Source organism: Sphingomonas sp. S2M10, from assembly GCF_012650175.1.
Classification (GTDB): Bacteria; Pseudomonadota; Alphaproteobacteria; order Sphingomonadales; family Sphingomonadaceae; genus Sphingomonas.
The window spans coordinates 1-40,658 of record NZ_JAAILI010000076.1 but is presented as its reverse complement, the minus strand read 5'-3'; the positions used below and the strand labels follow the sequence as shown (position 1 = coordinate 40,658).

Annotated in this window: 43 protein-coding genes and 6 pseudogenes; 15 read left to right on the top strand and 34 right to left on the bottom strand. The window is 65.3% G+C overall.

From position 1 onward, the window contains the following. Window positions 1-343 precede the first annotated feature (343 nt). Window positions 344-910 carry a GNAT family N-acetyltransferase gene (locus S2M10_RS17675; protein ID WP_082731249.1) on the bottom strand — a complete coding sequence of 189 codons (567 nt, stop codon included), beginning with the start codon at window positions 908-910 and terminating at the stop codon, window positions 344-346. Next, window positions 907-1,581: a YgjV family protein gene (locus S2M10_RS17670; protein WP_082731248.1), complete on the bottom strand. Its 675-nt coding sequence runs from the start codon at window positions 1,579-1,581 to the stop codon at window positions 907-909. Before S2M10_RS17670 ends, S2M10_RS17675 begins: the two co-directional genes overlap by 4 nt. Before the next feature lie 471 nt (window positions 1,582-2,052). Between S2M10_RS17670 and S2M10_RS17665 the strand changes: the two genes are divergently transcribed. Then, window positions 2,053-2,508, top strand: coding sequence for a hypothetical protein (locus S2M10_RS17665; protein ID WP_037569531.1), 456 nt, complete (start codon window positions 2,053-2,055; stop codon window positions 2,506-2,508). A 65-nt stretch (window positions 2,509-2,573) separates the two neighbouring features. Here the strand turns inward: S2M10_RS17665 and S2M10_RS17660 are convergent, their stop codons facing one another. Together S2M10_RS17660 and S2M10_RS17655 are read right to left on the bottom strand one after the other, a co-directional pair. Further along, the gene (locus S2M10_RS17660; RefSeq protein WP_348770628.1) at window positions 2,574-4,718 is read right to left on the bottom strand and encodes a TonB-dependent siderophore receptor; all 2,145 of its coding nucleotides are present in this window, start codon (window positions 4,716-4,718) and stop codon (window positions 2,574-2,576) included. Between the two features lie 104 nt (window positions 4,719-4,822). Continuing rightward, window positions 4,823-5,104, bottom strand: a pseudogene (locus S2M10_RS17655) (transposase); the annotation flags it as partial. A gap of 9 nt (window positions 5,105-5,113) precedes the next feature. Between S2M10_RS17655 and S2M10_RS17650 the strand changes: the two are divergent. The 3 genes and pseudogenes from S2M10_RS17650 to S2M10_RS17640 all read left to right on the top strand — a co-directional run. Beyond that, window positions 5,114-6,070 (top strand): annotated as a pseudogene (locus S2M10_RS17650) (IS21 family transposase); the annotation flags it as partial. After that, window positions 6,057-6,785, top strand: a complete 729-nt coding sequence (istB, locus tag S2M10_RS17645) for an IS21-like element helper ATPase IstB (protein WP_017977237.1) — start codon at window positions 6,057-6,059, stop codon at window positions 6,783-6,785. The pseudogene S2M10_RS17650 and the gene istB, both read left to right, overlap by 14 nt. Before the next feature lie 168 nt (window positions 6,786-6,953). Further along, the gene (locus S2M10_RS17640) at window positions 6,954-7,844 is read left to right on the top strand and encodes an ABC transporter permease (protein ID WP_168847194.1); all 891 of its coding nucleotides are present in this window, start codon (window positions 6,954-6,956) and stop codon (window positions 7,842-7,844) included. Window positions 7,845-8,083: 239 nt separating this feature from the next. On the opposite strand, the gene S2M10_RS22460 is transcribed toward S2M10_RS17640, so the two are convergent. Beyond that, window positions 8,084-8,281: a hypothetical protein gene (locus S2M10_RS22460; protein ID WP_066690605.1), complete on the bottom strand. Its 198-nt coding sequence runs from the start codon at window positions 8,279-8,281 to the stop codon at window positions 8,084-8,086. A gap of 11 nt (window positions 8,282-8,292) precedes the next feature. Between S2M10_RS22460 and S2M10_RS22455 the strand changes: the two genes are divergently transcribed. Beyond that, entirely contained in the window at window positions 8,293-8,544 is a 252-nt protein-coding gene (locus S2M10_RS22455) for an EAL domain-containing protein (RefSeq protein WP_198158551.1), read from the top strand. 121 nt (window positions 8,545-8,665) lie between these two features. Here the strand turns inward: S2M10_RS22455 and S2M10_RS17630 are convergent, their stop codons facing one another. Together S2M10_RS17630 and S2M10_RS17625 are read right to left on the bottom strand one after the other, a co-directional pair. Continuing rightward, on the bottom strand, window positions 8,666-9,841 hold the full coding sequence (locus S2M10_RS17630) for a zinc-dependent alcohol dehydrogenase (RefSeq protein WP_007406891.1): 1,176 nt from the start codon (window positions 9,839-9,841) through the stop codon (window positions 8,666-8,668). Between the two features lie 99 nt (window positions 9,842-9,940). Then, on the bottom strand, window positions 9,941-10,240 hold the full coding sequence (locus tag S2M10_RS17625) for a diguanylate cyclase (RefSeq protein ID WP_231729959.1): 300 nt from the start codon (window positions 10,238-10,240) through the stop codon (window positions 9,941-9,943). Window positions 10,241-10,514: 274 nt separating this feature from the next. Here S2M10_RS17625 and S2M10_RS17620 point away from each other — a divergent pair, with 274 nt between their 5' ends. Next, window positions 10,515-12,683, top strand: coding sequence for a catalase (locus S2M10_RS17620; protein WP_007406883.1), 2,169 nt, complete (start codon window positions 10,515-10,517; stop codon window positions 12,681-12,683). A 95-nt stretch (window positions 12,684-12,778) separates the two neighbouring features. On the opposite strand, the gene S2M10_RS17615 is transcribed toward S2M10_RS17620, so the two are convergent. Genes S2M10_RS17615 through S2M10_RS17600 form a run of 4 tightly spaced genes read right to left on the bottom strand, consistent with a single transcriptional unit; the run spans window position 12,779 to window position 15,967 of the window. After that, on the bottom strand, window positions 12,779-13,375 hold the full coding sequence (locus S2M10_RS17615; protein WP_007406872.1) for a class I SAM-dependent methyltransferase: 597 nt from the start codon (window positions 13,373-13,375) through the stop codon (window positions 12,779-12,781). Beyond that, complete coding sequence (locus S2M10_RS17610; RefSeq protein WP_007406874.1) at window positions 13,372-14,025, bottom strand: PIG-L family deacetylase; 654 nt, start codon at window positions 14,023-14,025, stop codon at window positions 13,372-13,374. Before S2M10_RS17610 ends, S2M10_RS17615 begins: the two co-directional genes overlap by 4 nt. Then, the gene (locus S2M10_RS17605) at window positions 14,022-15,008 is read right to left on the bottom strand and encodes a hypothetical protein (RefSeq protein WP_007406880.1); all 987 of its coding nucleotides are present in this window, start codon (window positions 15,006-15,008) and stop codon (window positions 14,022-14,024) included. The genes S2M10_RS17610 and S2M10_RS17605 overlap by 4 nt, the downstream gene beginning before the upstream one ends. Then, window positions 15,005-15,967: a glycosyltransferase gene (locus tag S2M10_RS17600; protein WP_211091119.1), complete on the bottom strand. Its 963-nt coding sequence runs from the start codon at window positions 15,965-15,967 to the stop codon at window positions 15,005-15,007. The genes S2M10_RS17605 and S2M10_RS17600 overlap by 4 nt, the downstream gene beginning before the upstream one ends. 325 nt (window positions 15,968-16,292) lie before the next feature. On the opposite strand from S2M10_RS17600, the gene S2M10_RS22800 reads away from it, so the two are divergent. Further along, a complete protein-coding gene (locus tag S2M10_RS22800; RefSeq protein ID WP_231729964.1) occupies window positions 16,293-16,379 on the top strand; it encodes a hydroxyisourate hydrolase in 87 nt (28 codons plus the stop codon). A 49-nt stretch (window positions 16,380-16,428) separates the two neighbouring features. Continuing rightward, window positions 16,429-16,623, top strand: a complete 195-nt coding sequence (locus S2M10_RS17590; protein WP_007406887.1) for a hypothetical protein — start codon at window positions 16,429-16,431, stop codon at window positions 16,621-16,623. 43 nt (window positions 16,624-16,666) lie between these two features. On the opposite strand, the gene S2M10_RS17585 is transcribed toward S2M10_RS17590, so the two are convergent. The 3 genes from S2M10_RS17585 to S2M10_RS17575 form a co-directional block, all read right to left on the bottom strand. Next, on the bottom strand, window positions 16,667-17,314 hold the full coding sequence (locus S2M10_RS17585) for a TMEM175 family protein (protein WP_113667991.1): 648 nt from the start codon (window positions 17,312-17,314) through the stop codon (window positions 16,667-16,669). Between the two features lie 6 nt (window positions 17,315-17,320). After that, on the bottom strand, window positions 17,321-18,151 hold the full coding sequence (locus S2M10_RS17580) for an aldo/keto reductase (protein ID WP_211091118.1): 831 nt from the start codon (window positions 18,149-18,151) through the stop codon (window positions 17,321-17,323). 75 nt (window positions 18,152-18,226) lie between these two features. After that, entirely contained in the window at window positions 18,227-18,805 is a 579-nt protein-coding gene (locus tag S2M10_RS17575) for a TetR/AcrR family transcriptional regulator (protein WP_198382195.1), read from the bottom strand. A 138-nt stretch (window positions 18,806-18,943) separates the two neighbouring features. Between S2M10_RS17575 and S2M10_RS17570 the strand changes: the two genes are divergently transcribed. The 3 genes and pseudogenes from S2M10_RS17570 to S2M10_RS17560 all read left to right on the top strand — a co-directional run. After that, a complete protein-coding gene (locus S2M10_RS17570; protein WP_009823890.1) occupies window positions 18,944-19,933 on the top strand; it encodes a zinc-dependent alcohol dehydrogenase family protein in 990 nt (329 codons plus the stop codon). Window positions 19,934-20,033: 100 nt separating this feature from the next. Beyond that, the gene (locus tag S2M10_RS17565) at window positions 20,034-21,143 is read left to right on the top strand and encodes an S-(hydroxymethyl)glutathione dehydrogenase/class III alcohol dehydrogenase (protein ID WP_062127096.1); all 1,110 of its coding nucleotides are present in this window, start codon (window positions 20,034-20,036) and stop codon (window positions 21,141-21,143) included. A gap of 463 nt (window positions 21,144-21,606) precedes the next feature. Next, a pseudogene (locus tag S2M10_RS17560) lies at window positions 21,607-21,978 on the top strand (excinuclease ABC subunit A); the annotation flags it as partial. 66 nt (window positions 21,979-22,044) lie between these two features. Here the strand turns inward: S2M10_RS17560 and S2M10_RS17555 are convergent. The 10 genes and pseudogenes from S2M10_RS17555 to atpD all read right to left on the bottom strand — a co-directional run. Then, window positions 22,045-22,965: pseudogene (locus S2M10_RS17555) on the bottom strand (transposase); the annotation flags it as partial. Further along, window positions 22,922-23,494 (bottom strand): hypothetical protein, encoded by a 573-nt coding sequence (locus S2M10_RS23155; protein ID WP_348770630.1) that lies wholly within the window; start codon window positions 23,492-23,494, stop codon window positions 22,922-22,924. The pseudogene S2M10_RS17555 and the gene S2M10_RS23155, both read right to left, overlap by 44 nt. A gap of 60 nt (window positions 23,495-23,554) precedes the next feature. After that, window positions 23,555-24,043, bottom strand: a complete 489-nt coding sequence (locus tag S2M10_RS23150; RefSeq protein WP_348770627.1) for a hypothetical protein — start codon at window positions 24,041-24,043, stop codon at window positions 23,555-23,557. After that, complete coding sequence (locus tag S2M10_RS17545; protein ID WP_030541616.1) at window positions 24,027-24,776, bottom strand: hypothetical protein; 750 nt, start codon at window positions 24,774-24,776, stop codon at window positions 24,027-24,029. The genes S2M10_RS23150 and S2M10_RS17545 overlap by 17 nt, the downstream gene beginning before the upstream one ends. Window position 24,777: 1 nt before the next feature. Continuing rightward, complete coding sequence (locus tag S2M10_RS17540; protein ID WP_046408697.1) at window positions 24,778-25,020, bottom strand: F0F1 ATP synthase subunit C; 243 nt, start codon at window positions 25,018-25,020, stop codon at window positions 24,778-24,780. Further along, window positions 25,017-25,718 carry a F0F1 ATP synthase subunit A gene (locus tag S2M10_RS17535; protein ID WP_030541618.1) on the bottom strand — a complete coding sequence of 234 codons (702 nt, stop codon included), beginning with the start codon at window positions 25,716-25,718 and terminating at the stop codon, window positions 25,017-25,019. The genes S2M10_RS17540 and S2M10_RS17535 overlap by 4 nt, the downstream gene beginning before the upstream one ends. Then, complete coding sequence (locus tag S2M10_RS17530) at window positions 25,715-25,981, bottom strand: ATP synthase subunit I (protein ID WP_017501319.1); 267 nt, start codon at window positions 25,979-25,981, stop codon at window positions 25,715-25,717. Before S2M10_RS17530 ends, S2M10_RS17535 begins: the two co-directional genes overlap by 4 nt. Next, window positions 25,978-26,253, bottom strand: coding sequence for an AtpZ/AtpI family protein (locus tag S2M10_RS17525; RefSeq protein WP_030541619.1), 276 nt, complete (start codon window positions 26,251-26,253; stop codon window positions 25,978-25,980). Before S2M10_RS17525 ends, S2M10_RS17530 begins: the two co-directional genes overlap by 4 nt. Then, window positions 26,250-26,660 (bottom strand): F0F1 ATP synthase subunit epsilon, encoded by a 411-nt coding sequence (locus S2M10_RS17520; protein ID WP_030541620.1) that lies wholly within the window; start codon window positions 26,658-26,660, stop codon window positions 26,250-26,252. The genes S2M10_RS17525 and S2M10_RS17520 overlap by 4 nt, the downstream gene beginning before the upstream one ends. Then, window positions 26,657-28,069: a F0F1 ATP synthase subunit beta gene (atpD, locus tag S2M10_RS17515; RefSeq protein ID WP_046408695.1), complete on the bottom strand. Its 1,413-nt coding sequence runs from the start codon at window positions 28,067-28,069 to the stop codon at window positions 26,657-26,659. The genes S2M10_RS17520 and atpD overlap by 4 nt, the downstream gene beginning before the upstream one ends. Window positions 28,070-28,344: 275 nt before the next feature. Here atpD and S2M10_RS17510 point away from each other — a divergent pair, with 275 nt between their 5' ends. Then, window positions 28,345-28,764, top strand: coding sequence for a hypothetical protein (locus S2M10_RS17510; protein WP_017501314.1), 420 nt, complete (start codon window positions 28,345-28,347; stop codon window positions 28,762-28,764). 27 nt (window positions 28,765-28,791) lie between these two features. Here the strand turns inward: S2M10_RS17510 and fabI are convergent. The 10 genes and pseudogenes from fabI to copC all read right to left on the bottom strand — a co-directional run bounded on the left by fabI (window position 28,792) and on the right by copC (window position 39,197). Then, window positions 28,792-29,565 (bottom strand): annotated as a pseudogene (gene fabI / locus S2M10_RS17505) (enoyl-ACP reductase FabI). Continuing rightward, a complete protein-coding gene (locus S2M10_RS17500) occupies window positions 29,562-30,752 on the bottom strand; it encodes an acetate/propionate family kinase (protein WP_007406370.1) in 1,191 nt (396 codons plus the stop codon). The pseudogene fabI and the gene S2M10_RS17500 overlap by 4 nt, the downstream one beginning before the upstream one ends. Next, the gene (locus S2M10_RS17495; RefSeq protein ID WP_030541622.1) at window positions 30,745-32,172 is read right to left on the bottom strand and encodes a bifunctional enoyl-CoA hydratase/phosphate acetyltransferase; all 1,428 of its coding nucleotides are present in this window, start codon (window positions 32,170-32,172) and stop codon (window positions 30,745-30,747) included. The genes S2M10_RS17500 and S2M10_RS17495 overlap by 8 nt, the downstream gene beginning before the upstream one ends. Before the next feature lie 3 nt (window positions 32,173-32,175). Beyond that, window positions 32,176-33,897: an alpha/beta fold hydrolase gene (locus S2M10_RS17490; RefSeq protein ID WP_168847195.1), complete on the bottom strand. Its 1,722-nt coding sequence runs from the start codon at window positions 33,895-33,897 to the stop codon at window positions 32,176-32,178. A gap of 188 nt (window positions 33,898-34,085) precedes the next feature. Next, window positions 34,086-34,259, bottom strand: coding sequence for a hypothetical protein (locus tag S2M10_RS17485; protein ID WP_021245222.1), 174 nt, complete (start codon window positions 34,257-34,259; stop codon window positions 34,086-34,088). Window positions 34,260-34,300: 41 nt separating this feature from the next. After that, window positions 34,301-34,699 carry a Cu(I)-responsive transcriptional regulator gene (gene cueR, locus S2M10_RS17480; protein ID WP_007406402.1) on the bottom strand — a complete coding sequence of 133 codons (399 nt, stop codon included), beginning with the start codon at window positions 34,697-34,699 and terminating at the stop codon, window positions 34,301-34,303. Further along, the gene (locus tag S2M10_RS17475; protein ID WP_004206948.1) at window positions 34,696-37,053 is read right to left on the bottom strand and encodes a heavy metal translocating P-type ATPase; all 2,358 of its coding nucleotides are present in this window, start codon (window positions 37,051-37,053) and stop codon (window positions 34,696-34,698) included. The genes cueR and S2M10_RS17475 overlap by 4 nt, the downstream gene beginning before the upstream one ends. Before the next feature lie 107 nt (window positions 37,054-37,160). Continuing rightward, on the bottom strand, window positions 37,161-37,835 hold the full coding sequence (locus S2M10_RS17470) for a class I SAM-dependent methyltransferase (protein WP_017501308.1): 675 nt from the start codon (window positions 37,833-37,835) through the stop codon (window positions 37,161-37,163). Window positions 37,836-37,871: 36 nt separating this feature from the next. Continuing rightward, window positions 37,872-38,816, bottom strand: a complete 945-nt coding sequence (copD, locus tag S2M10_RS17465) for a copper homeostasis membrane protein CopD (RefSeq protein WP_007406374.1) — start codon at window positions 38,814-38,816, stop codon at window positions 37,872-37,874. Window positions 38,817-38,820: 4 nt separating this feature from the next. Then, a pseudogene (gene copC, locus S2M10_RS17460) lies at window positions 38,821-39,197 on the bottom strand (copper homeostasis periplasmic binding protein CopC). Between the two features lie 132 nt (window positions 39,198-39,329). On the opposite strand from copC, the gene S2M10_RS17455 reads away from it, so the two are divergent. The 3 genes from S2M10_RS17455 to S2M10_RS17445 are packed head-to-tail and all read left to right on the top strand — an operon-like array spanning window position 39,330 to window position 40,551. Beyond that, window positions 39,330-39,602: a hypothetical protein gene (locus tag S2M10_RS17455; protein WP_007406394.1), complete on the top strand. Its 273-nt coding sequence runs from the start codon at window positions 39,330-39,332 to the stop codon at window positions 39,600-39,602. After that, window positions 39,602-40,039 (top strand): periplasmic heavy metal sensor, encoded by a 438-nt coding sequence (locus S2M10_RS17450; RefSeq protein WP_025550099.1) that lies wholly within the window; start codon window positions 39,602-39,604, stop codon window positions 40,037-40,039. Before S2M10_RS17455 ends, S2M10_RS17450 begins: the two co-directional genes overlap by 1 nt. Then, entirely contained in the window at window positions 40,036-40,551 is a 516-nt protein-coding gene (locus S2M10_RS17445; protein ID WP_046408689.1) for an RNA polymerase sigma factor, read from the top strand. The genes S2M10_RS17450 and S2M10_RS17445 overlap by 4 nt, the downstream gene beginning before the upstream one ends. Window positions 40,552-40,658: the final 107 nt, after the last annotated feature.

The window sequence follows — 40,658 nt, the reverse complement described above, 5'->3', positions numbered from 1 at the left end:
TTCCTCAGAGCGCAACGTGCCGGACCGAGCGGGAAAGCTGGCTTTATCAGTGCTTCCCCAAAGGAGCAGGCCGCAGGAGGCGACAATCAGTGATGTCACTTCGTGACATTTACCGCTGAAAGCTACACATGACGACAACGCATTTCTGCGGCCCGCCGCTTGTCAGAACTGTTCTGGAAACCTGCTTCGCAAAAGCGCTTGCCGGCTACGGGTTTGGAGAGCCCATTGGCACGGAGCGTGAGCACAACGCCCCGTTTGCAAGCAGCGCCGGTGATGGCGAGCACACTGGCAGATAATTCGAGCAGGACGCTCCCCGCCAGTGGCAGAAAGCGTGAGCAGGAAATCAGGCTGTTTGCGAGCACACGCCGCTACGTGTAGCGCCCGATTCTTTGTTGGCCGCCACCACATCTCCGCACACGGTATAGCCAAGCCGTTGGTAGAGTGCGAACGCCCGGTCGTTGCGAACAGCAACGTGGAAGATCAGGAAAGGTATCCTGCGGCGACGTACCCATTCCTCGGCGGATTTCACCAGACTTGTTCCGAGCCCACGTCCCTGCCACCGTGTCCGGATAGCCAGATTAAACGAGGCAAATTCGGCAGCGCCTTCGATGCACACGCTCCGCACATCTATGTAGCCGACGAGGTCGCCTATGCGTTGCAGGACGAAGATGCCTCGTTCGCCGGCTACGGCGGCGCTCAGCTCCACAGTTGTGCGGCGCAGGAGTTCCCCTCGATCTCGGACATCGAAGATCATATGTTCCGCTTCGCGAGCGAGGGCGATCTTCAAGCGTACCAAAGCTTTAGCGTCGGCAAGGTTCGCCGGGCGTGGCTCGCTCCAACTCCGCTTTCCGCCTACTTGAGCTATCGAACGCGCCGGCGGGAGTGGGGGCGCGTATATCGCCTGTGTCATGTGAAGACTTGGGCTCCCTGTAACGCGCGCGCGCGCTTTGGAATCGCGAGTTTGCCGAGGGATAGGTGACCAGAGCGGAAAGCGTGACGTGGGGAAAGCTGCGTCGGACAGCTTAGGCTGCGTGGCCCGTCCGCTCCACGCTGTTTCCGCTTCCAAAAGGCAAAAAGCCCAAGCAGATTGCCTGCGACAGATACAAGATCAACGGCCAAGGCGAACGGTGCGCCAATGAGAAGATTGTGGGCCAGCCAGAAGGGGGCGGCCACGAGAAAGACCATCTTCATCCGCGTCGTTGATCGCTGGGTCCGTGCCATGAAGGAAGCAGCCCCGCCGCAAGCGGCAAGGCCGGATAGGAGCCCATGCCAGGTCGCCACGGTAAGCAATAGCAGCGCGAGCAACGTCGCGCCGTCGAGCGCGAGCTTGGCAACCCGGTCACGAACCACCAGCGCGACGGTGAGCTGCATCAGGGAAAGAACGCATGCGGCCGAAGCGGTAGGCGCGCCGATCAGCGCGAAGTGCAGCGCGAAGGCGCACGCGCCGGTGCCTTGCACCATGAGCGCTCCCCGGCGCGAGGGTAGGAGCGGCCAGCTCACCACGCAGCCGAGGCCGACGATGCCGAATAGGATCGCAGCTAACCCGGTGCTCGCAAACGTCTGATCGAGGAAAAGCGACATCTATGCTCGCGTCGGGGTTGGTCCGGCTTCCACCGTGAAGGAAGAAGGTTAATGTGACGTTGTTGTCGACCGCTTTCCCATCGCGAGTCCCGGCCACAATGGCATTTGGCTTTTGTTGCGGACTGGTTCATTCTGCGCCTAGGGCGGCGCTCTTCCCTTTGGGTTCCGCCCGTGTTTGGACCAGGACAATGGTGCGTGACGCTTTCAAGCTTCTCGCCATCTCGACGTCGCTCGTGCTTTCTGGCTGTGTCAGTCCGCGAGAAATGGCCGCTCGCCATCGGGCGGCGTGTGCGAGTTATGGCTTCCAGCCTGGAACGGAGAGCTATGCGAATTGCCTTCTTCAGCTCGACGTAGGTGATTACGGCTACGGCCATCACAGGGGTGGCGTGCCGTTGTTTCCTGCCCGGCATCGGGCGCCCGCACCGCCTTTCCCTATCGCCACGCAAGACTAGGGTCGGCTACAGTTCACTGATGCTCCTTCGTCCTCACCTATTGATCTGCGCACTTTCGCTCGGCAGCGCCGCGCCCGTGGCGGCTCAGCAAGCGGTGCCTGCCGCGCCACGAACCGTGGCGGGTGCTTCGAAATTCATCCAGGACATGCTGACCCGCGGCACAGCCGTCGCAAAGCCTTGGCCGGGTTTCGTGCGGAGCAGCAGGATCACGAGCGTAGGAGTGAAAGGTGGTTGCCTCGTTACGCTCACGCTCGCCGACAAAAGCGCCCTCAGCGTGAAACTCGATCAGGTGGTTGCGATCCGACCGCTTTACTCGGCCAACGCGCCCCAGGCGTCGGTGGAGATCAAAGGGGGCGCGCAGCCCTACGAGGGTCTCGATATATTCGTCGGGGACAACGACGCGGTGCGCCGCGTCGGTGATGCCCTGGAGTTCATGCGCCAGTCCTGTGATCCATCGGCGAAGACTGGTTTCTAAACCGGCCAGCGGCGTCTCACCGACTTTTGCAAGGTTCATATGCTCGCAACCGACCAAGTTGGCCGTTATAACCTCATTCTAACCGTCGCGCGCACCGTCGTCGGCGCGCCGGGCATGATGTTGTTGTCGTTGTAGGCGGACGAGAAATAATCGCTGTTAAGCAGATTCTCGACGTTGATTTGCGCCTCGATCTGGGGGGTGAGCTTGAAGAATGCTGCGGCATCGACGCGCGTGAAGGCGGGTAGGATGGCGGTATTGCTGATGGAGGTGAAGCTCTTCGACTGGTGATAGACCCCGACCCCGGCCCCAAGGCGAGGGGTGAGGTCGTAGCGGGTCCACAGCGAAGCCTGCTGTTTGGGAACCAGCGGAACCTCGCGCCCGGCCGGGGCGACACTCGTCGTTTTGCGAATTGTCGCGTCCTGCAGCGCATAGCCCGCGCTGATCTGCCACTGTGCTGTGATCGCACCGCTAAGGCCGAGTTCGAACCCCTTACTGCGCTGAGCACCCGTCAGCACCGTCCGCGCGGCGTCGTTGGGGTCGGCCGCGCGGGTGTTGGTGCGGTCGAGCTGGTAGATGGCGGCCGTCAGGTTCAGCGTGGGCAGGATATCCCACTTGAGGCCAAGCTCGTAGTTGTCGAACCTTTCCGGTTCCAGCGCGGCGCTAGTGATATCGAGTGATGAGAATTGATCCCCCGACTGCGGCAGGAAGGACCGGCTATAGCTGGCGTATATCGAGACAGGTTGCACCGGCTTGAGCACCACGCCCACTCGGGGAGACCACAGGGTGTCCGTGCGGCTATAGCTCTGTGCGGCAACCAGGTCGTCGACGTTGAGCGTGAAGCGGTCGCGGCGAACGCCGCCGATGACATCGACATGGTCGCCGATCGAGATCTGGTCCTGCACGTAGAAGGCAGTGACGTCGGCGTTCGTGCGGACCGACCGGTAGCCGGTGTTGGCGGCGGTGCGCAGCGTAACCGGCGGCACCGTGATCGGGTCGGCCAACCCGACAAAGACGCGCCGCCCCCCATTGACGATATCGCCACCCCCGAAAAAGCCGTTGATCCGCTGGTTGCGCGTGCGCTGGTCGCTAACTTCGAAGCCGGCGAGCAGCACGTGGCGAACGGGGCCGGTGGTGACGGTCCACACAAGGTCGTTCTGGTTGAGCAGGTTCGTGCGCGTCGTGGGATCGCTATACGCTTCGAGGCCGACGCTGCGGACGCCGCCGCGCGGCGTGACCGGGGTTACCGCAAAGGCGTTCCGATAGAGCTTGTCATAATCACCGTACAGGATCCGGCTGGTCAGGGTCAGATTGTCGCTGAAGCGGTGCTCAACGCGGCCATTTAGGACCTTGGCCTCGAAATCGCTGACGTTGAACCCCGGCACACCGAAGAAGGTGTCGCGGACGCCGGTAAGCGGACGTGATGGGCTCGCGAGCGAGCCCTGGACGGCCGAGGGGACGCCTCGGTCGATCGTTCGCTTGTCGCTGTTATATTCGAAGCCCAGATCGATCCGAGTCGCACCGCCGAGCGAGAGCGCGACGGTCGGGTTGATCGCAACCCGGCGCCCGTCATAGAAGTCGCGATTGTTTCGGAACTCCTCGTAAACGGCGTTCATCCGGGTGGAGACGGACTCGCTGAGTGGCTGACTGATGTCGGCGTCGACATACCATGCGCCATATGTGTCCGCCGAACCGCTGCCGCTGATGAAGGCGTTGGCGACAGGGCGCTTGGTGACGCGGTTGATCACGCCCCCGCCGCCGCCGCGCCCGAAGATCATCGCGTTGGGACCTTTCAAAACCTCGATCCTCTCTGCATTGTAGAGGCCGCGATAATATTGCACGTCGTCACGCAAGCCATCGACGAAGAAGTCCGCGGTGCTGCTGTTCCCGCGCAGGATGATCTGATCGCGGTGTCCCTCACCTTGAGAGATTACGGCGCCGGGGACATAGCGTAGTACATCGGCAATAGAGCGCATCGCCTGGTCGTCGATCTGCGTTTCCGTGATGATCGATACCGCTTGGGGGACATCGTTGAGCTCGGTCGGTGTGCGCGTGGCGGTGCTGGTCGCATCGATCTGATAGCCGTCGCGGACGCCGGTCACGATGATCGTTTGCGAGGTGCTGCCGGGGCCCGGCAGGAACTGGTCTTGAGCCATTGCCGGGACGGTGAGCAGCCCGAAGCCGAGTGCAGTTCCAATACCAAGATTTCTCACCGTTGACCCTTTTGCGAATCTCTCTCACCAACGCAATAGGTGATTTGAGAGTGCGTCGCAATAGCCTTCGTGAGCAGCCCCCACCGGGTGGTCCGGGTAGATAGTTAGTGCATTGTCGTCTCCGCCGCCATTGCCGGGCGCAGGTGGAGCGAAGCGGAACCGGAGGCCGGCAATGGCGGCGTCGCCGCTTCTGGTGCGGGTGGGCGATAGCCCAGGCTGCTATGTGGCCGGATGGTGTTGTAGTGGCGCCGCCACGCCTCGATCAGCACTCTGGCCTCGGCGAGGCTGTAGAAGATCTCTCCGTTAAGCAGCTCGTCACGCAGCGAGCCATTGAAGCTCTCGTTGTAGCCGTTCTCCCATGGCGAGCCTGGCGTGATGTAGAGCGTGTTCACGCCGCCTTCTTCGGAGGCGTGCCGACGCGCGGCATCTACGACAACATGAAGACGGCGGTGACGAGCGTGTTCACGGGCAAGGAGCGGGTCTTCAACCGGCGCTTCCTGGTCATGGCCAACCATTACATGGTCGAGCCGACCGCCTGCTCACCGGCGTCGGGCTGGGAGAAGGGTCAGGTCGAGAACCAGGTACAGACCGCGCGCGGCCGCTTCTTCCAGCCACGCCTGCGATTTACCAGCCTCGAGGAGCTGAACGGTTGGCTGGAGGCCGAGTGTCGGCGCTGGGCCGACATGCACCGGCATCCCGAGCGGAAGGAACTGACGGTCGCCCAGGCATGGGCAGCCGAACGGGCGGTGCTCCAGCCTGTTGTCGCGCCCTTCGACGGCTTCCACGAGAGCGAGCATGCGGTAAGCGGCACTTGCCTCATCAGCTTCGACCGCAACCGCTACTCCGTTTCTGCCAGGGTGGTGCGACGTGCCGTTCAGGTCCGCGCCTATGCCGACCGCATCGTCGTGCGCTGCGACGGTGAAGTCGTCGCCGACCATCCCCGGTTCTTTGGCCGGGACCGGACCATCTACGACCCGTGGCATTATCTGCCGGTGTTGGCGACCAAGCCGGGCGCCCTGCGCAACGGCGCACCGTTCCAGGGCTGGGAGTTGCCGCCTGCGCTGTCACGGCTGCGGCGCAAGCTCGGCGCCGGCGACGACGCCGACCGGCGGTTCGTGCGGGTGCTGGCGACAGTGCTCGATGACGGGCTCGAGGCGGTGGAAGCGGCCGTGCGCGAAGCATTGCTGGCCGGCACCGCCAGCGACGACGTCATCGTCAACATCCTGGCCCGCAGGCGAGAACCGCCACGACCGCTAACCATTGTCACCCCCGAGGACCTGGCGCTGCGCCATCCGCCCCGCGCCGACTGCAACCGCTATGACAGCCTGCGAGGTCTCCATGCAGCGGCATGAGATGATGACGGCCATGACCGAGTTGGGGCTGAAGGGCATGGCTGGCGCCTTCGACGAGGCGGTCACCACCGGTCTCCAGCGCAAGCGCACGACCATGGAGGTCCTGACCGACCTGCTGCGTGCCGAGGCGACGCACCGCCATGCAGCGTCGGTCCGTTACCGGATGTCGGCCGCCAGGTTGCCCGCGGTGAAGGACCTCGACGCCTTCGTCTTCGATGACACCCCCATCAACGAGGGACTGGTGCGCTCGCTATACAGCGGCTCGTTTCTTCCGGGCCGGCGCAACGTCGTGCTTGTCGGTGGGACGGGCACAGGCAAGACGCACCTCGCCACCGCCATCACCACCAATGTGGTACGGGCCGGCGCCCGGGGGCGCTACTTCAACACGGTGGACCTGGTGAACCGGCTTGAGGAGGAAACGCGTCTTGGCAAGGCCGGCACGCTGGCAGCCCAGCTCTCCCGGCTCGATCTGGTGGTGCTCGACGAGCTTGGCTACCTGCCGTTCGCCCGCTCGGGCGGCCAACTGCTCTTCCACCTCGTCAGCAAGCTCTACGAGCAGACCTCGGTCATCGTGACCACGAACCTCGCCTTTGGCGAGTGGCCGACCGTCTTTGGCGACCCCAAGATGACCACCGCGCTGCTCGACCGCATTACCCACCATTGCGACATCGTCGAAACGGGCAATGACAGCTGGCGCTTCAAGCACCGCAGTTGACGCCCAGGACCACCGGCAGAGAACGCTTCGCGCTGGTTGCGCCTCCGGTCGGGCTACGCCCGCCCTACGCCGCAACCAGCGCGAACAAAGCGCCCGTCATACCCGTCACGCTGCTCGACGAAGGGGGTCCCTTTTGCACGCCGATAGGGGGTCCTTTTTGGACGCCGATTGACACCCGACATCATGGCGGCGCGTGAAGAAGTGCGCCAACGGCGTGCCTACGGCATTCTCTACCTGTCGAAAGGTCTCGGCGGAGCGGCACTGAAGGGGCGGCCCGGGGCGGGGGCGGCCTTGATCGTCAACGGGACGTACTTCGTGCGTGCTGAAGGGATCGCCCGCGCGCTAGGCGATGTCGTGAGAGAGCAGGCGGTTGAAGTGACTGGGTCACTTACCGCTCGTCGCAGTCGGTCCGGCGCGACAATCGTTATGCAGCCGCTGTTCAACACCACCGGTGGTTATCGCGACTACGTGTTCCCGGCGATCGCCAACATCATACTTCAGCAAACGTTGCTCTTCGCGTCGGCGCGGCTGATCGCTGAACGACGTCGGCGTGGTGATTGGCAGCGCGACCGTGCAACTGCCCTCGGCACCTGGATAGCGATGACACTGATCGGCATCTTTGCCGGTCTGTTCGTGTTCGGGTTCGCGTTCTGGGTGCAGGACGTGCCACGCACCGGCAATGTGCCCGGCCTGCTGCTCGCCCTTCCTGTGTTCGCGGCCACGGTAGCGGCTCTCGGACTGGTCGCGGGAAGCCTGTTCCGCAGCGGCGACGACGCGTTGAAGCTCCTAATGCCGACCTCGGTGCCGCTCGTCTTCCTGGCCGGGTTCGCATGGCCGCTGGATGAGATGCCGGGCTGGCTGGCGGCGATCGCCTGGTTCTCGCCGGCTACGGCCGCCATGCACCTGTTCATTCGCTTCAACCAGATGGGTGCTCCGATCGCTGAAGCCGCCACCCCGCTGTTGGTCCTGATCGGCTTGATGATCGGGTACGGGGCGATCTGGTGCTTCGGTCGATCGCATGCCGGATGCGAGGATCCGACCAGCGATGCGGCAGGCTGATCGGTTTCATGTTGTTTCACAGCCGATGAGTTTGGATACCGCCCCGCCACGAAACACAGGCGACGGAGCGGTACCAATTGCCGAAATACGCCGGCGTCCCCTTCTCGCAGACGAACCTTGGCAGCGTGCAAGTGCCTCAAGGGTGTCCCACCACCACCGTCGAGAGAGAAGGTGTTGATCGGGTGAGGTGTAAGCGGCCAAACTTGAAAAGCCAAGCTTCAGGCCCTTCGCGCCGCCCCTCACGACAGCTTCAACATGCAAATCAGCATCAGGCTGATTCCGCCCAAGCAGAGGAGCGACAGCACCACCGCCAGCGTGACCCGTCCGCCAGCCTTGGCGACGGTGCGGATATCGACCCCGAGCCCGAGCGCCGCCATGGACACCACGGTCAGGAACGTCGCGGTATGTTCGATCGGCGCGACCGCGATGGTGGGCACCAGCCCGATCGATCAGTCGTTCGTTTCGCGATCTGGCCGATGACGAGCGTGGACAGGCGCTTGTCCGGTCGATGATCACGCTGTCGCACGATCTCGGCTACCGGGTCGTTGCCGAGGGCGTCGAGACCGCCGCAGCCGCGGCGATCCTGGCCGAGTTGGAATGTGAGGAGGCGCAGGGTTACTATTTTGCCCGTCCGATGGAGGAAGAAGCGCTGCGGCTATGGCTCGTTGCCTCTCCGCAAGAATCATCCGTTGCAGCCTGACTGACACCTAGATCTGCCGACATACTTGGTTGCAAGCTGATCGACACCGCCGCTGAACATAATCCACAGCGGCGGCGGCGATCGGCATCGATAAGCGTCCTGTTCCCGGTTGTTCCGCCAATCAGCCGTGCGGCCGCATGACAACCTTGATTACACCTTCCTGCTTGTCACGGAACTTGGCGTACATCTCGGGCGCGTCCTCAAGACTGGCCGGATGCGTGATCACAAAGCTGGGATCGATCTCGCCCGCGACGATCTTATCCAGTAGCGGCTTGGTGTAACGTTGCACGTGGGTCTGCCCAAGCTTGATCGTCAGCCCCTTGTTCATCGCTGCACCGATCGGAAGCTTGTCACCCATCCCGACGTAGACGCCGGGCACGGAGACCGTGCCGCCCTTGCGGCAGCTCATGATCGCCTGCCGCAGGACGTGGACGCGATCAGTGGCGAGCATCATGCTTGCCTTCACCTTGTCCATGACCGCGTCCGCCGCCCCGTGCGCGGCCGCCTCGCAGCCGACAGCATCGATGCAACTGTCGGGGCCCCGGCCCTTGGTTCGCGCCTGCAGCTCGTCATAGACATCGGTTTCGGCGAAGTTAATCGTCTCAGCGCCACCGGCCTCCGCCATGGCGAGTCGCTCGGGCACCTCGTCGATCGCGATCACGCGGCCGGCGCCCATCATCAGCGCGGAGCGGATGGCGAACTGGCCGACCGGACCGCAGCCCCAGATCGCGACGGTGTCGCCATGCTCGATCTGTGCATTCTCGGCGGCCATGTAGCCGGTCGGGAAGATATCCGATAGGAAGAGGGCCTGCTCATCGGTAACGTTGTCAGGAATCTTGATCGGGCCGACATCCGCCATCGGCACGCGAAGATACTCAGCCTGGCCGCCGCAGTAGCCGCCCAGCATGTGGCTGAAGCCGAACAGCCCGGCGGGCGAATGGCCCATCGCCTTGGCGGCCATCTCGGCGTTCGGATTGGTTTGATCACAGGCCGCAAACAGACCCTTCTTGCAGAACCAGCACTCGCCACAGCTGATGGTGAACGGCACCACTACCCGGTCCCCGATCTTGAGGTTGGTGACCTCGGACCCGAGCGCCACGACCTCGCCCATGTTCTCGTGGCCGAGGATGTCGCCGGCCTCCATGGTGGGCTGGTAGCCATCCAGCAGGTGAAGGTCCGACCCGCAGATCGCGCAGGCGGTTACTTTGATGATCGCATCGCGCGGGTGCTTGATCTCGGGATCCGCGACGGTGTCGACACGGACATCGCCTTTACCGTGCCAGCATAGTGCGCGCATGTCGTTTCCTCATCTGAGTGGATGTCCCTGTCGTCAGGGCCATGTCTATGACGCTCAACGCCTTGAGCCGCGGCATGGGTCCCCGTCTATTTGATTCGTTTACATCAACGAGCGGCCGTAAAACGGCCGTACGGCCAGCGGGTTGAACGCAGACGGCATGCCCGGCTTGAAAGCCAGCAAGATAATGAAGTGGGTCGCCCAGGCCGTGCAGCCGGCCGACGCGATGGTGACAGGTTCCCACAGGCTGCGCGTCTTCCGCCCTGAGCGTACGGCATGGTCGGCCAGGGCAAAGGACGCATAGATACCGCAGAGGCAAACCAGGCCCGCGAGCAGCACCAACCACGGATCGTGGTCGTGCCGGACGCAGTCGAAAACCTGTACGACCTGGGAGTACATCATGCTCGGCTAACGGCAAGGCGTTAAGACATCCTCAACCGGTCCATATCGGCTTTCCCTGGCTGTGATCCAGGACCAAGGAAGCCGCAGTCGGGTTCTGCGCAGCCATGAACACTTACGTTGCCGAGCCCGCGCCTGTCGTTCGAACCGGCGACCATGCTCGACTGACATAACTTGATTTCGCTCCTCCGGGTCGGTTCCCAGTCGCTACAAAGATTTATGCCTCGCACCGCCGTGGCGCTGGTGGCATTAAGGGCATGATCGGAGGATTACGTCCATGGCACGCAAGAGCATCAAAAGCGACGCGGTGAAACTCAAGGGCGAGACGGCTAAGAAGGCACCGCCGCTGCCGGCGGGTGCCGACCAGCCGACGAACTATGCCGAACAGCAGGGCCATGGCGGCGAAACCCGCCAGACGACCTCGGACGCGGCACTTACCATGACCACGCAGCAGGGCATCCCGATCGCGGATGCCCAGAACAGTCTAAAGGCGGGTCTGCGGGGCCCCACGCTGCTCGAAGACTTCATCCTCCGCGAAAAGATCTTCCATTTCGATCACGAGCGCATCCCGGAGCGCGTCGTCCACGCACGCGGCTATGGCGCGCACGGCGTGTTCGAACTGACCGACAGTCTGGCCGACTACACCCGCGCCGACGTGCTGAGCACGGTCGGGCAGCAGACCGAGGTGTTCGTCCGCTTCTCAACGGTAGCGGGCAACAAGGGCTCGCGCGATCTGGCGCGCGACGTGCGCGGCTTCGCCGTCAAGATGTACACGAAGCAGGGCAACTGGGACATCGTCGGCAACAACATCCCGGTGTTCTTCATCCAGGATGCCATCAAGTTCCCCGATCTGGTCCATGCGGCCAAGCAGGAGCCCGACCGGGCGTTCCCCCAAGCGCAAACCGCACACGACAATTTCTGGGATTTCGCCAGCCTCACCCCGGAAACCTGGCACATGATCATGTGGATCATGTCCGATCGCACGATCCCCCGCTCCTTCCGCACGATGGAGGGCTTCGGCGTCCACAGCTTCCGCCTGGTGAACGCGGAAGGCAGGGCGACCTTCGTCAAGTTCCACTGGAAGCCGCGCCAGGGGCTCCAGTCGGTGCTGTGGAACGAGGCGGTCAAGATCAGCGGCGCCGATCCCGACTATCATCGCCGCGATCTTTGGGAGGCGATCGAGAGCGGTGACTTCCCGCAATGGGACCTCGGCGTCCAGCTGTTCGATCAGGAAACCGCCGACAAGCTTCCCTTCGACCATCTCGACTCGACCAAGCTCATCCCCGAGGAGGACGTGCCGGTCCGCATCGTCGGTACGCTCACGCTCAATCGCAACGTCGACAACTTCTTCGCCGAAACCGAGCAGGTCGCTTATTGCACGCAGAACATCGTGCCGGGCATCGACTTCAGTGACGACCCGCTGCTGCACGGCCGCAACTTCTCCTATCTCGATACCCAGCTGAAGCGGCTCGGCAGCCCGAACTTCACCCACCTGCCGATCAATGCCCCGCGCTGTCCGGTGATGAACTTCCAGCAGGACGGCCACATGGCGATGCGCAATCCGAAGGGGCGCGTGAACTATGAGCCGAACAGCTGGGGCGCGGAAGGCGGTCCGCGCGAGAACCCGGAGATCGGCTTCACCAGCTTCCCCGCCGAGGTTCAGGGGACCAAGCAGCGGATTCGGTCCGAAACCTTTGCCGATCATTACAGCCAGGCACGGCAGTTCTATCTCAGCCAGCAGCCGATCGAGCAGAAGCACATCGGCGACGCGCTGGTGTTCGAGCTGTCGAAGGTAGATCGTGTCGACATCCGGGCCCGGGCGGTCAGCCACCTGCGCAACATCGACGAGGATCTCGCCGCTACCGTCGCGGACGGGCTCGGCCTCGACCTGCCGGACGCCGCCAAGGCGGCCAAGCCGACGCTAGACCTGCCGACATCGTCGGCGCTCTCGATCGTCGCCAACGGCCCGGCGAATTTCGCCGGGCGAAAGATGGGCCTGCTGCTGACCGATGGGTCGAGCGCCGAGCTGTTCAATGCGCTGACCAAGGCGCTGGAAGCCGAAGGCGCGGTCTGGGAGGTGGTCGCGCCGAAGATCGGCGGGGTCACGCTCGACGACGGCACCAAGGTCGCGGCCAAGCAGAAGATCGACGGCGGACCTTCGGTCCTTTTCGATGCCGTCGCGGTGCTTCCGTCCGAGGAAGGGGCTGCGCTGCTCGCCAAGGATGCGGCCTCCAAGGACTTCGTGGCGGACGCGTTCGGCCACTGCAAGTTCATCGGCTACACCGATGCAGCCGCCACGTTGTTCGACGCTTCTCGGGTGCCGGAGCTTGACGATGGCTTCGTAGCCCTAAGCAAGAGCAAGGACGTCAAGGCGTTCGTCACGACCTGTCGTGACCTCAGGTTCTGGGCTCGGGAGATGAAGGTCGATCTCGACGCGGCGGCCTGACGACCCTGGCGGGAGCGGCAGGTGGACGTCCTGCCGCTCCACTTAACGGCAAGCCTCATATCGCACGGACGTGGGACGTGCTGCCTCGCTCGCGTTCAACGGGATCGGGTCATACCATCGGCGCGGGCCGCGGTAACGACCCAGCGGCCGGTGCGGCCCGCGGTGCGAACCGTCCAACAACGCCCGGTCTCTGCGAGGAACCGGGCGTGGATCCCTGCCGCATGCTGGACGAAATCGTAGAAATCAATCCTGTGGTGCGCGAGCACGATGATGCCGCCTGGGCGCAGGCGAGCGGCCATCTCACGCGCAACCCGGGCCATCTCTCGCGCTGAGAGGTAATACAGGATCTCGGCGATCACGATCACGTCATAGACGAGACGTGGCGGTCGACCGGGGAGCACGAGCAGCGATGCGCACGCACGAGGCCAGGCGGCAACGGCGCGTGCCGTCAGGTCGACCCCCTCCCTCGTGCCCTCGGTCGCATCGAGGCGCAACGCCATCCTCGCGATCGCGGCACTGTTGGATCCGTTGCCGCTGGCCAGCTCCAGCACCCGTCCGACCGGTCGGTGACCTATCGCGTGCAGGATCGCGGCACGCTTCACCGCCTCGTCACGGGCGGTGAAGGTGCGCCAGGGATCGTCGTCGCCGGCGAACTTGGCGGCGAACCCGGCAAGATCGATCGGGCTCGTCACTTCGAACCCGGCCGGTAGCGCTCGACCGGACGAGCAAAGGCCGCAAGCTCGTGTCTCGCGATCGTGAAGCCTGCTGGGTCATCGGAAACGGCGCCGAGCTGCGTCCGGTAGACGCGGATCAGGGACCGTTTCACCGAAACTCCCCCGGGCACAGCGATGCGCCATGCCGGTCCGGACCTGTCCGGGCGAGGCGGCCACACGCGGTAGGTCAGCCGACTGGCGCCACCCGGGCATCCGGCTACGGCCGCGGCTACGGCGCGGTGATCGGGATGGTCGTCATCGCAGGCCGGTCCGACGATGAGATCGAGATCCCGGCATCGTGCGACCTGGCGGCGCAGCGCGCGATAACAGCGCCCCGGGATCGAGGGCAACTGGCCATCGGGCAAATTGAGGAACGAGACGTCGCCAGCAACGATGCCGAGACGACGTAGCGCATGAAGGCTCTCACGCTGGCGAGCCGCGACCAGTCGCGTCCTCGGCCATTTTCGGCTGCCCCGGTGAGATGCGGCACCATCGGTCACGACCGCAACCCGGACCCGAGCTCCATGGCGGCGAAGCCGCGCAATGAGGCCTGCCGCGCCGATGACCTCGTCATCCGGGTGCGGGGCGATCACCAGCGCGACACGCACGTTTCGCAGCGCGATCTTCACAGGATGGGGTCGAGGATGTGCTCGGCGACAGCTTGGCCGACGCGAAGGCGATGCGCATCGGGCGCAGGCTGGCGCAGGTACACCATGAGATCGGCGATCTTTGCCGCCAGCGGATGCGACAGGAACAATCCCTGCAGCCCCACCGCCTCCTGCGCGATCGTGAGGGCGCGCTCGGCAGAGCCGGCGATCGATAGCCGCGCAGCGGACACCCGGGCGACGCGTTCCGCATCCGTCCCGCTGAACCAGGCGTCCGCCGTGTCGCGGATGCTCGCCGCTGCACCCTGGGCAAGCAGGAACAGGTCGGCGAGGCGCGATGCCTGGAACGGATCGGAAGCGCGCTCGTGGGTGGTCAGGTGGTCACGCACTGCATCGAGCAGGCCGGCGATGCCGCCGGCATGAACCGCGGCGAAGCGCAGCGCGCCTCCGCTGAAGAACGGCTCCCGCGCATAGCTGCCGGGCTCGCCGATACGGCCGTCTTCACCGATCACAGAGCCGGACCAGCGTACCAGATGTGTCTCCGAGCGCTGCATGCCGATCGTCTGCCACCACTCCCGATCGATGGCAGGCGGATCGGCCTCGAGGTCGAGCAGGAGCAGCTGCGGTCCGCTTTCGCTATCCGCGGTTACCAGCGCGTGAGTCAGTATCCCCGCCCCCGATGCATAGCCCTTGCCGCCGGTCAGCCGTCCGCCGGTAAGCACCAGCGGCTCACCCGGCAGGCCCGCATTCCAAATACCCAACGTCGCTCCCGCAGCGATGCGCGCCCGCAACGCAGCGACCTGGGACGACGTGCCGTATCGAAACACGATCTGCACCGCATCGACATGCCCCTCAAGCAGGCGCCCGATGGGGAGATCCCGGCGTCCCGCAGCGTAAAGAGGGCGGAGCAGGTCCAGATATGCCTTGGGCGTCGTCGGATCGCCGGCGGGATCGGTCGCCCACCCCGCCGCGACGATCCCATGACGCAGAGCTCCGGCCGTCGTCATACCGCCTGCTCGCAAAGCTGGTTCTCGAGCGTTGCCAGGGCATGCTCGGCCTCGACGAGGGTGACGTCGGGTATATCGGGCAGCGCCGGCACGACACGCATGGCGAACGCCTCTGCGTTGGGGCAGTCGCGCGCGACGCCGATCACATGGTCACCGGTCAATCCGATACGGTCGCCGAAGCGAGCTGCGACAAAGGAATCGGGGAGCCCGGCCCAGATGCGGCGCGCCTCCGCCTGCTGTCGGTATTGCCATGCCGCCCCTCGGGGATGCGGCATTGAGGGTGCCCCGTGATGGTCGATGGCACTGAGCGCAGCCGCCATGCCGCCCGGCGCCCGGCCGAGCCGCCGTGAGGAGGTCGCAACCACCATGCCGGGATCGCGGCGCACGCGAAACCCGGCGCGCCCGGCATCGTCGAGCAGGGCGGCGTCCTCGCCGCATGGCACCGGCTGGAAGCCACCCAGTGCCTGATAGGCTCCGGGTCGGAAGGCCATGTTGGCGCCTCCCGAGCAGTGGGAGCCGGTCGGACTGTCCCACGGAACGGGGTCGACCGATCGTCGGTAGGCGTGAAGCCGATCGAGGTAGCGCTCGACCCTCCCCTGCACCGGATCCCGCTCCGCTGCGATCCGGACGATTCGCCCGGCGACAAGGTCGGCCGAGGCCAGGCCCTGCAGTGCCGCCCTGACCCAATCGGCACGGGGCTGGCTGTCGGCGTCGGTCGTCAGGAGAATACCGTGGGGCGTGCTCGTCGCATGATGCAGGCCGAGGGCGATGGCGGCCCGGCGGGCACGACCGGCATTGGCATCAGGGCACGGGTCTCCCTGAGCCACCGTGAACGGAAGGGCCATGCGACCAGCATGCTCGAGTATTACCTGCTCGCTCGCATCCGAGCAATCATCAAGGAGGAAGAACACGGCAGCCTCGACGTCGCCCAGGTCCAGTCGCCCGATCGCCTCCAGCAACTTCGGTAACGCAGTCTCCTCGTTGCGGACCGGAACACAGATCGCAGCTGACACAGGTCGCAACGGCACCCCCACCATCAGTTTCGCAGGACCGGCGACCCTGCCTTGCAGGACTGTAGGTGATAAACGCCGGTTTCGATAGCTGCTCGCGGTGATGCAAGATGCCAGATCGTAATGCAGGACTACAGGTTTGCTCGATTTCGACCGAGAGATCGGCGTCGGGTAGGTAGCCGTCGCGGTTCGCGCCGGGCATCTACAGACTGCAGTTCGACATGTCGGGCTACCCGAACGGAAAGCGGCGCCATTCTTCCCCGAGATCGAGCTCGTGTTCCGCGTCATCGATCCTGCCGCGCACTACCATGTCCCCGTCGTGGTCAGCCCCTACGGCTACTCCACCACCCGGGGCAACTGACCACCAATCACGCCTCGATCCCTGCCTCGAACATCGGCTTGTATAGCTCGTGCTCGAGCGAGCGCAGGTACCGGTCGAGGCGGTCGACCAGCGCTGCGACGTCCGCAGCACTCCGCTTGGGGTGAAAGGCCTAGGCGAGATCGGCATCGTCGGCACCGCCGCTGCGATTGCTAACGCGATCTATCACGCGACCGGTAAGCGGGTGCGGTCCCTGCCGATCACGATCGATAAGATCCTGGATTGATTAGCCGATGTGAGCATCCGCCTCGCCGGGTCTATAGCCGGTCTCAACCATTCTCCGGTTCTTGGCCTGGCTTGTAGCTGGGCTTTGCTGGCGGAACGATATAGCTCAACGTAACGATCCCCGCGACGATCAGTCCAGCACGCCAATTCCAGATTGCCAGGGCAAAGGCTGCCCAATAGGCTCCGGCGGTGACGGCGAATTTGAGGGTTGTTCGCCTGAGGTAGGCGTCTGTCAGGCGCTGGTCTGGAAGCCCCCTCGCGGTTGCATAGACCCAACGCACGAACCACCACGTCGCCGGCGCCGCTGCCACGCCCAGATAGGCCAAAACGGCGGTCTTGCTTTCCGCGTCATCGCCGAGATGCTCGATGAGCGGCCGCGCAGGAAATGGCGTGATGCTGACAGCGGCAAGAAAGCCGATGCTGAGCAGATTGTAACCATGATCGGTTTTTTGCAGAAGCTTGCCGGTGAAGTGGCTGGAAGCCCAGTAAAGACCGATCAGGATCACGCTAAGGGCGTAGGCGGCATATTCCGGTGCCAGCTTTAGGTATGCCGCTGCCAGGTCGCCGTCAGTCGGCTCTGGTGCGTGTAGTTCGGTCACCGGGAGGGTGATGGCAATTGCCAGCACCGCGTCCATGAATGCCTCAAGGCGGTCGGATTTGCGTTCGGTTGCTTTGAAAGACGATGTCGCCATCTGACGCTACAGCATTTCGAGTGGGCGACGGCCCGCTGGCCGGGGAAATGCCGCATCGAGTGTCGCAAGGTCGGCGTCGGAGAGGACGAGATCTGCGGCAGCACGGTTCTCCCGCACATGTGCAATCGAACTCGCTTTCGGGATGGCGATAAGGCCATCGTGGCGCAACGTCCAGGCAAGTGCGACCTGCGCAGGGGTTCCGCCAACCTGGGCCGCTACTTTGTCGAGGGCGGGATGGCTTGTGAGGCGTCCCTGCTCGACGGGACTATACGCCATCACTGGCACTTTGTGCTGTGCGAGCCACGGCAACAGGTCCAACTCAGGGCCTCGACGGACGAGATTGTATAGGATCTGATCGGTCACGCAGCCATCCCCGCCGGCAGCGACAAGCTCGTCCATATCGTCGGTATCGAGGTTGCTGACACCCCAATGCCGAATCTTTCCTGCCGATTTCAGCGCCTCCATTGCCTCTATCGTCTCAGCGAGCGGCAACGATCCACGCCAGTGGAGCAGGTAGAGGTCGAGCCGATCGGTGCCGAGCCGCTTCAGGCTCGCCTCGCACGCACCGGCAAGGCGGGAGCGCGATGCGTTCTGTGGATACGCCTTGCTGACGAGGAATAATTGGTCGCGACGATCGCCGAGCGCTTCGCAGATCAGCGTTTCCGCCGCGCCATCGCCGTACATTTCAGCGGTATCGATGAGCGTCATGCCTAGCTCGACACCGGCGCGTAGCGCGGCGATCTCATCGGATCGCCGTTCGGCACGTTCGCCGATCTTCCAGGTGCCTTGACCCATCGAAGGAACCACTTCCCCGCCGGGCAATGTCACGTGTTTCATGTGCTTTTGTCCTATGAGATGAGTTCGACAGTTCGGTCGCGGGAGGCGGATTGGCAGATGACCACCATGTAGCGATCATATCGCGGCCGGCCATCGATCGAGTGCCATTTTGGCGATGGAGAGCAGTTCGTTGATCGTAGCGCCGTCGCGCGCCTGAACGGACATGCCTTCCATGACCGTATTGATGAATTTGCCTAGCACGGCCGGATCGGTGTTGGCCGCAAGCTCGCCCTGCGCGGCGCCGCGTTGCAGACGCTCGATCAGGAGGGCCTCCGCCGCGATACGCTTGTCGCGCAGCAGGCATTCGATGGCGGCGGACGCCGGCGAAACGGCTGCCGCTGCCGAATACATGAAGCAGCCGGCCGGCGTTCCAGGTTCCGAGAATGATGACGCCGCTCGTTCCAGCAGGCCTTTGACGGCCTCGTAGGTGGACAACGCCGGATCGTTGATGGGTGCATAGAGGTGGACGCTGAACGTCGCGGCGTAGCGCTCGATCACCGCCGCAAACAGCCCCGCCTTGTTGTCAAACGCTGCATAGAGACTGGCAGCGGCGACGCCGGTCTCCGCCACCAGATCGGCCATCGATGTCGCCTCGTAGCCGCGCTGCCAGAACAGCCGCACCGCCTTGTCGAGCGCAGCGTCAGTGTCGAACACACGAGGGCGACCTGCGCGGCGACGGGCTTTCGTCTCTGTCATCTCTGGTGCACGATATGGAACGATCGATAAATAATGTCTTGAAACGGGTGGTCTTCTCCCTTACAGAATGATCATTCAATAATCAAGGAATCTCCAATGAGCCGCATCGTCCGTATCCACGAATATGGCGACGCCAGCGTCCTCAGGATTGAAGATGTGGCCGTCCCCGCGCCCGCGGCCGACGAAGTGCAGATCGCGGTGAAGGCGATAGGCATAAACCGCGCCGAGGTGATGTTCCGCAACCATGCCTACCTTCAGGAAGCCGAGTTCCCGAGCCGCCTTGGCTATGAGGCTGCCGGCACTGTCGTTACGGTCGGCGCGGACGTGACCGGGTTTGCGGAAGGCGAAGCCGTCAGCGTCATCCCCCCGCTCGATATCGCGCGCTGGGGCACTTATGGCGAGGTCGCCAACGTGCCCGCCCGCCTCGTCGTCAAGCATCCGGCGGCGCTGTCGTTCGAGGAAGCGGCGGCCGTGTGGATGCAGTATGTCACCGCCTGGGGTGCGCTGGTGGAGCAGGCGAAACTCGGCGAGGGCGATTTCGTCATCGTCACTGCTGCCTCCAGCAGCGTCGGCCTTGCTGCCTTCCAGATTGCGCGGATGGTCGGCGCGACGGTAATCGCGACGACGCGTACCGGCGCCAAGCGCCAGGCCCTGATCGATGCCGGTGCACATCATGTCGTCGCAACCGGGGAAGAGGATCTGGTAGCGAGGGTGATGGAGATAACCGATGGTCAGGGTGCGCGCGTGGTGCTCGATCCGGTCGGAGGCCCGTCGTTCGAGCCGCTGACCGAGAGCATGGCACGCGGCGGCATCCTGCTCGAATATGGCGCGCTCAGCGGCGAACCGACGCCGTTCCCGTTGTTCTCCGTGCTGGGCAAGAGCCTCACGCTCAAGGGGTATCTCTACAGCGAGATCGTCTCGGACGATGCCGCCCTCGATCGTGCCAAGGCGTTCATCGTGGCGGGTCTGGAATCGGGCGCGCTCAAGCCGCGGATCGCGCGCACTTTCCCGCTCGACGCAATCCAGGACGCTCACCGCTTCCTCGAATCGAACGACCAGATCGGCAAGGTCGTCGTTACGGTCTGACCGGCATACCGGGGGAGTGAGCGATCGCTCCCCCACGAATTTGCGCTGACGCAACGGCCTCGCACCAGCAATCGGTTTAACTCAACGAGGGTATCCCAACATGAAATCTCGCGCCGCTGTAGCCTTCGAGGCGGGCAAGCCACTCAAAATCGTCGAGATCGATGTCGCCCCACCCCGGAAAGGCGAAGTCCTTATACGGGTGACGCACACCGGTGTGTGCCACACCGACGCGTACACGCTGGCGGGGAGTGATCCGGAGGGTGTTTTCCCGGTGGTTCTGGGCCACGAGGGCGCGGGCATCGTTGTCGAGGTCGGGGAAGGCGTCACCAGCGTCGGGCCGGGCGATCACGTGATTCCGCTCTACACCGCCGAGTGCGGCAAGTGCGACTTCTGCCTGTCGGGCAAGACCAACCTGTGCGTCGCTGTCCGCGAAACGCAGGGCAAGGGCTTGATGCCCGATGGGACCACCCGCTTTTCGTACAATGGTCAGCCCCTCTATCATTACATGGGCTGTTCAACCTTCAGTGAATATACTGTCGTCGCCGAAGTCTCGCTCGCCAAGATCAATCCCGAGGCAAACCCCGAACATGTCTGCCTGCTCGGCTGCGGCGTCACGACCGGCATCGGCGCAGTCCACAATACCGCCAAGGTCCAGCCCGGAGACTCCGTCGCCGTGTTCGGCCTCGGCGGCATCGGCCTCGCGGCGATTCAGGGTGCGCGCCAGGCGAAGGCGGGTCGCATCATCGCCATCGACACCAATCCATCCAAGTTCGAGCTGGCACGCCAGTTCGGTGCTACCGAGTGCATCAACCCCAAGGACCATGACAAGCCCATCCAGCAAGTGCTGATCGAGATGACGGGCTGGGGCATCGATCATACCTTCGAGTGCATCGGCAACGTCCACGTCATGCGCGCCGCGCTTGAATCAGCGCACCGTGGCTGGGGTCAGTCGATCGTGATTGGCGTTGCCGGCGCGGGCGAGGAAATCTCCACCCGCCCATTCCAGCTCGTCACGGGCCGCGTATGGAAGGGGTCCGCTTTCGGTGGCGTCAAGGGACGGACACAGCTCCCCGGCATGGTCGAGGATGCGATGAGAGGCGATATCGATCTGGCCCCATTCGTAACCCACACGATGGGTTTGGAGGAGATCAACGAAGCCTTCGAACTGATGCACGAAGGCAAGTCGATCCGCACGGTCATTCACTACTGACCCGCCGATCCGAAGCGGCGCGAGGCGCTCGGATCGACAACTCGGCCGTCATCATGGCCCGACCCCGGCCATGATGAAGCGCGCTCTGGCAAATGGGCAACCCGTCGCAATGCGGTAACAAGCGCCGAAGTACGGTCGTTACATGCCGATAGCGGCACGGACCAGGGCCGCCTGGCCCAGGCGCTTACCAGCGGAGTGTGTGTGGCCTCGTCGCGCGACCCAACGGGGAAAATGGTTTTGTCGTAACCTTTGTCCAATGCTGGAAAAATATTCCAAAGGTGCCGAATATCGGGTCAGCCTGACCTTTGGATGTATTGAGTCGGAAAAGCATTCATCTGTTACCCGACTGTGATGAACCTTGGACCGCACGGGCGGTTAGGGCAGGAAGACTGAATTGAAGAGCAAGGATATTCACGCGACGACGCCGGCCACCGATCATGGGCATACAGGGCCGCCCGCTTGCGTGCAGGTTCGCGGCGCGCGCCAGAATAACCTCAAAAATATTGACGTCGATGTACCGCGCGACGCCTTCGTGGTGTTCACCGGCATATCGGGCTCGGGCAAGTCATCGCTCGCGTTCGGCACCCTTTATGCCGAAGCGCAGCGGCGTTATCTGGAATCGGTTGCGCCCTATGCCCGTCGCCTGATCGACCAGGCCGGCGTGCCGGAGGTCGACGCGATCGACGGTTTGCCGCCTGCGGTCGCGTTGCAGCAGCAGCGCGGCTCGGCCAACGCGCGATCCTCGGTCGGCAGCGTGACGACGCTCTCCAGCCTGGTGCGGATGCTCTATTCGCGCGTCGGCGAATATCCGCGCCATCAACCCATGCTCTATGCGGGGCTACGACACGAAAGTGTGACCAGCGTACGCCAAGCGTGAACGATAGGCGAACACGAAGCCGCGTCATGCAGCGAGCAACGATGTGGGTGTGCGTAGCGGCCTGAGCTGGCCGACCGGAGGGCGGTCGTCGGTGTTCCAGCGGTAGTCGCCGGTGAGCGAGATATGCTCCCACCCGAGCGGTGCGATGTGGCGGGCAGTTTCAGGAGGCACGGCCATGCCGGCGATGGCCTGTTCGAGGTAGCGGGTGTTCCACAGGATGATGGCGGCTACGAGCAGGTTGAGGCCGGAGGCGCGGTAGGTCTGGTTTTCGAACCGGCGGTCCCGCAGTTCGCCGAGCTGATTGAAGAACAGCGCTCGGGCGAGCGCGTTGCGCGCCTCTCCCTTGTTGAGTCCGGCCTGGGCACGCCGGCGCAGGTCGATGTCGCGCAACCAGTCGAGCATGAAAATCGAGCGTTCGATCCGCCCGACCTCACGCAATGCCAGCGCAAGGCCGTTCTGACGTGGATAGGCGGACAACCGGCGCAGCATGGCGGAGGCGGTGACGGTGCCGCTGCGGATCGAGGTGACGAGGCGGAGCAGTTCGTCCCAATGGTCAGCGACGTGGCCGACCGCGACCGGATCGCCGGTCAGTCCGACGAGCAGCGCCCCGGCATCCTGCTGCGGCAGCAGATGCAGGCGTCGTTCCTTCAGATCCCGCAAACGCGGCGCGAAGCGGTAGCCGAAGAACGGCATGAGGCCAAATACATGGTCGGAGGCCCCGCCGGTATCGGTGTAATGCTCTTCGATCGACAGACCGGTGGCATGGTAGAGCAGCCCGTCGAGGACATAGGGCGCCTTGCCCGCTGTCGCCGCGATCACCCTGCTCGCAAACGGGTCATATTGATCCGAGATGTGGGTGTAGAAGCTGACGCCGGGTTCGTTGCCGTTACGCGCGTTGATGTCACCGATCGCAGCCCCGCGCCCACCGGCGTGAAAGAGCTGGCCATGCGCTGCGCCATAGGCGCTCTCGCTGCGCGAACAGCTTCGCGTCGAGAATGATCTGACCGTCGGTGATCGAGATCAGATTGGTCGGAATATAGGCGCTGACGTTGCCGGCATCGGTCTCCGCGATCGGCAGAGCCGTGAGCGAACCGCCCCCCTTCTCCGTCGAGAGACGCGCCGCACGTTCGAGCAGGCGGGAATGGAGGAAGAAGACGTCGCCTGGATAGGCCTCGCGCCCGGGCGGCTGTCCGATCAGCAGGGCGATCTCGCGATGGGTCGCGGCATGCTTGGTGAGATCGTCGAGCACCACCACCGCATGGCCGCCACCATCCCGAAAATACTCGGCCATCGTGAAGCCCGCGAACGGCGCGATCCATTGCAGCCCCGGCGCCGCGGCGGGGCTCGCCACGACGAAGATGGTGCGATCCGGCGCGCCATGCCGCCGCACCTGATCGACCACGCGCGCGACCGCCGAGCTTTTCTGGCCGATCGCGACATAGACGCAGATCATGTCGCTGGTGCGCTGGTTGATGATCGTGTCGACCGCGAGCGCCGTCTTGCCGGTGGCGCGGTCACCGAGAATGAGTTCGCGCTACCCCCGGCCGATGGCGAACATCGCATCGATTGCGAGCGTGCCGGTCTGCACCGGCTGGACGACGAGGTCGCGTTCGATGATCGCCGGCGCCGGCCGTTCGACAGGATCGAAGCGCCTGGCCCGGATCGGCGCGCCCCCATCGAGCGGACGGCCGAGCGGATCGACGACTCGGCCAAGCAATGCCTCGCCAACCGGCACGCGCACCACCTCGCCCGAGCCGGTTACGGTGTCTCCTGCCTCCACCTGTGCGGCATCGTCGAGCAGCACGCAGCCAATCCGGTCCCGGTCGAGCGTGTGGACGAATCCGGTCTGGCCCCGGGCGAGATAGAGCAATTCGTCGAGGCGCGAGTCCGGAAGGCCCGAGACCATGGCAACGCCGTCGCCGATCGATTCCACCCGGCCAATTGCATCGACACGCGGCCCGAGATTGGCGCGCGCGATGCAGCTCTGGGCCTGCGTCAGCCAGTCTTCAGGCGATCCGGGCATGATTGTCCTCATTGAGGCTCTCCACCATGGCGTCGAGATCGGCGCGCCAGCTGTTGCGCACGACGGCGTGGGGCGTGCGAAGCTCCGCGCCGGCGATGAGATCTGGATCGACCGCGAAGATCGGGGTCGCGGTATCCGGCAGGATTTCGCCAAGCGCGCGCGCTACCTGCGTCTGCAGATCGGCCGTCAGCGGCGCGGGCGTCGCGACGGTGACGGGCCCGGCGGCCGCCAGGCTGAGGCGATCCGCCTCGGAAAGGTCCCCGAGCCGCGCCTTGAGCGCGTCGACCATGGCCTGCACCGTCTGCTCGGGCGGGAGACGAGCGAGCAACGTGCCTGCCATCGAGGCGGCGAGGCTCGCTGCCTTTTCCCGCCACTGCGCCGCCACCCGCCCGCGTTCGGCATCGATCGCCGCATGGCCTTGCTCGACGACGGCGTCCGCCTCGAGCCTGGCCTGCGCGAGGAGGCGCTGGCGCTCCGCTTCGGCCTCGGTCCGGATCTCGGCGCGGCGAGCCGCCGCATCCGCGACGAAGCCGTCATTCTGCGTCTTGAGCGCCTGCGCTTCGGCCTGTGCCCGGTCCTTTGCCTCCCGCGCTTCGTCGAGCAGCGCCTGGGCCGATGCCTGGCGGGCAGCGATGGCATCCATCACCGGACGGAACAGGAAGCGTCCGAGCAGCCACACGAGGATGAGGACATTGACCGCCTGCAGCGCGAGCGTCCACCAGTCGATCCGCATGTCAGGCGAACGGGTTGGCGAAGAGCAGCAGCAGCGCGATCACGAGGCAGTAGATCGCCATCGTCTCGATCATCGCGAGGCCCACGAACAGCGTGCGCGAGATGGTGTTGGCGGCTTCGGGCTGGCGCGCGATCGCGTCCATCGCGGCGGCGACGGCCCTGCCCTGCCCGAGCGCCGGGGCGATTGCGCCGATCGAGATCGCGAAAGCGGCGCCGAGGATGCTGGCGAGATGGATCCAGTTCATGCGGGGGACTCCTGTTTGGATGGCGGGCGGGCGCCGTTCTCGCTGATAGCGCTGCCGATAAAGACCATGGCGAGCGCGCCGAAAATGTAGGCCTGGACCGCGCCGGTCAGCATTTCGAGCGCCATCAGCGGGATCGGGACGAGCAGCCCGGCCAGGCTCAGCACGACGCCGATCATGAAGACACCGCTCATGACGTTGCCGAACAGGCGCACCATCAGCGAGAAGCTGCGGGTGAAGAGCTCGACGATATTGAGCGGGGCGAGCAGGATCGAGGGGCGCGCGAAGGTCGCGAGATAGGCCCTGGGCCCGAGCGCGCGGACGCCGAACCAGAGCGTCGCGCCGAAGACGATCAGCGCCAGCGCCGCGTCGGTTTCGAGGGTCGCGGTCGGCGGCTCGACGCCGGGGATCAGCGACGACCAGTTGGCGACCAGCAGGAACAGGAACAGCGTGCCGATCAGCGGCAGATAACGCCGCGGCTCCGCCTCCATCGTCTCGCGGATCTGGCCGGCGACGGTCTCGACGACCAGCTCGAGCGCCGCTTGGGCTCGGGTTGGGCGTAACGCAAGGCGGCGGGTCAGCAGCCAGCTTCCGATTGTAAGGACGGCCATGATGCCCCAGGTCGTGGCGACCGGCTGGCTGATCGGCACCGGACCGATCGCGAACAGCACATGGCTTTCAAGTGGTGACGCGAATATCATCGGGCGCCTCCGAGCCGGTGGAGCATGATCTGGCGCCCGCCCATGAAGCCGGTTGTTGCGGCAAGAAGCGCCGGCCACCCTTGCCGGCTGGCGATGACAAGAACCAGAATAGTGACGGCGAGGCGCCCGAGCCTGAGCAGGATCGCGCGCGATGCCGGGCCGCCATGGGTGACGAGGTCGGCTTCTCTGGCGATGGCCGCGAAATGGGCGAGGCCGACCGCAAATCCGAGGGCCAGGAACAGGATGGGGGAGAGCTGGCTCATTGCCGGTGCATCCAACGCCAGCCCGACCAGCAGCCGAGGGCGAGCCCGACGAGCAGGAGCGGCGCGGTCCAGAAGATGCCGCTATCCAGCCGGTGGTCGAGCCAGCGGCCGATCGCGAGACCGACCAGCGCGGGCAGGACGATCTGCCAGCCGAGCACGCCGATCTGGCCGAGATTGCGGGCGACGGAAGGAAGCCGCTGCGCAAGCCGCCGCCGTTCCGCGCGGGTCCGGATGGCTTCGACGATCGGCTGCTCGGGCTTGTCCGTGCTCACAGGCCGATCTCCCGGCCACCACCCTGCAGGGCCTCGACCATATGGCGGATCGCCTGCATCCTGAGCTTCGCCGACGCGGTCCGTTCGGATCGTTCGCCCTCGTCGCGCTCGCGGTAGCGCGCGAGCACGTCATGCTCGAGCGTTCCAAGGTCATCGCCGACATGGCCTTCGCGCGTCGCGACCGCGACCTCCGTGCCGTGGCTCACGGTCAGAATGCCGTTGCGCACCGCGCAATAGCCGGGAGCGCCATCGGGGCCGCGCCAGGAGACGATCGAGACGCCAAGCGCGGTCAGGAAATCGGCATGGCCCGACAGGATGCCGAAACTGCCGCTGGCATCCTCGGCGCGAACCGACGCGACATCGGCGTCGACGAGGATCGCGGTCGGATCGGTGATGCGCAGCTTCATGCGCCCTGCCCCACGCGAGAGCGTGCCTCTTCAATATCGCCCACCATGTAGAAGGCGCTTTCGGGCCAGTCGTCGGTCTCGCCCGACAGGATGGCCGCGACGCCCTTCAGGGTATCAGCCAGCGCCACCGAGCGGCCGGCCTGTCCGGTGAAGGCCTGGGTCACCATGAAAGGCTGGGTCAGGAAGCGCTGGAGCCGCCGCGCCCTGCCGACGATCAGCCGGTCTTCGCGGCCCAGTTCCTCGATGCCGAGCAGCGAGATGATGTCCTGGAGCTCGCGATAATGCGCGATCGTCTCGCGGGCCTGCTGGGCGAGCGCGTAATGATGATCGCCCACGACCTGCGGATCGAGCAGGATCGACGAGGACCCCAAGGGATCGACCGCGGGATAGATGCCTTCGGCCGCCATGGCGCGCGAGAGCAGAATGGAACTGTCGAGATGGGCGGAGATGGCGGTGACTGCCGGGTCGGTGAAATCGTCGGCGGGCACATAGACCGCCTCGATCGCGGTCACCGCAGCCCCATGCACAGAGGCGATGCGCTCCTGCAGCGCGGCCACCTCGCTGGCCAGCGTCGGCTGATAGCCGACGCGCGAAGGCATGCGTCCAAGCAGGCCCGACACCTCGCTGCCGGCCTGGACGAAGCGGAACACATTATCCATGAGCAGCAGGACGTTGCGCTTCTGCTCGTCGCGGAAATGTTCGGCGATGGTGAGCGCGGTCAGCCCGACCCGCCAGCGCGCGCCCGGCGGCTCGTTCATCTGCCCGAAAACGAGCACGGTCTTGTCGATCACACCCGAGCCGCGCATGTCGGTGAGCAGCTCATGGCCCTCGCGCGATCGCTCGCCGATGCCCGCGAACACTGAGACACCCTCGTAGCGGGCGACCATCGCGTTGATGAGTTCCATCACCAGCACGGTCTTGCCCACCCCCGCGCCCCCGAACATGGCGGCCTTGCCGCCCTGGGCAAGCGGTGCGAGCAGATCGATGACCTTGATGCCGGTCTCGAACATCGCCGTCGCCGCGCTCTGCTCGTCGAGCGGTGGGGGTGCGCGATGGATCGGCCTCAATGGCACATCCGGTCCGAGCGGCGCGCCGCCGTCCCCCACCTGCCCGGTCGGCGTAAGGAGCCGCCCAAGAACCTTGTCTCCGACCGGAACCGCGATGGGTGCGCCCAAGGCCACCACGCCGACATTGCGCGCCAGACCGGAGGTCGGCTGAAGCGCGACGGCGCGGACGGTCCGATCATCAATATGGCTCTGCACTTCCGCGACCAGCGGGCCTGACGCCGCATCGATGCGCAGTGCTTCATTGACTGCGGGCAGCGGCCCTTCGTCGAACTCGACATCGAGGACGGGACCGCGGAGCGCCGCAATCCGGCCGAGCCTGGCTATGGACGGTATCACGCCCATGCCGGTTGCCGGGTCAGACCATAATCATGCCCGACCGTGCCGCGATCATGACGGGACGGGTAGAAGTCGCTGCCCGCGGGCACGACATGGACGACAAGCCAAAAGTGCATTGGCTGAGCGTCGCAGGCAAGCCGCAGATTCGGCATACGTAGAGTTACCGATTCTCTCTGATTCAGCCTCGCCGAATATCGGCGGCGCGACGCGATGAGCCTCAGGCCAGGGCTGCATGCCCGATACGCTGGAGCTTAGACGCGAAGAGAAAGGTTCATCGTCCCATGCCCTATCCGGTCGATCAACTTGCCGCGCTCGCCAAAGCGAATGTCGGCCTGATGCTGAAGCTCGCCGAAGTCGCCCGGAAAGGTGGCGAAGAGTCGCTCGAGGTCGGCAACCGCGCCGCCGGCCGCTTCGCCGAAGAGGCGCGTGCCTCGATTGCGGGCGCGACGGACAAGACGTCGGACGCCGGCGCGGTCAGCCCGGCCGGACCGCGGGCACTGTTCGAGGACATGGCCACGGTCCGCGAGCATATGATTGCCGGCACAAGATCGGCGTTCGAGGAATGGCAGCAGGCCTGGCAGGCCGTCGCGAGCGCTCCGACGGCTCCCGGGGCGCTGGATGCCTTTGCTGCCATTGTCGGACCATGGTTCGGGCAGAAAAGCCCGGGCGACGGCGAGAAGCAGGCCACCAGCGACAAATAGGATAGCCCCCGATCGCGGCGAGCCGCCCTAGCCGAGCAGGTGCTGACCGCCATCGACCGGAATGATCGTCCCGGTGATATGGCGGCCGGCATCGCTCACCAGGAAGGCGGCGAGCCCTCCGACATCCTCGATGGTCACGAGCTGGTGCTGCGGGACCGTCGCCGCGGCCCGTTCGAGCAGCTCGTCGAAGCGGTCGATGCCGCTGGCAGCGCGGGTCGCGATCGGGCCTGGCGAGATCGCATGGGCGCGAATGCCCTTGGGGCCAAGCTCAGCCGCGACATAGCGGGTCGCGCTTTCGAGGGCCGCTTTGACCGGCCCCATCAGGTTGTAGTGCTCGACCACCCGCTCCGACCCGTAGAAGGTGACGCACAGCAGGCAGCCGCCATCCGACATCAGCGGCTCGGCGAGACGCGCCATGCGCAGGAAGCTGTGGCACGAGACGTCCATCGCCAGCGCGAGGCCTTCGGCCGAGCTGTCGACGACGCGGCCGTGCAAATCCTCGTTCGGCGCGAAAGCGATCGAATGAAGCAGGAAATCGAGGCCGCCTTATTCGGACTTCACCCGCTCGAACAGGGCCTCCAGTTCGCCCGGCACCCGGACATCGCACGCGGCGAGCCATTCGACTCCCAGGGTCTCCGCGACGGGCGCCACGAGCGGCTCGGCCTTTCCGTTGAGATAGGTCGCCGCCAGTCTCGCGCCACAGTCGTGGAAGGCCTGGGCGCAGCCCGCCGCGATGCTCTGCGCGTTGGCGATGCCGATCACCAGGCCGCGCTTGCCAGTAAGATCGACGAGAGGTTTCATGGTTTCGGCTCCTCACGCAGAAGATCGGCGGTGTGGATGGCGATCATCCACTCCTCGTCGGTCGGGATGATGCGCACCGTGACACGGCTGAACGGCGCGCTGATGACCGACGCTCCGCGGAGATTCGCGTCCGTGTCGAGCGCCACGCCGAGCCAGCGGAGCCGATCGGCGACGCGGGCGCGGATTTCAGGCGCATTCTCGCCGATCCCGGCGGTAAACACGAAGCTATCGAGCCCCCCGAGCGAGGATGCGAGGGCGCCAGCCTGGCGCGCGATCTGCCAGACGAAGAGGTCGATCGCTTCCCCAGCGGCGGGCGTTTCGCTGCCGAGAAGCGCGCGCATGTCGCTCGATGTGCCGGACACGCCCAAAAGGCCGGACTCACTGTAGAGGAGATGCTCGACTTCGCGCGCCGTCATGCCCCTCTGCTGGAGAAGATAGAGCACCGCGCCCGGGTCGAGCGCTCCGCACCGCGTGCCCATCACCAATCCGTCGAGTGCGGTGAACCCCATCGTCGTGTCGATGCTGCGCCCCCCGTCCATCGCACAGAGGCTGGCCCCGTTGCCGAGATGCGCGGCGATCGTGCGGCCACCGCCTGTATCGGGATCGATCAAACGCAGCTGCCGCGCGATATATTCGTAGGAGATGCCGTGAAAGCCGTAGCGCCGCATGCCCTCTTCGCCAAGCGCGCGCGGCAGCGCGAGGCGCGTCGCAACCGGGGGCTGGCCATGATGGAAGCCGGTGTCGAAGCAGGCGACTTGCAGCAGAGCGGGGCGCAGCCTGGAGACGGCGCGGACCGCGGCGAGATTATGGGGCTGATGCAATGGCGCCAGTGGGCAAAGCGCCTCGAGTGCGGCGAGGAGTGGCGCGTCGACCCGCGCCGGCGCTGAATAGTCGGCGCCCCCATGAACGATCCGATGTCCTACCGCGATCAGATCCTCGCCGACCGAAGCTTCGATCTCCCGCAGCAAATCCTTGAGCAGCGTCTCATGCGTGATCGTGACGTCTTTCGTCCAGCGCCGGTCGGCAAGGACATCCCCCTTCGCATCGCGCGCGATCAGGTGCGGCTCAAGGCCGATATTCTCGATCTTGCCGCTCGCCAGCAAAGAGGGCTCATCAGTGCCCGGCTCGGCGTAGAGCGCGAACTTAAGGCTCGACGAACCGGCGTTGAGGCACAGGATTTCAGCCATCGCGGCGCTGTCCCGCAACGCCGGGAGACGCCTTGGTTGCAGCCCGCGCCAGCAGCACCGCGAGCGCGCAGGAGGCGAGGCGCGTGCGCACGCTGTCTGCCCGGCTGGTGAGGATGATCGGAACGCGCCCGCCGAGCACCACGCCTGCGGCATCGGCGCCGCCCAGGAAGGTCAGCTGCTTTGCGAGCATGTTGCCGGCCTCCAGATTGGGCACCAGCAGGATGTCCGCCCGGCCGGCGACCGGCGAGACGATACTTTTGTCGCGCACGGCCGCCTCGCTGATCGCATTATCGAGGGCGAGCGGTCCATCGAGCAGCGCGCCTTCGATCTGGCCCCGGTCCGCCATCTTGCAGAGCGCCGCGGCATCCAATGTGGTGCGCATCCTTGGATTGACCGTCTCGACGGCGGCGAGGATCGCGACCCTGGGTTGTTCGATCCCGATCACATGGGCAAGGTCGATCGCGTTGCGCGCGATGTCGGCCTTGTCCTCAAGCGTCGGCTCGATGTTAATCGCGGCGTCGGTGATGATGAGCGGGCGCGGATAGCCGGGCACATCCATCACATAGGCGTGGCTGATCCTGCGTTCGGTCCGAAGGCCCATGTCGGACGATACGACCGCGCCCATGAGCTCGTCGGTATGAAGCGAACCCTTCATCAGCAGCGCGGCTTCGCCGGCCCGTACGCGCGCGACGGCTTCGGCGGCGGCGGCGTGGCTGTGCGGGACCCCGATCACCCGGAAGGCGGCAATATCGACACCGGCGTCCTTCGCCGCATTCGTCATACGCGCCGCAGGTCCGATGAGAATTGGAACGACGATGCCGGCGTCGGCGGCCTCAGCCACCGCGCGCATGGCGTCGGCGCTGCACGGATGGACCACGGCCGTGACGCACGCGGATCCGTCCTTGGCGCGCTCCATCAACTGGCGGAAGCGGTCGTGGCTGGCGATCCGCACGTCGGGAAGCGGCATGCGGGGCCGGCTGACTTTCTCGGTGGGCGCCTTGACCTCGGCCTGGCCGCTGATGACGGTCTCGCCCTTTTGGTTCACGCAGGCGCAGTCGAGAACGATGACATGATGCTCGGCGCGCTTCTGCGCGACGGTGACGCAGGCCGTGATGGTGTCGCCGACGCCCACCGGGCGGGTGAAGCGAAGCGATTGGCCGAGATAGATCGCACCGGGCCCTGGCAGCTCGGTTCCCAGGATCGCCGAGATGAGCCCCGCGCCCCACATGCCATGAGCGATGACCCTGTGGAACATGTCCGTTTCGGCATAGACAGGGTCGAGATGCGCCGGATTCACGTCGCCTGACACCGCCGCGAAGAGCTGGATGTCGTCGGCGGTCAGCGTGCGGGTGAGGCTGGCCGTGTCGCCGACGGCGATCTCGTCGAACGTGCGGTTCTCGATGAGGTTGGCGGTGGCCATGGCTCAGCGCTCCAGCACGTAGCGCCCGGGGGCATCACCGAGCGGCGGATAGTTCCGTTCGGGCGCGCCCATCGACGGTGGGGCGGCCGCCTTGCCCGAGTGCGATCCAAGCCATGAACTCCATTCCGGCCACCACGACCCTTCGCGCAGCTCGGCCCGCTCCAGCCAGGTATCGGGACCTGGCGCCGGGCCATCCTGCATCCGTGTCGCGACGCGAAAGTGGCGATGAGGATGCCCGGGCTCGGAGACGATCCCGGCATTGTGGCCACCGCTCGTCAGCACGAAGCGGATCTCCGCGCCCGTCAGCATGTGGAGCTTGTGGGTCGAGCGCCACGGCGCGACGTGGTCGGTTTCCGTGCCCACCATGAAGATCGGCATGCGCAGCCCCGAGAGCGAGACCGGGTGGCCGCCGGCCTCGTAGCGCCCTTCGGCCAAGTCATTGTCGAGGAACAAGCGCCGCAGATATTGCGCGTGCATGGCATAGGGCATGCGGGTGCCGTCGGCATTCCATGCAATGAGGTCGGTCATCGGCTCGCGCTCGCCCATGAGATAAGTCGAGAGGATGCGCGACCAGACCAGATCGTTGGATCGCAGCATCTGGAAGGCGCCGCCCATCTGACTGCTGTCGAGAAAGCCGCGCGCCCACATCATCGCATCGATCAGGTTGATTTCCGCCTCGTCGATGAACAGGCCAAGTTCGCCCGGCTCGCTAAACTCGGTCAGGGCGGCGAACAGCGTGACGCTCGCCAGACGCTTATCTTCATCGCGCGCCATCGCGGCCGCGGTGATGGCGAGCAGCGTGCCGCCGATACAATAGCCGGCCGCGTGGATCTTCTCGGTGCCGGTAATCGCCTGGATGACATCCACGGCGGCCATCGGCCCAAGCAGGCGATAATCCTCCATGTCGAGATCGCGGTCGGCGCTGTCGGGATTGTGCCAGGAGATGCAGAACACGGTGTAGCCCTGCCCTACCAGCCAGCGGATGAGCGAATTTTCCGGGGAGAGGTCGAGGATGTAATATTTCATGATCCATGCCGGCACGATCAGTATCGGCTCCGGACGCACCGTCTCGGTTGCGGGCGCATATTGGATCAGTTCCATGACCCTGTTGCGAAACACGACCTTGCCAGCCGTGGCTGCGACCTTCTCGCCGACCCGATAGGCCTCCGTGCCCGCTGCGGGCTCCCCGCGTACCAGGCGTTCCAGGTCGTCGCAAAAAAATCGCGCACCCTCGACAAGGCATTGTCCTCCGGTTTCGAGGATGCGCTGCTGGAGCACGGGGTTGGTCGGGATGAAATTGGTCGGGGACACCATGTCGAGCATCTGGCGGGTCGCGAACTCGACGATCGCTTCGTGGTGCCCGGTGACGCCGCTCACGCCGGTCGTCGCGGCATGCCACCATTGCTGCTGGAGCAGGAAGGCCTGCTCGATCAGGTCGAACGGATGGCGCTTCCAGGCTGCGTCGGCGAAGCGCCGATCCTGGGGCAGCGGATCGATCGCCGGCTCGTGATCGCTGCCGGATGCGCTGCGCATGGCATAGTCGGCGAGCCGCATCAGCTTGCGCCCGCCCTTGGCGGCGAGCTGCAGCTGCCTGCCTGGCGAGCAGAGAATGTGCGTCCACCAGTCGGAAAAAGACTGCGCCAAAGTGGCGGGCGACTGGCCTGAAGTCAGCTGCGCGATGGCGGCGAAGCTCGACCGATCCAGCGTCGTGGCCAGACCGTCCAACGGGTCAGGGATATTGCTTCGACTCTGCACATTTTCGCTCCTGCTGCGGTGCAACAAGCCCTGAAGCGCAGGAAGCCTCTGCGCACTCCGTAGTCCTACGGAGGGATTGCCTCGCATATGCCAGCCCCAGAAGTCAGAGCTCAGCACGACATTGCTGTATGAAAAGCGGCCAAATACGATCAGGAGGCTCAGTGCGGTCGCACGGGCGAGCCAGCTATCCCGCCGAACCAGTCCCGCAATACCGGCGAAAGGGTCTGCGGGTTGCCGCCGATATGGCGAAGATCCTCCGCCAGCAGTGGCGGGCGGACTGCGAGGAAATATATCGCGAGGCCCGTCGTGAGAATGCCAAGTGCGATCAGCACCCCGGCCGCCAGAGCGGGTCTGGTCCGAGAGGCGGCCGGCGCTAACATTTTCTGTCGAGACTCAGTTCGGCGATGATGGGACAATCTGGCCGCTCGTCGCCATGACAGCGCTCGGCGAGATCGACGAGGGTCTCGCGCAGGGTCGTCAGCGCTTCGGCCTTGCGCTGCAATTCCTCCGCCCGCGCCAACGCGACCCGCTTTACATCGGCGCTGCTGCGGCCCGTGTCGGCCCACAGGCCGAGCAGGGTCCGGATCTCCTCGATCGGAAAACCGAGATCGCGGGCATTGGCGATGAACCGCAGGCGATGGAGGTCACTCTCGCCATAGTCGCGATAACCCGCTCCCCGGCGCGGCGGCGCCGGGATGAGGCCGATCTTCTCATAATGGCGGATCATCCGCTCCGAGACCCCGCTTTGCTTCGACGCCTCCCCGATGTTCACAGCGCTTTCCGGTTGAGGCGCAGCGCGTTGGTGACCACGCTGACCGAGGAGAGCGCCATGGCGGCGGCCGCGATGATCGGCGAGAGCAGGATGCCGAACAGCGGATAGAGCGCGCCCGCCGCCACCGGCACCCCGGCGACATTGTAGATGAAGGCGAAGACCAGGTTCTGGCGGATGTTGGACATGGTCGCCTGGCTCAGCCGCCGTGCCCGCACGATGCCCATGAGATCGCCCTTGAGCAGCGTCACGCCCGCGCTCTCGATCGCGACGTCGGTGCCCGAGCCCATGGCAATACCGACATCGGCGGCAGCCAGTGCGGGGGCGTCGTTGACCCCGTCGCCGGCCATCGCCACCACGCGCCCCTCGCTTTTCAACCGCGCGACGACGGCACTCTTCTGGTCGGGCAGTACCTCGGCTTCGACATCGTCAATGCCGAGCCGCCTTGCCACCGCCTCTGCTGTGGTGCGGTTGTCGCCGGTCAACATCACCACGCGAATGCCTTCGGCCTTGAGTGCGGCCAGGGCCTCCGGCGTCGTCTGCTTCACGGGATCGGCGATTGCAAAGGCGCCGCCGACGGTGCCGTCGACGCCGATGAAGATCGCGGTGGCGCCATCCCGGCGCAGGGCGTCGGCCTGCTCCGCCAGCGCGTCGGTTGCTATGCCCTCTTCCGAGAGGAACCGCGCATTACCGAGCACGATCCGGCGGCCGTCGACGGTGCCGAGCGCGCCGCGTCCGGTGGGGGAATCGAAGTCGGTGACGTCGCTCGTGGGGATGCCGCGATCCTTGGCGGCCTCGACGATCGCCAGCGCGAGCGGATGCTCGGAGGCCCGCTCGACCGAGGCGGCAAGCCGCAGCAGTTCGGCTTCGTCGAAGCCGGGCGCCGGCACGATCTGGGTGACGGCAGGCCGGCCTTCGGTCAGCGTGCCGGTCTTGTCGACGACGAGCGTGTCGACTTTTTCCATATGCTCGAGCGCTTCGGCATTCTTGATGAGGACGCCGAGCCCGGCGCCGCGGCCAACCCCGACCATGATCGACATCGGCGTGGCGAGACCCAGTGCGCAGGGACAGGCGATGATCAGCACGGCGACCGCCGCAACCAGCCCGTAGGCGAAGCGCGGCTCGGGGCCCCAGATGCCCCAGGCGATGAACGCGACCACCGCGACCGCGATGACCACGGGCACGAACCAGCCCGACACCTGATCGGCCATGCGCTGGATCGGCGCGCGCGAGCGCTGCGCCTCGGCGACCATCTGGACGATGCGCGCCAGCATGGTGTCTCGGCCAACCTTGTCGGCGACGATAACGAGCGCGCCGGTCTGGTTGAGCGTGCCGCCGATCACCGTGTCGGCCTTGGCCTTGGTGACGGGCATGGACTCACCGGTGACCATCGACTCGTCGAGCGAGGAACGGCCGTCCTCGACCACGCCATCGACCGGCACCTTCTCGCCGGGACGCACACGCAGGCGGTCGCCGACCGCAACGAGATCGAGGCTGATTTCCTCTTCACTGCCATCGGAGCCGATCCGGCGCGCGGTCTTTGGCGCAAGGTTAAGCAGCGCCTTGATCGCGCCCGAGGTCCGCTCGCGCGCGCGCAGTTCGAGCATCTGGCCGAGCAGCACGAGGACAGTGATCACCGCGGCCGCCTCGAAATAGACGGCAACCATGCCGTCCTCTCCGCGGAAGGCGGGCGGGAACAGCTGGGGCGCGAGCGTCGCGACGACGCTGTAGATCCAGGCGACCCCGGTCCCCATCGCGATCAGGGTGAACATGTTGAGGTTGCGGGTCTTGAGCGAGGCCCAGCCACGCTCGAAGAAGGGCCAGCCCGCCCAGAGCACGACGGGTGTCGCCAGCACGAACTGGATCCATACCGAGATCGACATCGGCACGAGGCGATGGATCGCGGGAAAGAGATGCGCGCCCATCTCGAGGATCAGCACCGGGAGGGCCAGCATCAGGCCGACCCGGAAGCGCCGTGTGAAATCGACCAGCTCATGGCTGGGGCCGCTGTCGGCAGTCACGGTCGCGGGCTCGAGCGCCATGCCGCAGATCGGACAGGATCCGGGATGGTCCTGCCGGATCTCTGGATGCATCGGGCAGGTCCAGATCGTGCCTTCGGGCGCCGCGACCGGCGGCGCTGGCGGGCCGAGATAGCGCTCGGGATCGGCGATGAATTTGGTCCGGCAGCCCGCGCTACAGAAATGATAGCGTTCACCGCCATGCTCGGCTTGATGCGCCGTGGTCGCCGGGTCGACGGTCATGCCGCAGACCGGGTCCTTGACGCCGGTCGCCGCTTTCGCGGCGCTGTGGCCGCCGCAGCAACCGCCGCCATGCGCCGCTCCATGTGTCTCGTTCATCGCCTTGCTCCTTTCGACGCCTGACGATCTAGGGTCTGACACCGTGTCAGGGTCAATACGTAATCGCCTAAGCGGACAAATCGGCGGGCCCGTTCGCCTGGCCGCCATCAGCCAAGGTCATTGGCAACCGTAAGGCCGTGGTCCTGCGCCGGTCGATGCGCCGTAAACAAGTCGATCGCGCCGGTGATGGTCAAAAGCCGAAACGTCTCGGCCACATGCCTGAAGCCGGCCGCCGCGATCAGGCCGGGGAGCACGCCGTCGGCATTGGGCCGGGTATCATCGATGCCATCGAGCCGCTGCACGGTCAGGCGGAAGGCAAGCCGCATGAAACCCTGCTGGCGGCCATAATCGGCGATCACCAGGCGCCCACCCGGGCGCAGCATGGCGAACATGGCGCGCAGGGTTGCCGCCTTCTCCCTGACCGGCATCTGATGCAGCACGAGACTCGACACGACAGCGTCGGCGGTACCCGGGGCCACGTCCCTGGCAAATCCCTGACGCCAGTCGATATCGGCCCGCCGCACAGCGGCCTTGTGCCGCGCGATGTCGAGCGCCTCGGCATCGGGATCGAGACCGATCACCTGCGTCCTGGGCTCGGCTTGCTTGAGCATCAGCGCGAAGCTGCCGGTGCCACAGCCGACGTCGACGACCGTCTCACCGGCTTTGGGCGCCAGGGCGGCGAGCATGGCGGCACGCCACCGCTTCTCCCGCGTCCACAGGCGGATCGCGCGATCATAGTCTTTCGTCGATCCGGTCCCGAGCGGCGGGGTGTAGGATTGCATTGGCTTCTCCCAACGCGAGGCGTCCGAAACGATAAGCTACATCGACATGGGCGGCGATAGTGTCCCCAGCCAGGCGACGAGCCCGAGAATGACGATCGCAAGACCGCCTTCGACGACGAGGCTCGCGCGCAGCAGCGCCTGCGCCCGTGGCGCGTCCTCTTCCTCGATCGCCTGCGCAAGTGCCGGGGTCAGGCGATAACGGTTGAGCGCGGCCAGGCCCAGCATGCCGGCGAACAGCAGCAGCTTGGCGATGAGCAGCAGGCCGTAGGTCGACTGCCCGAGCGAGGCGATGTTGCCCGGACCGACGAGGAACCAGCCGTTCACCGTCCCGGTCAGGATCAGCAGGGCGACGATGATCGTGCCGACGAGGGAGAAGCCCCGCAACGCTTCCTCGGCGAGCGTGACCCGGTCCATGTCTTGAGCGGCGAGATCGTCGGTTGCGAGCCTGGGAAGTACCAGCGCGAGGAATGCGGCAAGCGCGCCGACCCAGGCGCCGGCGGCGAGCAGATGGATGAGATCGGCCCCCAGTTGCAGCCAGCCCGCCTCGCCTTCGCCAGCCGCGCCATGCCCACTCCAGGCGAGGGTCGCGAGTGCGACCGCGCCTGCCAGAGTGGAGGCGATGAAGGCAGGACGGGATTGCCGGCGATAGAAGGGGATGGAGAGCAGAAGAACGAGGAGCGCGACGAGGCGCGCCTTCAGCGCCGTTCCCATGGACGTGCCGTTGAACAGCTCTGCGACCATGGAAAGATCAGGCTGGGTGAGCGGCAGCCCGGTCATGGCCGCTGCCTGCAACGCGAACCCCAGCGCCGACAGCAGGAGGGCGAGACAGGCGAGACCGGCCACCATTGCTACCATCGGCAGATGCCGCTGTACCATCCGGCCGCCGCCGGGCGCATAGAGCGCGAACAGCGGCAGGCCGAACAACAGGCCGAGATCGACGTAGAGCGCCCAGCGGACGGCGACGAGTGCCACGTCGTTCATGGCGTCACTTGACGGTAAAGGCGAGATTGCCCTGGATGCGGTGCGTGTCGGTCGAGACGACGTGCCAGGCGACCTGATAGCTGCCCGCCATGAGCGGCTTGGCGAGCGTCAGCACGAGCGTCTTGTCGCCTTCGACGGACGTCTTGAAGCCGGTTACCGCCATGCGGTGGTTGGGCATGCCGGGCATGCCGGTCATCACGATCTCGGCGCCCGACAGCTTCGGCATCAGACCTTCACTGAAGGTGAGCGTTATACGCGACGGCGCCGGGACGCTGGCGTTGGCGGCGGGCGTCGAGGACACGAGCTTGGGATGGGCGTAGGCCGAGCCGAAACACTCAGGCCGACGGCGGCGATGGCTGCGAGCGGCGAAAAGAAGCGCATTTGGACATTCTCCTGGCAGTGACATGAGAGAATACGCAGCCGCGACCTGCACCCCTCGCACTTTTCTTTTTGTTCCCGGACAAGGGTTGCCGGACCATCCTGCTTATTGAGAAGTGAAGACGGAGAAACATCATGGACCACCTCGACGACATGCTCAGCCGGTTGCGGGAAGCGCCGCTCGATCCCCGGCTTGCCGGGCTGGACAGCCGCGTCATGGCCGAGATCGCCCGGCTCCAGGCCATGCCCCGCCTGAGCGCCACGACATTCGGTATCGCCGCGGCAGCAGCCTTGTTCCTGGGAATTGCCGGCTCGGCCGTGCCTGTGCGGTCGACCGAAGCCGGGCCGATATCGCCCTTTGACGCGCGGCTCGCGCTCGCTCCTTCGACGCTGCTGAGTTCACAATGATGCGCGACCGCCGGCTCCTGCTCCTCGTCCTGCTGACCTTTGCCGCGGCGATCGCCGGTGTGGTCATCGGCCGCGTCTATGTGGTTCCGGTGCGCCCGGTCGAAAATGAGTTGCACGACCTGCTCCATCGCGATCTGAAGCTGGACACCGCGCAACATAGCCGTCTCGAGACGATCGAGAAGAACTATGCGATCCGGCGTCAGGCACTGGAGGCCGAACTGCGCGCCGATAACGCGCGGCTCGCCGAGGCGATCGAGGCGGAGCATGGCTATGGTCCTCGGGTTGCAGGGGCGGTGGATCGCTCGCACCAGGCGATGGGCGCGCTGCAGAAGGAAACACTCGAGCATATCTTCGCGATGCGGGCCGTGCTGCGCCCGGATCAGACGGACAAGTTCGACGACGCCGTGGTGAAAGCGCTGACGGCCAAGTCCAAATGACCGCGTGCCTCCCCGACTGCTCGGACGGGGAGCTCGCGGCTCTGGCGCTTGGAGGCCGGCAAGCGGCCTATGGCGAGCTGGTCCGCCGGCATCAGGGCTGGGTGCACCGCCTCGTGCGCAGCCATGTCGGGAACCGCGACGAAGCGCTCGACGTGACCCAGGCGAGCTTCGTCGCCGCCTTCGCCGCACTCAACCGCTATGACGCTGCGCGACCTTTTCCGGTCTGGATGTCGCGGATCGTCATCAACAAATGCCATGACTGGCGCCGCCGCCGCGCGGTCCGCAACTTCTTCTCCCACGCGCTGGCGCTGGGGGAAGCCGAACATGTCGTCGACGAGGCGCCACTACCCGACCAGGCGATCGGCGCCGAGCAGCAGCTGGCAGAGGCCATGAAAGCGATCGCCGCCCTGCCCGCATCGCTCAAGGACACGCTCGTCTTGCGGACGATCGATGAGAAATCGGAAGCCGAAACCGCCGAGATTCTCGGCATCTCCTGTAAACGCTCGCGCTAAATGGCGGCGTTCTGATCGCGCTATTTGTCAGTTGCCGGGTCCGATGACGAGGCAATCGCGCGCGGCCTGAACGATGTCAGCGGTGACCTCCTCGACGCGGTTGAGGG

What these genes read in the sequence shown, in the direction of transcription:
- S2M10_RS17500 (WP_007406370.1), bottom strand. Translation starts at nt 30,752, where the DNA reads ATGGCTGAAATCCTGTGCCTCAACGCCGGTTCGTCGAGCCTTAAGTTC.
- S2M10_RS17530 (WP_017501319.1), bottom strand. Translation starts at nt 25,981, where the DNA reads ATGAGCCAGCTCTCCCCCATCCTGTTCCTGGCCCTCGGATTTGCGGTC.
- S2M10_RS17630 (WP_007406891.1), bottom strand. Translation starts at nt 9,841, where the DNA reads ATGCGCGCACTATGCTGGCACGGTAAAGGCGATGTCCGTGTCGACACC.
- S2M10_RS23150 (WP_348770627.1), bottom strand. Translation starts at nt 24,043, where the DNA reads ATGCCCGGATCGCCTGAAGACTGGCTGACGCAGGCCCAGAGCTGCATC.
- S2M10_RS17495 (WP_030541622.1), bottom strand. Translation starts at nt 32,172, where the DNA reads ATGGCCACCGCCAACCTCATCGAGAACCGCACGTTCGACGAGATCGCC.
- S2M10_RS17450 (WP_025550099.1), top strand. Translation starts at nt 39,602, where the DNA reads ATGCGCGACCGCCGGCTCCTGCTCCTCGTCCTGCTGACCTTTGCCGCG.
- S2M10_RS17470 (WP_017501308.1), bottom strand. Translation starts at nt 37,835, where the DNA reads ATGCAATCCTACACCCCGCCGCTCGGGACCGGATCGACGAAAGACTAT.
- copD (WP_007406374.1), bottom strand. Translation starts at nt 38,816, where the DNA reads ATGAACGACGTGGCACTCGTCGCCGTCCGCTGGGCGCTCTACGTCGAT.
- atpD (WP_046408695.1), bottom strand. Translation starts at nt 28,069, where the DNA reads ATGGGCGTGATACCGTCCATAGCCAGGCTCGGCCGGATTGCGGCGCTC.
- S2M10_RS17665 (WP_037569531.1), top strand. Translation starts at nt 2,053, where the DNA reads ATGCTCCTTCGTCCTCACCTATTGATCTGCGCACTTTCGCTCGGCAGC.
- S2M10_RS17565 (WP_062127096.1), top strand. Translation starts at nt 20,034, where the DNA reads ATGAAATCTCGCGCCGCTGTAGCCTTCGAGGCGGGCAAGCCACTCAAA.
- S2M10_RS17445 (WP_046408689.1), top strand. Translation starts at nt 40,036, where the DNA reads ATGACCGCGTGCCTCCCCGACTGCTCGGACGGGGAGCTCGCGGCTCTG.
- S2M10_RS17675 (WP_082731249.1), bottom strand. Translation starts at nt 910, where the DNA reads ATGACACAGGCGATATACGCGCCCCCACTCCCGCCGGCGCGTTCGATA.
- S2M10_RS17620 (WP_007406883.1), top strand. Translation starts at nt 10,515, where the DNA reads ATGGCACGCAAGAGCATCAAAAGCGACGCGGTGAAACTCAAGGGCGAG.
- S2M10_RS17545 (WP_030541616.1), bottom strand. Translation starts at nt 24,776, where the DNA reads ATGCGGATCGACTGGTGGACGCTCGCGCTGCAGGCGGTCAATGTCCTC.
- S2M10_RS17520 (WP_030541620.1), bottom strand. Translation starts at nt 26,660, where the DNA reads ATGAAGCTGCGCATCACCGATCCGACCGCGATCCTCGTCGACGCCGAT.
- S2M10_RS17570 (WP_009823890.1), top strand. Translation starts at nt 18,944, where the DNA reads ATGAGCCGCATCGTCCGTATCCACGAATATGGCGACGCCAGCGTCCTC.
- S2M10_RS17585 (WP_113667991.1), bottom strand. Translation starts at nt 17,314, where the DNA reads ATGGCGACATCGTCTTTCAAAGCAACCGAACGCAAATCCGACCGCCTT.
- S2M10_RS17605 (WP_007406880.1), bottom strand. Translation starts at nt 15,008, where the DNA reads ATGACGACGGCCGGAGCTCTGCGTCATGGGATCGTCGCGGCGGGGTGG.
- S2M10_RS17455 (WP_007406394.1), top strand. Translation starts at nt 39,330, where the DNA reads ATGGACCACCTCGACGACATGCTCAGCCGGTTGCGGGAAGCGCCGCTC.
- istB (WP_017977237.1), top strand. Translation starts at nt 6,057, where the DNA reads ATGCAGCGGCATGAGATGATGACGGCCATGACCGAGTTGGGGCTGAAG.
- S2M10_RS17535 (WP_030541618.1), bottom strand. Translation starts at nt 25,718, where the DNA reads ATGATATTCGCGTCACCACTTGAAAGCCATGTGCTGTTCGCGATCGGT.
- S2M10_RS17510 (WP_017501314.1), top strand. Translation starts at nt 28,345, where the DNA reads ATGCCCTATCCGGTCGATCAACTTGCCGCGCTCGCCAAAGCGAATGTC.
- S2M10_RS17670 (WP_082731248.1), bottom strand. Translation starts at nt 1,581, where the DNA reads ATGTCGCTTTTCCTCGATCAGACGTTTGCGAGCACCGGGTTAGCTGCG.
- S2M10_RS17580 (WP_211091118.1), bottom strand. Translation starts at nt 18,151, where the DNA reads ATGAAACACGTGACATTGCCCGGCGGGGAAGTGGTTCCTTCGATGGGT.
- S2M10_RS17625 (WP_231729959.1), bottom strand. Translation starts at nt 10,240, where the DNA reads ATGATGTACTCCCAGGTCGTACAGGTTTTCGACTGCGTCCGGCACGAC.
- S2M10_RS17540 (WP_046408697.1), bottom strand. Translation starts at nt 25,020, where the DNA reads ATGAACTGGATCCATCTCGCCAGCATCCTCGGCGCCGCTTTCGCGATC.
- S2M10_RS17475 (WP_004206948.1), bottom strand. Translation starts at nt 37,053, where the DNA reads ATGAACGAGACACATGGAGCGGCGCATGGCGGCGGTTGCTGCGGCGGC.